The sequence below is a fragment of the Bowmanella yangjiangensis genome (assembly GCF_018531185.1).
Classification (GTDB): domain Bacteria; phylum Pseudomonadota; class Gammaproteobacteria; order Enterobacterales; family Alteromonadaceae; genus Bowmanella; species Bowmanella yangjiangensis.
The window spans coordinates 1,726,412-1,784,082 of sequence record NZ_JAHDJU010000001.1 but is presented as its reverse complement, the minus strand read 5'-3'; the positions used below and the strand labels follow the sequence as shown (position 1 = coordinate 1,784,082).

Annotated in this window: 58 protein-coding genes and 1 pseudogene (2 of these 59 running past the window's edge); 21 read left to right on the top strand and 38 right to left on the bottom strand. The window is 48.8% G+C overall.

The features are described 5' to 3' along the window. The 17 genes and pseudogenes from KJY73_RS07975 to sdhC form a co-directional block, all read right to left on the bottom strand. Nucleotides 1-167, bottom strand: the 5' end (the start) of a protein-coding gene (locus KJY73_RS07975; RefSeq protein WP_214342442.1) for a hypothetical protein. The gene continues 229 nt to the left of window position 1, outside the view; 167 of the gene's 396 nt are visible here — the first part of the coding sequence; its start codon is at nt 165-167; its stop codon lies off the left edge, out of view. Between the two features lie 131 nt (nt 168-298). Further along, nucleotides 299-496, bottom strand: a complete 198-nt coding sequence (locus KJY73_RS07970; protein WP_214342439.1) for a hypothetical protein — start codon at nt 494-496, stop codon at nt 299-301. A gap of 97 nt (nt 497-593) precedes the next feature. Further along, nucleotides 594-992 carry a hypothetical protein gene (locus KJY73_RS07965; protein WP_214342436.1) on the bottom strand — a complete coding sequence of 133 codons (399 nt, stop codon included), beginning with the start codon at nt 990-992 and terminating at the stop codon, nt 594-596. Nucleotides 993-1,079: 87 nt separating this feature from the next. Further along, nucleotides 1,080-1,433, bottom strand: coding sequence for a 2OG-Fe(II) oxygenase family protein (locus KJY73_RS07960; RefSeq protein WP_214343319.1), 354 nt, complete (start codon nt 1,431-1,433; stop codon nt 1,080-1,082). 22 nt (nt 1,434-1,455) lie between these two features. Continuing rightward, entirely contained in the window at nt 1,456-1,683 is a 228-nt protein-coding gene (locus KJY73_RS21745; RefSeq protein WP_232848425.1) for a hypothetical protein, read from the bottom strand. Nucleotides 1,684-1,944: 261 nt separating this feature from the next. Continuing rightward, nucleotides 1,945-2,322 (bottom strand): hypothetical protein, encoded by a 378-nt coding sequence (locus KJY73_RS07950; protein WP_214342430.1) that lies wholly within the window; start codon nt 2,320-2,322, stop codon nt 1,945-1,947. 130 nt (nt 2,323-2,452) lie between these two features. After that, on the bottom strand, nt 2,453-3,397 hold the full coding sequence (locus tag KJY73_RS07945; protein ID WP_232848424.1) for an RDD family protein: 945 nt from the start codon (nt 3,395-3,397) through the stop codon (nt 2,453-2,455). Between the two features lie 685 nt (nt 3,398-4,082). Next, nucleotides 4,083-4,175 (bottom strand): annotated as a pseudogene (locus KJY73_RS07940) (succinate--CoA ligase subunit alpha); the annotation flags it as partial. Nucleotides 4,176-4,267: 92 nt separating this feature from the next. Further along, the gene (locus KJY73_RS07935; RefSeq protein WP_214342428.1) at nt 4,268-5,179 is read right to left on the bottom strand and encodes a glycosyltransferase family protein; all 912 of its coding nucleotides are present in this window, start codon (nt 5,177-5,179) and stop codon (nt 4,268-4,270) included. Between the two features lie 283 nt (nt 5,180-5,462). Further along, complete coding sequence (gene sucD, locus KJY73_RS07930; RefSeq protein WP_214342425.1) at nt 5,463-6,335, bottom strand: succinate--CoA ligase subunit alpha; 873 nt, start codon at nt 6,333-6,335, stop codon at nt 5,463-5,465. Further along, nucleotides 6,332-7,501, bottom strand: coding sequence for an ADP-forming succinate--CoA ligase subunit beta (sucC, locus tag KJY73_RS07925; RefSeq protein ID WP_214342422.1), 1,170 nt, complete (start codon nt 7,499-7,501; stop codon nt 6,332-6,334). The genes sucD and sucC overlap by 4 nt, the downstream gene beginning before the upstream one ends. A gap of 235 nt (nt 7,502-7,736) precedes the next feature. Beyond that, nucleotides 7,737-9,224 carry a 2-oxoglutarate dehydrogenase complex dihydrolipoyllysine-residue succinyltransferase gene (gene odhB, locus KJY73_RS07920; protein WP_214342419.1) on the bottom strand — a complete coding sequence of 496 codons (1,488 nt, stop codon included), beginning with the start codon at nt 9,222-9,224 and terminating at the stop codon, nt 7,737-7,739. A 12-nt stretch (nt 9,225-9,236) separates the two neighbouring features. Further along, the gene (locus KJY73_RS07915) at nt 9,237-12,053 is read right to left on the bottom strand and encodes a 2-oxoglutarate dehydrogenase E1 component (protein ID WP_206596230.1); all 2,817 of its coding nucleotides are present in this window, start codon (nt 12,051-12,053) and stop codon (nt 9,237-9,239) included. Between the two features lie 250 nt (nt 12,054-12,303). Next, the gene (locus KJY73_RS07910; RefSeq protein ID WP_214342417.1) at nt 12,304-13,014 is read right to left on the bottom strand and encodes a succinate dehydrogenase iron-sulfur subunit; all 711 of its coding nucleotides are present in this window, start codon (nt 13,012-13,014) and stop codon (nt 12,304-12,306) included. Nucleotides 13,015-13,030: 16 nt separating this feature from the next. Beyond that, nucleotides 13,031-14,803, bottom strand: a complete 1,773-nt coding sequence (sdhA, locus tag KJY73_RS07905) for a succinate dehydrogenase flavoprotein subunit (protein ID WP_214342413.1) — start codon at nt 14,801-14,803, stop codon at nt 13,031-13,033. Further along, nucleotides 14,804-15,151 carry a succinate dehydrogenase, hydrophobic membrane anchor protein gene (sdhD, locus tag KJY73_RS07900; RefSeq protein WP_206595776.1) on the bottom strand — a complete coding sequence of 116 codons (348 nt, stop codon included), beginning with the start codon at nt 15,149-15,151 and terminating at the stop codon, nt 14,804-14,806. Further along, a complete protein-coding gene (gene sdhC, locus KJY73_RS07895; protein WP_214342410.1) occupies nt 15,145-15,519 on the bottom strand; it encodes a succinate dehydrogenase, cytochrome b556 subunit in 375 nt (124 codons plus the stop codon). Before sdhC ends, sdhD begins: the two co-directional genes overlap by 7 nt. 698 nt (nt 15,520-16,217) lie before the next feature. On the opposite strand from sdhC, the gene KJY73_RS07890 reads away from it, so the two are divergent. The 10 genes from KJY73_RS07890 to KJY73_RS07845 all read left to right on the top strand — a co-directional run bounded on the left by KJY73_RS07890 (nt 16,218) and on the right by KJY73_RS07845 (nt 27,975). Continuing rightward, nucleotides 16,218-17,498: a citrate synthase gene (locus tag KJY73_RS07890; protein ID WP_214342407.1), complete on the top strand. Its 1,281-nt coding sequence runs from the start codon at nt 16,218-16,220 to the stop codon at nt 17,496-17,498. A gap of 209 nt (nt 17,499-17,707) precedes the next feature. Further along, a complete protein-coding gene (locus KJY73_RS07885) occupies nt 17,708-20,794 on the top strand; it encodes an efflux RND transporter permease subunit (protein WP_214342398.1) in 3,087 nt (1,028 codons plus the stop codon). Between the two features lies 1 nt (nt 20,795). Then, the gene (locus KJY73_RS07880) at nt 20,796-21,845 is read left to right on the top strand and encodes an efflux RND transporter periplasmic adaptor subunit (RefSeq protein WP_214342396.1); all 1,050 of its coding nucleotides are present in this window, start codon (nt 20,796-20,798) and stop codon (nt 21,843-21,845) included. A 63-nt stretch (nt 21,846-21,908) separates the two neighbouring features. Beyond that, a complete protein-coding gene (locus tag KJY73_RS07875; protein ID WP_214342393.1) occupies nt 21,909-24,362 on the top strand; it encodes an intermembrane phospholipid transport protein YdbH family protein in 2,454 nt (817 codons plus the stop codon). A 43-nt stretch (nt 24,363-24,405) separates the two neighbouring features. After that, complete coding sequence (locus KJY73_RS07870; RefSeq protein WP_214343315.1) at nt 24,406-24,552, top strand: YnbE family lipoprotein; 147 nt, start codon at nt 24,406-24,408, stop codon at nt 24,550-24,552. A gap of 9 nt (nt 24,553-24,561) precedes the next feature. Further along, nucleotides 24,562-24,885 carry a YdbL family protein gene (locus tag KJY73_RS07865; protein ID WP_206595770.1) on the top strand — a complete coding sequence of 108 codons (324 nt, stop codon included), beginning with the start codon at nt 24,562-24,564 and terminating at the stop codon, nt 24,883-24,885. Between the two features lie 73 nt (nt 24,886-24,958). After that, nucleotides 24,959-25,702 carry a TerC family protein gene (locus KJY73_RS07860; protein WP_214342390.1) on the top strand — a complete coding sequence of 248 codons (744 nt, stop codon included), beginning with the start codon at nt 24,959-24,961 and terminating at the stop codon, nt 25,700-25,702. 10 nt (nt 25,703-25,712) lie between these two features. Then, the gene (locus KJY73_RS07855; RefSeq protein WP_206595768.1) at nt 25,713-26,243 is read left to right on the top strand and encodes a mechanosensitive ion channel domain-containing protein; all 531 of its coding nucleotides are present in this window, start codon (nt 25,713-25,715) and stop codon (nt 26,241-26,243) included. Beyond that, nucleotides 26,243-27,013: a type I methionyl aminopeptidase gene (map, locus tag KJY73_RS07850; protein WP_214342387.1), complete on the top strand. Its 771-nt coding sequence runs from the start codon at nt 26,243-26,245 to the stop codon at nt 27,011-27,013. The genes KJY73_RS07855 and map overlap by 1 nt, the downstream gene beginning before the upstream one ends. Continuing rightward, nucleotides 27,010-27,975, top strand: a complete 966-nt coding sequence (locus KJY73_RS07845; protein ID WP_214342383.1) for a D-cysteine desulfhydrase family protein — start codon at nt 27,010-27,012, stop codon at nt 27,973-27,975. The genes map and KJY73_RS07845 overlap by 4 nt, the downstream gene beginning before the upstream one ends. A gap of 90 nt (nt 27,976-28,065) precedes the next feature. Here KJY73_RS07845 and KJY73_RS07840 read toward each other — a convergent pair whose 3' ends face one another. The 3 genes from KJY73_RS07840 to KJY73_RS07830 all read right to left on the bottom strand — a co-directional run bounded on the left by KJY73_RS07840 (nt 28,066) and on the right by KJY73_RS07830 (nt 30,426). Further along, nucleotides 28,066-28,668 carry a PEP-CTERM sorting domain-containing protein gene (locus tag KJY73_RS07840; protein WP_214342381.1) on the bottom strand — a complete coding sequence of 201 codons (603 nt, stop codon included), beginning with the start codon at nt 28,666-28,668 and terminating at the stop codon, nt 28,066-28,068. 236 nt (nt 28,669-28,904) lie between these two features. Beyond that, complete coding sequence (locus tag KJY73_RS07835; protein ID WP_214342379.1) at nt 28,905-29,867, bottom strand: GlxA family transcriptional regulator; 963 nt, start codon at nt 29,865-29,867, stop codon at nt 28,905-28,907. A 100-nt stretch (nt 29,868-29,967) separates the two neighbouring features. Beyond that, on the bottom strand, nt 29,968-30,426 hold the full coding sequence (locus KJY73_RS07830) for a VC2046/SO_2500 family protein (RefSeq protein WP_214342376.1): 459 nt from the start codon (nt 30,424-30,426) through the stop codon (nt 29,968-29,970). A 137-nt stretch (nt 30,427-30,563) separates the two neighbouring features. On the opposite strand from KJY73_RS07830, the gene KJY73_RS07825 reads away from it, so the two are divergent. Both KJY73_RS07825 and KJY73_RS07820 read left to right on the top strand, forming a co-directional pair. Continuing rightward, a complete protein-coding gene (locus KJY73_RS07825) occupies nt 30,564-32,216 on the top strand; it encodes a response regulator (RefSeq protein WP_214342373.1) in 1,653 nt (550 codons plus the stop codon). Next, the gene (locus KJY73_RS07820) at nt 32,213-32,506 is read left to right on the top strand and encodes a hypothetical protein (protein ID WP_214342372.1); all 294 of its coding nucleotides are present in this window, start codon (nt 32,213-32,215) and stop codon (nt 32,504-32,506) included. Before KJY73_RS07825 ends, KJY73_RS07820 begins: the two co-directional genes overlap by 4 nt. Before the next feature lie 18 nt (nt 32,507-32,524). Here the strand turns inward: KJY73_RS07820 and KJY73_RS07815 are convergent, their stop codons facing one another. The 3 genes from KJY73_RS07815 to KJY73_RS07805 form a co-directional block, all read right to left on the bottom strand. After that, the gene (locus KJY73_RS07815; RefSeq protein ID WP_214342369.1) at nt 32,525-33,352 is read right to left on the bottom strand and encodes a pirin family protein; all 828 of its coding nucleotides are present in this window, start codon (nt 33,350-33,352) and stop codon (nt 32,525-32,527) included. Nucleotides 33,353-33,448: 96 nt separating this feature from the next. Then, a complete protein-coding gene (lhgO, locus tag KJY73_RS07810) occupies nt 33,449-34,651 on the bottom strand; it encodes an L-2-hydroxyglutarate oxidase (protein ID WP_214342366.1) in 1,203 nt (400 codons plus the stop codon). Then, nucleotides 34,648-35,487 (bottom strand): DUF6279 family lipoprotein, encoded by an 840-nt coding sequence (locus KJY73_RS07805; protein WP_214342363.1) that lies wholly within the window; start codon nt 35,485-35,487, stop codon nt 34,648-34,650. The genes lhgO and KJY73_RS07805 overlap by 4 nt, the downstream gene beginning before the upstream one ends. Before the next feature lie 148 nt (nt 35,488-35,635). On the opposite strand from KJY73_RS07805, the gene KJY73_RS07800 reads away from it, so the two are divergent. After that, nucleotides 35,636-36,637: an ATP-dependent 6-phosphofructokinase gene (locus KJY73_RS07800; protein WP_214342360.1), complete on the top strand. Its 1,002-nt coding sequence runs from the start codon at nt 35,636-35,638 to the stop codon at nt 36,635-36,637. Nucleotides 36,638-36,744: 107 nt separating this feature from the next. Here KJY73_RS07800 and KJY73_RS07795 read toward each other — a convergent pair whose 3' ends face one another. Further along, a complete protein-coding gene (locus KJY73_RS07795; RefSeq protein ID WP_214342358.1) occupies nt 36,745-37,137 on the bottom strand; it encodes a DUF3718 domain-containing protein in 393 nt (130 codons plus the stop codon). Nucleotides 37,138-37,367: 230 nt separating this feature from the next. Here KJY73_RS07795 and KJY73_RS07790 point away from each other — a divergent pair, with 230 nt between their 5' ends. Continuing rightward, entirely contained in the window at nt 37,368-38,048 is a 681-nt protein-coding gene (locus KJY73_RS07790; protein ID WP_214342356.1) for a TorF family putative porin, read from the top strand. A gap of 81 nt (nt 38,049-38,129) precedes the next feature. Here KJY73_RS07790 and KJY73_RS07785 read toward each other — a convergent pair whose 3' ends face one another. The 4 genes from KJY73_RS07785 to KJY73_RS07770 all read right to left on the bottom strand — a co-directional run bounded on the left by KJY73_RS07785 (nt 38,130) and on the right by KJY73_RS07770 (nt 41,332). Beyond that, the gene (locus KJY73_RS07785; RefSeq protein ID WP_214342342.1) at nt 38,130-38,948 is read right to left on the bottom strand and encodes a LytR/AlgR family response regulator transcription factor; all 819 of its coding nucleotides are present in this window, start codon (nt 38,946-38,948) and stop codon (nt 38,130-38,132) included. Further along, the gene (locus KJY73_RS07780) at nt 38,932-40,014 is read right to left on the bottom strand and encodes a sensor histidine kinase (protein ID WP_214343307.1); all 1,083 of its coding nucleotides are present in this window, start codon (nt 40,012-40,014) and stop codon (nt 38,932-38,934) included. The genes KJY73_RS07785 and KJY73_RS07780 overlap by 17 nt, the downstream gene beginning before the upstream one ends. A gap of 135 nt (nt 40,015-40,149) precedes the next feature. Continuing rightward, the gene (locus KJY73_RS07775; protein WP_206595751.1) at nt 40,150-40,611 is read right to left on the bottom strand and encodes an Mpo1 family 2-hydroxy fatty acid dioxygenase; all 462 of its coding nucleotides are present in this window, start codon (nt 40,609-40,611) and stop codon (nt 40,150-40,152) included. A 37-nt stretch (nt 40,612-40,648) separates the two neighbouring features. Continuing rightward, nucleotides 40,649-41,332 (bottom strand): flagellar brake domain-containing protein, encoded by a 684-nt coding sequence (locus tag KJY73_RS07770; protein ID WP_214342339.1) that lies wholly within the window; start codon nt 41,330-41,332, stop codon nt 40,649-40,651. Between the two features lie 182 nt (nt 41,333-41,514). Between KJY73_RS07770 and KJY73_RS07765 the strand changes: the two genes are divergently transcribed. From KJY73_RS07765 to KJY73_RS07755, 3 genes are all read left to right on the top strand, one after another. After that, a complete protein-coding gene (locus tag KJY73_RS07765; protein ID WP_214342337.1) occupies nt 41,515-43,311 on the top strand; it encodes a M61 family metallopeptidase in 1,797 nt (598 codons plus the stop codon). A 70-nt stretch (nt 43,312-43,381) separates the two neighbouring features. Then, entirely contained in the window at nt 43,382-43,600 is a 219-nt protein-coding gene (locus KJY73_RS07760; protein ID WP_214342335.1) for a hypothetical protein, read from the top strand. A 28-nt stretch (nt 43,601-43,628) separates the two neighbouring features. After that, on the top strand, nt 43,629-43,823 hold the full coding sequence (locus tag KJY73_RS07755; protein WP_214342333.1) for a YwbE family protein: 195 nt from the start codon (nt 43,629-43,631) through the stop codon (nt 43,821-43,823). A 10-nt stretch (nt 43,824-43,833) separates the two neighbouring features. On the opposite strand, the gene KJY73_RS07750 is transcribed toward KJY73_RS07755, so the two are convergent. From KJY73_RS07750 to yejK, 3 genes are all read right to left on the bottom strand, one after another. Then, a complete protein-coding gene (locus tag KJY73_RS07750; RefSeq protein ID WP_214342331.1) occupies nt 43,834-44,631 on the bottom strand; it encodes a M23 family metallopeptidase in 798 nt (265 codons plus the stop codon). Next, the gene (locus tag KJY73_RS07745) at nt 44,624-45,505 is read right to left on the bottom strand and encodes a 6-carboxytetrahydropterin synthase (protein WP_214342329.1); all 882 of its coding nucleotides are present in this window, start codon (nt 45,503-45,505) and stop codon (nt 44,624-44,626) included. Before KJY73_RS07745 ends, KJY73_RS07750 begins: the two co-directional genes overlap by 8 nt. A 92-nt stretch (nt 45,506-45,597) precedes the next feature. Further along, entirely contained in the window at nt 45,598-46,614 is a 1,017-nt protein-coding gene (gene yejK, locus KJY73_RS07740) for a nucleoid-associated protein YejK (protein WP_206595744.1), read from the bottom strand. A 106-nt stretch (nt 46,615-46,720) separates the two neighbouring features. On the opposite strand from yejK, the gene KJY73_RS07735 reads away from it, so the two are divergent. Beyond that, nucleotides 46,721-46,957 (top strand): YejL family protein, encoded by a 237-nt coding sequence (locus KJY73_RS07735; RefSeq protein WP_206595743.1) that lies wholly within the window; start codon nt 46,721-46,723, stop codon nt 46,955-46,957. A gap of 11 nt (nt 46,958-46,968) precedes the next feature. After that, a complete protein-coding gene (locus tag KJY73_RS07730) occupies nt 46,969-48,501 on the top strand; it encodes a DUF3413 domain-containing protein (protein ID WP_214342327.1) in 1,533 nt (510 codons plus the stop codon). Between the two features lie 79 nt (nt 48,502-48,580). Here the strand turns inward: KJY73_RS07730 and gmhB are convergent, their stop codons facing one another. From gmhB to KJY73_RS07700, 6 genes are all read right to left on the bottom strand, one after another. Beyond that, nucleotides 48,581-49,126 carry a D-glycero-beta-D-manno-heptose 1,7-bisphosphate 7-phosphatase gene (gene gmhB, locus KJY73_RS07725; protein WP_214342325.1) on the bottom strand — a complete coding sequence of 182 codons (546 nt, stop codon included), beginning with the start codon at nt 49,124-49,126 and terminating at the stop codon, nt 48,581-48,583. Nucleotides 49,127-49,224: 98 nt separating this feature from the next. Further along, entirely contained in the window at nt 49,225-49,986 is a 762-nt protein-coding gene (locus tag KJY73_RS07720; RefSeq protein ID WP_214342322.1) for an SDR family oxidoreductase, read from the bottom strand. An 8-nt stretch (nt 49,987-49,994) separates the two neighbouring features. Further along, entirely contained in the window at nt 49,995-50,891 is an 897-nt protein-coding gene (gene mmsB, locus KJY73_RS07715) for a 3-hydroxyisobutyrate dehydrogenase (RefSeq protein WP_206595739.1), read from the bottom strand. Nucleotides 50,892-50,900: 9 nt separating this feature from the next. Continuing rightward, nucleotides 50,901-52,046 carry an enoyl-CoA hydratase/isomerase family protein gene (locus KJY73_RS07710; RefSeq protein ID WP_232848422.1) on the bottom strand — a complete coding sequence of 382 codons (1,146 nt, stop codon included), beginning with the start codon at nt 52,044-52,046 and terminating at the stop codon, nt 50,901-50,903. 9 nt (nt 52,047-52,055) lie between these two features. Further along, complete coding sequence (locus KJY73_RS07705; protein ID WP_214342319.1) at nt 52,056-53,213, bottom strand: acyl-CoA dehydrogenase family protein; 1,158 nt, start codon at nt 53,211-53,213, stop codon at nt 52,056-52,058. Nucleotides 53,214-53,314: 101 nt separating this feature from the next. Beyond that, nucleotides 53,315-54,805 carry a CoA-acylating methylmalonate-semialdehyde dehydrogenase gene (locus KJY73_RS07700; protein ID WP_214342316.1) on the bottom strand — a complete coding sequence of 497 codons (1,491 nt, stop codon included), beginning with the start codon at nt 54,803-54,805 and terminating at the stop codon, nt 53,315-53,317. Nucleotides 54,806-55,032: 227 nt separating this feature from the next. Here KJY73_RS07700 and KJY73_RS07695 point away from each other — a divergent pair, with 227 nt between their 5' ends. Together KJY73_RS07695 and KJY73_RS07690 are read left to right on the top strand one after the other, a co-directional pair. Continuing rightward, entirely contained in the window at nt 55,033-56,727 is a 1,695-nt protein-coding gene (locus tag KJY73_RS07695) for a response regulator (protein WP_232848421.1), read from the top strand. Nucleotides 56,728-56,793: 66 nt separating this feature from the next. Further along, complete coding sequence (locus KJY73_RS07690; RefSeq protein WP_214342314.1) at nt 56,794-57,594, top strand: acyl-CoA thioesterase; 801 nt, start codon at nt 56,794-56,796, stop codon at nt 57,592-57,594. Here KJY73_RS07690 and KJY73_RS07685 read toward each other — a convergent pair whose 3' ends face one another. Then, nucleotides 57,595-57,671, bottom strand: the 3' portion of a protein-coding gene (locus KJY73_RS07685; RefSeq protein WP_214342311.1) for a patatin-like phospholipase family protein. 2,074 nt of this gene lie beyond the right edge of the window; 77 of the gene's 2,151 nt are visible here — the last part of the coding sequence; its start codon lies beyond the right edge, outside the window — the gene reads right to left on this strand; its stop codon occupies nt 57,595-57,597.

The window sequence follows — 57,671 nt, the reverse complement described above, 5'->3', positions numbered from 1 at the left end:
AAGATCAACGATATTGTTGGGGCACATTTTTGAACTCTATTCGCTTCCTCAACCTGTAACTCCCAATCAAAATCATCAAACGCAGCAAGAGCATCCATTGGGTTGATAATCGGCATATCCTTTGATTCATCATGGGTGTTGTGAGCATACTGAAAATTTAATTTCATTCCCCATTATCTATTTATGTATAACGCCGCCAGCACGCGCGGCTCTTTAGCGAAGGCGAAGCCGTAGCGGAAAAGAAGTCGCCGTGCCTAACCTTGTTAAAAAGCCCAATGCTGAGTGTTTAAATAGTGCACTAAAATAACCCAACTATTTTGATTGCAGCTACAAATACAAACAATACGACAATTACCTTTGTAAAAAACGGATATTTTGTATTCATCCACGCTAGAGCCGGTGATTTTTTAGAAGTGCCAAGTACACCGCCAAAGTGCAACACGCCGACTACGCAAATAAAAATTACTAAAATGCTAATTGCTGGTTCAGAGATCAACTTAGCTCCTTGGGCTTATAACGCCCCAAGCAGCGGAAAACGCGAACGTTTTGGCGCAGCCAGTGAGTGCTTTTCCGATGGCTTGGCTTGTTAGCTATCATTTACACTCACCCGCTTTGATACTTATTATTGTCAATAACACATCATTTTTATCTAAATACTCGTAGTTCAAAATGACTTTTCTTTCTCGAAAAATTTGCTGGGAAGCGTTAGTACAAATCTGCTTGGTTAACTCCTCCGTTCTATCTTTCACAAATCGTGCGAGATTAAAATCTTTTGTATCTGAATAGGTTGATTTGTAATGATACGTCAGCTGACCGTCCTTAGTTGATAACTTTTCCATTGTTAGTGTCGGCGTGAGCTGAATTGGAGTTTTTTGGTTTCCTAGTAAAACTACCTTTTCTAGAAGAGAGATAGTTTCACTATTTACAGCACTTGCACTGTTTGTTTGAATCAAAAGAAACAGCATTAAAAATAGAGGGTTTAAAATTTTCACGTAATCTCTCCTTGATAACGCCCGCCATAAACGCGAGCAATTTGTTGCGAGTCGAGCGCCCAAAGGGCGTGTTTTTGATGGTGCTTGTTATGTGCCACGAACCCAACCAACACTCAGTAAATAACGATTACCAGAAATTACCTTAGTTACGGAATGTTCACAAATATCTGGTCTAAAAAACTTAATACGTTTGCTGCAATATATTGGAGATGTGCAGATGAACTCTCCGCCTGATTTTGCTTGTTTGAGAACTATATTTAGCCGGTAATGTTTTCCATTTTTTACATCATCAGTATGAGGAGGAACCACACATCCTTCAGGGAATTTAAGTAAATACAAATCAAACTTGATTGGCCATGTAGCTCCGGCCAATAGCATTTTTTCATACCCTGTTTTCTGGCGCCCTTTTTGCCATTTAAATAGGTTTCTAAAGATACTCATAATTCCTTTGGCACATAACGCTTCAAGAACCGGTGCGGCTTGCCGCATCCGTGTTGCTTGACTTGTTATGTGGCAATTTGGTTAACGCCATGACTTTACTGCCAATAATGGCAGAAAGCCCGATAACTAAAACTGCAATTGGTAAATCTATAAACCATGTTGGGGAAACATAGAACTCTCCCATTAATATAGAAACAACGACAAAACCGAATAATTCAGATAGTGAAACGACCGCTAACAAATGCAGCAATATCCGGCTCCTTAGAGTTCTAGTGTAGAAAGATAAAACCAATAAGCTTACTAGAATTGTCGGGATGTATTGGGACATCACCAAATTCGATGGAGATTGGCTCGCCAAGTTATCTACGCCATTTAATATCGTTGAAGCAGTACTTACAGTAGTTTGGAGTACAAAGAGAATCAACGAATATTTAAGAATACTAAGAAAGTTCAAGATGGCTCCTTGCCACATAACGCCCCGCCAGCAAAGCTGGCTAACTTTAGCGGCTTGTTATGTGCCTTTTGCATATTTGGTCCATATTTCGAGCAACTGAGCATCAGTTTTGTTACCACCATTTAATATGGCAAAACTGAGTGCGCCCTTATTTGTTGGATTAACATAATACTCTTCCGTGCCGACCGTGATATAAATTGTGCCTTCCCTCATTTCTAGCTGTGCGCTAGCCCAGCTTTCTGGAACATCAAGTCTCGATTGTTTCCAGCCGTACTCTCCAGGACTTAGGCTTTGGTTTAGCTCAAGCATTAGGCCAATACCAAGAAGCTTGTGAGCTTGCTTTAGTTCGTAAGAAATGGACTCCGGCTTCCACACCATCTCTGCTTTGGCAGTAATCGACAGAAGCAAAATTGGTAATAAAAATAGTTTTTTCATCGGGCTCCATGCTCGACTAGCACATAACGCCCAAATAACGGGCTTAAAAAGCTTGGATAAACTTTGCGACGAAGGAGCTTAAGCCAAGCTTTTTTTTAAGTCCTTCGTTGATTTGCTTGTTAGATTACGACTACTCCGAACTATTTAACTCTTGAGGGTTAAACTGGTGGTTGTAACTATTCCACTTTGATGAAATACCAATATCATAACCATAGGTAAGCGTTACTTGAATCAAATTTTTGTTTAGTGACTCTGGATAAGTTTTAACTATCACCTGTGCTAATTGCTTAGCAATATCCGAATCGTCAACATTATTTTTATAGAGAAAAGCCTGTGTATTCACATAAGTAGTCGTTGTCGTGCCTGAATCAGACGAAGTGAAAGTAGTTGAACCTTCTGTGACACCTGCATATTTTACTGATTCGTTACTATTTATTGCTTCCTGAGTAGCTAATAAGCCTTTGAAAGGTTCTGATTTAGCTAAGTCGGAAGTAAATACTGGCACAAGAGCTGCTGTAATGAATAAGCCTGTAACCACAACTAAGTGCGGCTTCCACACGGAAGGTAACTTTTCAGGGCTAACCTCAGTATTTACAACATAAGTATCTACAGCAAGATCATGTAATGACTGCCGAGTTGCACGGTTAAAAATATATAAGTAAGAAATTGAAAATAAGCAGCCAAATATAATAAATGACAACGGATACATTAAGTATGAAAGCAATGCTTCGTTAGTAATTTGTGCTCCATTCAGTGAAAATGGAACTGCAAGGAAGCTATACCTTAAAAATGACTGAGGTAGACTAATAGTTGAGTTGGATGAATCTACAACTTTGATATTTAGCAATCTCTTACCGATGGTTTGGCCATTTGATAAAGAGCTATTCATAACTCCAAAATATGTAATTGATACGACAAAACCAATTAATCTTCCCCAGCCACCGAGTTGAACAAAGATATCTTCAAGGAATAAGCCTACAACATATCCCAAAACACCTAGAACAAGAGTGTCAATAAACAGCGCCCCGATTCTTCTCCAGAACCCACAAATCCATTTTTCTTGTACTTCTTCCAAAATTTAATCCTTACTACAATATTTAAAGTAATCTAACAATGTTATTAGCCGGAATAGTTCCGTGTTTAAACACGGAACTATTCCGTACTTTTGCATGGTCATTTTTTAGCATGCTCTGTGGCCCTTGCCTAGCATGAGTTTGGAGATTGCACCAAATTGGTGCCGGGAAAAAGCGGACGTGTTCCGTACCATTGCTGTTATACGGATCAACATCTGAAACTGTGTTGATACACAGTTTCTGCAATAGACCGATGATGCCCTTAAGCGGCCCAAGCCGCTTTGACTCCCGCTAAGAAATTCCCGGTCGGTTCAGGGAACAGTGAAAAGGGGGACAAGTCGTCTGGAACGACTTGAGTAGAAGACGCGTCGGGAACGTCGTTTCTGCGACCGCCTTTTCACTGTTCCCTGGACTGACGTAGTTGGGAATCCAGCGGGCGTGTTTCTTTTGGTTACTTTTCTTCGCACGAGCAAAGAAAAGTGACTGGCGCGCAATGGACTGCGTGTCATAAAAAACAGGGAAGATAAGCCCATTTGGAGAAATAAGCGACTGATAAAAATGCCACCTCTGTGGTTTTTCATTAATACTGTGATATCTCTGCGTCTCAGCGATAAAAACAAAAAACCCGCCGAAGCGGTTTTTTAATTTTTAGCTCGCATCTCGCGGCCCGAGGCGACTAACCGGGAATTACCAGCCAGTACGCTCGCGCAGCGCTTTACCGATGTCGGCAAGTGAACGCACAGTAGTAACACCTGCGTCTTGCAGGGCTTTGAATTTCTCATCAAGTATATTTGAAGTGGCCGCCATTGATCTCACTACTCTTACACTAACTTGTGCTTTCAAAATAGGGCCAAATATCAAAAACTCCATGACTACTCAATAAAGCAACTGGCTAAACGCTCAGCAGCAATTCTCGTTGTCTGCTTTTCCATTATTGATTGCTGTTTTAACACGTGTCGGCGCCGTTTTTCTTCATCATTTAAGTATTCAATAAGAATATCTTTGAGCGGACGCTGCTCACTAAAGCAGATACCGCCATAGTTCTTCACAGCATCTCGGTTATAGTCGCTCACCACAAACCCTCCGGACATCACAAAGTCAACATACTTATGACTGATTGAGCCAATCTTGTTCATAGTGTCGTGGTGATCTAACAAACAAACTTTGCTACCCAATGCTAGCTTGGGTATATCTTCATAAGGAATTTGCTTAGCAATCCAATACTTCTCTGGGTTGCCTTGTCCCGGATAACTGTGCCAGCCCGGGCCATAGAGATTTAACTTGATATTCAGCTCATCCACAAGCGGCAGCACGGCTTCGAGTGCAGGTCTAATACGAGGCACCCCCATAAACGAAACATCACACTGATACCGGGGCATTGTATTACCTGCCGGTTTCAAGGACGAAAAAGGAGGGATAATCTGAATAGGTCTTTTCGTCGTAAAGGGCTTCTCTGATTTAAAAATCTCCCAATTCTTCCATCTCTGCCAGTCCAAAAAACTCTTAAAGCCACGGCTGCAAGCAAAGACATGCTCAAACCTATCTAATCTATTCAGCTTCTCTGGATGACAATAGACCAAAGCAATGTTGTTCGCGGTAGGATCGAACTTGCCAACTTCTGGATAAAAATGCCTCTGAGGCGCACCGAGAAAATATATTCTGTTCTTTGCGGCAGCGCGATAATGATACCCCAAAGCAGAAAGCTCTTCTTTCAGGTTTACATACAATCGATGGTCATACCAAAGTTCATTTTTGTGTGGAGAGGCAATACAGTAATATTTCAAAAGTCATACACTTATGAGAAGAATGAACGGGAATATCTTACCATTCCCAAAGTACTCTATAAATTTTTCTCCCAGATTTATTACACCTGACTTCGACAAAAACGCGCTTGCAGCTGCTCTTTGGCTGCCCTTAACTTGCTTTTCCCAGGAAGTCTTTCGATGCTCATACTGAGATAAGCTGGCTTCACAGCATAGGGCCCAAATAAACAAAAACCCGCCGAAGCGGGTTTTTAACTTTTAGCTCTAAGCTCGCATCTCACGGCCCGAGGCGACTAACCGGCAATTACCAGCCAGTACGCTCGCGCAGCGCTTTACCGATGTCGGCCAGTGAACGCACGGTAGTAACACCGGCGTCTTGCAGGGCTTTGAATTTCTCATCAGCCGTGCCTTTACCACCAGAGATGATGGCGCCAGCGTGGCCCATACGCTTGCCTGGAGGTGCAGTTACACCGGCAATGTAAGAAACCACTGGCTTAGTGACGTTTTCTTTAATGAAAGCCGCCGCTTCTTCTTCAGCCGTACCACCGATCTCACCGATCATGATGATAGCTTCGGTTTGCGGATCTTCCTGGAACAACTTCAGGATATCGATGAAGTTAGAACCTGGGATGGGGTCACCACCGATGCCCACACAAGTGGACTGGCCGAAGCCTTCATCAGTAGTTTGCTTAACCGCTTCATAAGTCAGTGTACCTGAGCGGGATACAATACCCACTTTACCTGGCTTATGAATGTGACCAGGCATGATACCAATCTTACACTCTCCAGGGGTGATAACACCTGGGCAGTTTGGACCGATCATACGCACGCCTTTCTGCGTGATGTACTCTTTCACGAACAGCATATCGATAGTCGGGATACCTTCGGTGATACATACGATCAGCTCGATACCGGCATCGGCGGCTTCAATGATAGAGTCTTTACAGAAAGGAGCAGGTACGTAGATAACAGAAGCAGTAGCGCCAGTGGCTTCAACGGCTTCTCTTACGGTATCAAATACCGGCAGACCCAAGTGCGTAGTACCACCTTTACCAGGCGTTACACCACCAACCATCTGAGTACCGTAAGCAATAGCTTGCTCAGAGTGGAACGTGCCCTGACCGCCAGTAAAGCCTTGGCAGATGACTTTAGTGTCTTTGTTAATCAAAACGCTCATTTTGCACCCCCGGCTGCGGCTACCACTTTTTGCGCTGCGTCAGTCAGACTGGCAGCAGCAATGATGTTCAGTTCACACTCTTCCAGCTTCTTGGCACCCAGCTCAGCGTTGTTACCTTCCAAACGCACAACCACAGGTACGTTTACGCCAACTTCTTCAACGGCACCAATGATACCTTCTGCGATCATGTCACAACGTACGATACCGCCGAAAATGTTAACCAATACGGCTTGAACATTGCTGTCAGACAGAATGATCTTGAATGCTTCGGTTACGCGCTCTTTAGTTGCGCCGCCGCCCACATCTAGGAAGTTAGCAGGAGCACCACCGTGCAGTTTAACGATGTCCATGGTACCCATTGCCAGACCAGCACCGTTAACCATACAACCGATGTTGCCTTCCAGTGCTACGTAGTTCAGTTCCCATTTAGCAGCTTGTGCTTCACGGGCATCTTCCTGAGACGGATCATGCATGTCGCGCAGCTTAGGCTGACGGTACATAGCATTAGAATCGATAACCACTTTGGCATCCAAGCAGTGCAGGTTGCCGTCGGTTTTAATCACCAGCGGGTTAACTTCGATAAGCGCTACATCCAGGTCAACGAACATCTTGGCCAGACCCAAGAAAATGTTGGTGAACTGCTTGATCTGTACGCCTTGCAGGCCCAGTTTGAAGGCAATTTCACGCGCTTGGAAAGGCTGTGCACCTACCAGCGGATCAATTTCGGCCTTAAGGATTTTCTCAGGCGTTTCTTCGGCTACTTTCTCGATCTCAACACCGCCTTCAGTAGAGGCCATGAATACGATACGACGAGTAGCGCGGTCTACTACTGCACCTAAGTAAAGCTCTTTGTCGATATCGGTACAAGATTCAACCAGAATCTTGTTAACCGGCTGACCGTGCTCGTCAGTCTGGTAAGTTACCAGATTTTTACCCAACCAATTTTGGGCGAAGTTGCGGATTTCGTCTTTGGTCTTAACCAGCTTTACACCACCGGCCTTGCCGCGGCCACCGGCGTGGACCTGACACTTGACTACCCACTCGGAGCCGCCGATGCGCTCGGCTGCTTCTACTGCTGCCTGAGGAGTGTCGGCAGCATACCCTTCAGATACGGGTAAGCCATATTCGGCAAATAGCTGTTTGCCCTGATATTCATGCAAGTTCATGGTGTTCTTTCCGTTATTGAGAAAAAACTGCTTTTGCAGTACGAGTTTGCCGGAACTGGGTTCCGACCGCTTATCCGGCAATCAGCTTGCCGGAGGCATTTTGAGGCTGGGCCCCTCTTGGGGACGCTGCCTCCGGTGAACTGGGTAAAATATTAGCCCAGTTCAAGGTCCAGAAGCGTCAAGGTGAGGTCGTCATCAGACTCCCTCACCTCTTAAACTTCAACCTGGCTGGCGCTTAGATGTCCAGCAGCAGGCGTGTCGGATCTTCCAACAGTTCCTTAACAGTAACCAGGAAGCCCACAGACTCTTTACCGTCAATGATACGGTGATCATAAGACAGAGCCAGATACATCATTGGCAGGATTTCCACCTTGCCATCCACCGCCATCGGACGATCCTGGATTTTATGCATACCCAGAATAGCGCTTTGTGGTGGGTTGATGATTGGCGTAGACATCAAGGAGCCAAATACACCACCATTGGTAATGGTGAAGTTACCGCCTTGCAAATCAGCCATGGACAGCTTACCGTCACGGCCTTTGATTGCCAGGTCCTTGATACCTTTTTCCACATCAGCCACAGACAACTGATCACAGTCGCGCAGTACAGGAGTTACCAGACCACGAGGCGTAGACACAGCGATGCTGATGTCGAAGTAGTTGTGATAGCAGATATCATCGCCATCGATAGACGCATTCACTTCAGGGAAACGTTTCAGGGCTTCGGTTACGGCTTTCACGTAGAAAGACATAAAGCCAAGACGAATACCGTGACGCTTCTCAAACACGTCTTGATACTGCTTACGCAGATCCATAATGGGCTTCATGTTGACCTCGTTAAAGGTGGTCAGCATGGCCGTTGAGTTTTTCGCTTCCAGCAGACGGTTAGCGATAGTCTTACGCAAACGTGTCATAGGTACACGCTTCTCGGTGCGCTCACCCAAAGGAGCGGCAGGCGCAGCAGCACTTTGTGCTTTTGCAGCAGGTGCGTCACCGACTTTAAGGAATTGCTCTACGTCTTCTTTAGTAATGCGACCGTTCTTGCCAGTGCCTTTAATCTTAGACGCGTCCACGCCTTTTTCTGCCAACAAACGACGAACAGACGGGCTTAATGCATCGCTGTCTTCTTCTGCATCGTTCTTAGTATCTTGCGCTTTCGCAGGTGCAGCACCGGCGCCAGCCACAAACTTAGCAATAATCTGCTCGGCGGTAACAGTGTCACCTTCCTGAGCCAGAATCTCGCTCAGTGAGCCGTCGGCAGGAGCAACAACTTCAAGAACAACTTTGTCGGTTTCGATATCAACCAGGTTCTGATCGCGGGACACCGCTTCACCGGGTTGTACATGCCAGGTCGCAATAGTGGCATCGGCCACTGACTCAGGCAGGACGGGTACTTTTATTTCCACAGATTCACCTTTGGCACTTTCACTGGAGGAAGGTTTTTGTTGTTTGTCATCATTACCGGCTGGCTTTGCGGCGGCCTTGCCACCCTCTTCCAGCTTGGCAATCACTTGCTCTGCCAATACCGTACTGCCCTCTTCCTGAAGAATATCGGCCAGCACACCATCAGCCGGGGCCACGACTTCGAGTACGACTTTATCAGTCTCAATATCAACCAGATTCTGGTCACGAGATACCTTATCGCCAGGCTTAACATGCCAAGTAGCGATAGTGGCGTCAGCCACAGACTCGGGCAATACCGGTACTTTAATTTCAATGCTCATACGGGTCCCTTATTAAATCGACAATGCGTCATCTAGCAGCGCTTTTTGCTGCTGATTGTGTACAGAAAGATAGCCTACTGCCGGTGAAGCAGACGCTGAGCGGCCAGCATAACTTAGCTTGGCACCGTCTGGAATGGCCTGCCAGAAATGGTGCTGGCTGCAATACCAGGCGCCTTGGTTCTGAGGCTCTTCCTGACACCATACCCAATCTTTAACATGCTGATACGGCTTAAGAATTTCAGCCAGTTCTTCATGCGGGAAGGGGTACAGCTGTTCAATACGAATCAAGGCTACGTCTGTCTGCTCAGACTTACGACGCTGGTCCAGCAAATCGTAGTACACCTTGCCCGAACACATCACCACGCGTTTAACATTGGCCGGATTGATATCATCAATCTCGCCAATCACGTTTTTGAAGGTGCCTTCGGCCAACTCTTCCAGGCTGGATACCGCCAGTGGGTGACGCAGCAAGGACTTAGGTGACATCACGATCAGCGGCTTACGCATAGGGCGTACCACCTGACGGCGCAGCATGTTAAACACCTGGGCTGGGGTAGAAGGTACACACACCTGCCAGTTGTGGTCAGCACACAGTTGCAGGAAGCGCTCCAAACGCGCTGAACTGTGCTCTGGGCCTTGACCTTCGTAACCGTGTGGCAACAATAAGGTCAAACCACACAGGCGACCCCATTTGGCTTCGCCAGAGCACAGGAACTGGTCTATAACCACCTGAGCACCGTTGGCAAAGTCACCAAACTGCGCTTCCCAGATGTTCAAACAGCCAGGCTCAGCGGTTGAATAGCCATATTCAAAGGCCATAGCCGCTTCTTCGGACAGGACCGAGTCATAAATCTCGATAGGTCCCTGATTTTCACTAATATGCTCAAGCGGCATATAAGTAGAGGCATCTTTTTGGTTGTGCAATACCGCGTGACGGTGGAAGAAGGTACCACGGCCAGAATCCTGACCTGTCATACGGATACGGATACCGGCGTCAACCACACTGGCATAAGCCAGGTTTTCCGCACAACCCCAATCCAATGGTTTTTCACCGGCGATCATGGCTTTACGATCTTCGTAGAGCTTGTTCACGCGACTTTGTAGCTTAACGCTATCCGGGTAGCTACACAGCTTTTCACCCAGTTCGCGCAGCTTATCAACGGTCAGGCTACCATCATAAGGTACGGTCCAGTCATGACCCAAGTACGCAGACCAATCGACCGAGTGTTCGCTCATTGGACGCCATTCTTCAACCACACAGGCGCCATGATCTAAGGCAGCACGGTAGTCGCTCACCAGCTTCTCTACATCGTGACTTTGAATCGCCCCTTCTGCAGTTAATTGATCAGCGTAGATTTCACGCGGTACTGGGTGCTTTTTAATCTTCTGATACATTAGCGGCTGAGTTGCATTAGGCTCATCCGCTTCGTTGTGACCATGACGACGGTAACAAACCAGGTCAATCACGACGTCACGCTTAAAGGTATTGCGATAGTCCAGCGCCAGCTTGGTAACAAAGACCACGGCTTCCGGATCATCAGAATTCACGTGGAAAATCGGTGCCTGTACCATCTTGGCAATATCAGTACAGTACTGAGTAGAGCGGGTGTCTTCTGTCTTCGACGTGGTAAAACCAACTTGGTTGTTGATAACGATACGCACCGTACCACCAACCTTGAAGCCACGAGTCTGCGACATGTTGAAAGTTTCTTGCACCACACCCTGACCAGCAATAGCCGAGTCACCGTGTATAGTGATTGGTACCACTGAGGAACCGTCTTTACAGCCACGACGGTCTAAACGTGCACGCACCGAGCCCATCACCACTGGGTTAACGATTTCCAGGTGAGATGGGTTAAAGGCCAGCGCCAAATGTACATTGCCGCCGGGGGTAGCAAAGTCTGAAGAATAACCGGCGTGGTATTTCACGTCTCCAGCACCCAAGGATTCATCGTGCTTACCGGCAAACTCGTCAAACAATACAGAAGGGTTTTTGCCCAGCACGTTAACCAGCACATTCAAACGACCCCGGTGGGCCATACCGATAACCACTTCTTTGGCACCATTAGTACCAGCGTGGGTGATCAGTTGCTTAAGCATAGGGATAAGTGCATCACCGCCTTCCAGCGAGAAACGCTTGGCACCTGGAAACTTAGAACCCAGATATTTTTCCATGCCATCAGCGGCAACCAGGCCTTTAAGAATGTTGACCTTGGTTTCACGGTCAAACTCAGGCTTGGCTTGTACCGATTCGATACGCTGTTGAATCCAGCGTTTCTGCTCGGTATTGGTAATATGCATGTACTCGGCACCAATACTGCCACAGTACGTACGATTAAGGGACTTGAACAGTTCGCCCAGCGCCATGCTGTCTTGTCCGATGGCGAAAGACCCCAGCTTATACACTGTGTTGAAGTCTGCCTCTGACAGTTCGTGATGCGACAATTCCAAATCACGCACGCGCTCCTGCTTCCACAGGCCGAGCGGATCCAGATTGGCGTGCTGATGACCACGGAAACGATAAGCGTTGATCAGCTGCAGGACTCTTACCTGCTTCTCATCACCACCTGTGGCAGCCGTTACCGCTTTGGCAACACGACCCATTGGACCCAGCTTGGCAAGATCGCGGAACTGGTCACGTATCTCACTGTGTTTGGCTTCGAGTTCGATGCCATTCAGCTTGGGCAACTGATCAAATATTGAGCGCCACTCTTCCGACACGCTTTGCGGGTCGTCAAGATATGCTTCGTATATCTCTTCTACGTAAGCAGCGTTTCCACCAGCCATGTGGGAAGACTCCCACCATGCTTTCATCACGCTTTCTAGCATTTTTGTCCCTTAATCAAAAAGACCGGAATTAAATTACAACACTGGTGCCCATGCACCAGCCAACATCCGTCACACTGACGGCGGTACAGTTTGTGACAAACTGCTGTCGTCCCTGAGTTTACACGCCTCGCCCTGAGACACTGGCCCGATTACGTATGCCAAATCGCGCCAAACAAAAAATAGCCATCCCTGATGGATGGCTATTTAGCTTCCTAACAACTGAATCCCAAAAAGCAGGAAATCAGCTTAACTAAACAGCCCGTTGCAACAGCATGGATTTAATCTGACCAATAGCCTTGGTCGGATTCAATCCTTTGGGGCAAACGCTGACGCAGTTCATGATTCCGTGGCAACGGAATACGCTGAATGCATCATCTAAATCGTTCAAACGCTCGTCGGTAGCAGTATCACGGCTATCCGCCAGGAAGCGGTATGCGTGTAGCAAACCTGCTGGACCGATAAACTTATCTGGATTCCACCAGAAAGACGGACAAGAGGTTGAGCAACAGGCGCATAAAATACACTCGTACAAACCATCCAGCTTTTCACGCTCTTCCGGGCTTTGCAGGAATTCGCGAGCCGGTGGCTGTTTGGTGTCATTAATCAAATAAGGTTTGATCTTCTCGTACTGGGTGTAAAACTGGCTCATGTCAACCACCAGGTCACGCACAACCGGCAGACCAGGCAGAGGACGCAAAACCAGCTTACCCTTACCTAAGGCAGACAAAGGCGTGATACAAGCCAGGCCATTTTTGCCGTTCATGTTCAAACCATCTGAACCACATACCCCTTCGCGGCAAGAGCGACGGAAAGATAAGGTAGGATCCTGTTCTTTTAAAAGAATCAGGGCATCCAGTACCATCATATCCCGACCTTCTTCCACATCCAGTTGGTAGTCTTGCATCCGAGGTGCATTGTCGACATCAGGATTGTAACGATAAATTGAGAAATTCAATTTCATCTACTTCATGCTCCTCTTAGTAAGTCCGGGCCTTAGGCGGGAAGGCTTCACGTAGCTTAGGCGACATGTTGACTTCGCGCTTGCTCATGGACTCGGTGTCTGGGCGATAGATGGAGTGGCATAACCAGTTCTCATCATCACGGTCTGGGAAGTCGAAGCGGCTGTGCGCACCACGGCTTTCAGTACGGAAGTTGGCGGCAACTGCGGTGGCATAAGCCGTTTCCATCAGGTTGTCCAACTCCAGGCACTCGATACGCTGGGTGTTAAAGTCGCTGCTCTTGTCATCCAGACGAGCATGTTGCAGACGCTCTCTGATTTCCTTCAGTTCCACCAGGCCTTTGGCCATGGCGTCACCTTCACGGAATACGGAGAAGTTCAACTGCATGCATTTCTGCATGTCTTTACGAATTTGGACCGGATCTTCACCCTTGCCGCCTTCAGAGCTTTCCCAACGATTGAAACGTGCCAAAGCAGCATCCAGATCACTTTCAGAAGCATCACGGCTAGGTGCGATTTCATCCAGGGCTTTGCCCAGGTGCAGACCGGTCGCACGACCGAATACCACCAGGTCAAGCAGAGAGTTTCCGCCCAGACGGTTGGCACCGTGCACGGATACGCAGGCAATCTCACCACAGGCAAACAAACCGTTTACCAGTTTCTCATTGCCGTTGGCATCCAAAGTAATGGCCTGACCGTCAACATTAGTAGGAATACCACCCATCATATAGTGACAGGTTGGGATAACCGGAATCGGCTCTTTAACCGGGTCAACGTGGGCAAAAGTACGAGACAACTCAAGAATACCCGGCAGACGTGACTCAAGCACTTCTTTACCCAGGTGATCCAACTTAAGTTTAATATGCACACCCCAAGGACCATCACAACCGCGACCTTCGCGGATTTCGGTCATCATGGAACGAGCAACTACGTCACGGCCGGCCAAATCTTTGGCGTTTGGCGCATAACGCTCCATAAAACGTTCGCCGTCTTTGTTCAGCAGATAACCACCTTCACCACGGCAACCTTCGGTAACCAGTACACCAGCACCAGCGATACCTGTGGGGTGGAATTGCCACATTTCCATATCTTGCAGACAGACACCAGCACGCAGGGCCATGCCCACGCCGTCACCCGTATTGATATGCGCGTTAGTGGTAGAGGCGTAAATACGACCGGCACCACCCGTGGCTAATACAACGGCTTTAGACTTGAAGTACACCACTTGACCGGTTTCAATGTCGATGGCGGTACAGCCAACTACGTCACCGTCCTGGTTTTTCACCAGGTCCAGGGCATACCATTCACTGAATACCTTGGTTTTGTTCTTAACGTTTTGCTGATACAGCAGGTGCAACAAGGCGTGACCGGTACGGTCAGCAGCCGCGGCTGTACGTGCGCCCTGCTCGCCACCAAAGTTTTTGGACTGGCCACCGAAAGGACGCTGATAAATCTTACCGTTTTCAAAACGTGAAAAAGGCAGGCCCATATTTTCCAGCTCAATAATGGCTTCGGGACCTGTCTTACACATATATTCGATGGCATCCTGGTCACCGATATAATCGGAACCTTTAACCGTGTCATACATGTGCCATTCCCAGTTGTCGTCATGGGCATTGCCCAGTGCAACCGTAATACCGCCTTGAGCAGATACTGTGTGGGAACGGGTTGGGAATACTTTAGACAGCAAAGCGCAGGATTTGCCGGACTGGGAAATCTGCAGGGCGGCACGCATGCCTGCGCCACCGGCGCCGATTACCACTGCATCAAATTCATGTACTGGAATAGTCACTTACACACCCCACAATACGAACAGACCTACAGCAACGTAGGCAAATGCCAATAGGTTTAACAGGAACTGAATAGTGCCACGCAAAGCCGCAGCTTTAACGTAGTCGGTCAGAACCTGCCAAAGGCCGATGCGCACATGGATCATGATGGAAACCAGCGCCGCCAGGGTAAAGACCTTCATTCCCAGACCAGCAAACAACGCCTGCCAGATTTCAAAAGTGATCTGTGGCGTTGAAATAAAGAACCACGCCATATAAAGGAAGAAGGACGCGATAATGGCTGCGGTGGTGCGCAGAGATAAATAGTCCTGAACGCCGTTACGCTTCAGACTGGCCTGATTAGTTACCATAGTACGACTCCCACTACGACTGTCAGAACAATCCAAAGAGCAATAACAGCTTTAGCGCTGGCATTACCGGATTGCAATTCTTCCCAGTGCCCCATGTCCATGATCACATGGCGCAGGCCACCCAGAAGGTGATAGATGAAGGCAGAAACTGTGCCGATGGCAATCAGCTTACCCAAAACGCCATTCATGCATTCCACCACCATGTCAAAACCTTCTGCAGAGGATACAGACAATGCCCAAGCCGAGATCACAAAAATCAAGGCAAAGAACATGGCTACACCTGTTATCCGATGCAAAATGGAAACAATGGCAGATGGAGGAAAACTAATCGTATTGAGTTGTAAATTTACTGGTCTTTGTTTTTTCACGATTTGTTGCCCGTTACACCCCCGGAAGGGTTGAGTTCTACGTCGCTAATCCAGCGTTGCGCAAGATTAACCGTCTCTCTATTCAAGCTGTCAAAAATTAAACGACGGGGTGCTGCATCAAATTGTTAAAAAAATGCTACAAACACCGCTACTTAAACGTCGCAAAGTATATCCAGCCCTAGCCATAATTACAATTTTTGTTACGTCCTAACGCCTTGTTTGGATTTTGTTTATTTCCTATTCAATAGAAGAAAGTAAACTAAATCATAGCTTCTTGATAGATTGACGCGCATAACATGCGCGGATCCCTTGTAACCACTGACTAAACAAGATGTTTCACCAAGTACAAAGCCGATAAAACATCGGCTTTTTTGCTCTGGCTTTGGCAAAATCCTTTGCAAGCCCATAAGCAGGACGCATACACTTGGCCGCCGCAATTTTGCATTCAAATCGCAAAATCAGCGTTGCGCCTAGGTTATAGGGGAGATTCCCAACATGACACTAAACTTTAGTTGAATAGATATCAGGCGAAAACGCATTAAAATTGACTTGGAACGCTAATATCAGTACAAATAGCGGCACTTTTTAAACGCCTGTGTGAACTTTTCCGCTCTTTATTTCGGCTGTCTGCTTCCTGCGTACCAGTCTGGAAAAGTTGCAACACACCATCACAGAAGCAATCTGAAGGAGAGCATCTTATGGCAGATCAAAAGGCCATCTTAAAGGTAGGCGACAAGGAGATTGAACTCCCTATTCTATCTGGAACAGCAGGCCATGATGTGATCGATGTTCGGTCATTGGGCGCCAATGGTTACTTCACGTTCGACCCCGGTTTTATGGCGACAGGCTCTTGCGAATCATCTATCACTTATATAGATGGTGAGAAAGGCATTCTGTTGCACCGCGGTTATTCGATTGAAGACCTGGCTCGTGACGCCGGATATCTTGAAGTCTGCTACATGCTGCTGCACGGCGAAGCGCCCACTGCAGAGCAGTATGCTCAGTTCAAAAATACCATCACCCGTCACACTATGGTGCATGACCAGGTGAATAATTTCTTCCGCGGTTTCCGTCGTGACGCCCACCCTATGGCGATGCTATGCGGTACCGTTGGGGCTATGTCTTCGTTCTATCACGACGACCTGGATATTTCAGACCCAGAGCAGCGTCTGCGCAGTGCGTACCGCCTGGTAGCCAAAATGCCCACCTTGGTCGCTATGTGCTACAAGTACAACATTGGTCAGCCCTTTGTTTACCCGCGCAATGACCGTTCTTTTGCGGCCAACTTCCTGAACATGATGTTCTCTGTACCCGCTGAAGAGTACAACGCCAGTGAAGCCGTGGTTCGTGCCATGGATCGCATCTTCACCCTGCATGCTGACCATGAGCAAAATGCCTCTACCAGTACTGTTCGTCTGGCCGGCTCTTCAGGTGCCAACCCTTATGCATGTATTGCTGCTGGGGTTGCCTCTTTGTGGGGACCTGCACACGGTGGTGCTAACGAAGCATGTTTGAACATGCTGGAAGAAATCGGCTCAGTGGATCGCATTCCAGAGTTTATCGAACGTGCGAAAGACAAAAACGACCCATTCCGTCTGATGGGCTTCGGTCACCGCGTTTATAAGAACTATGACCCACGTGCAACAGTAATGCGTGAGAGCTGTCACGAAGTATTGGCCGAGCTGAATATTCAGGATCCATTGTTGGATGTAGCCATGGAACTGGAGCGTATTGCCCTTTCAGACCCCTACTTCAAAGACAAGAAGTTGTTCCCCAATGTGGACTTCTACTCAGGAATTATCCTGAAAGCCATTGGTATTCCAACTAACATGTTCACCTGTATTTTCGCTTTGGCTCGTACTGTGGGATGGATCTCTCACTGGCACGAAATGCTCAGCCAGCCAGGTCAGAAAATCGGTCGTCCCCGTCAGTTGTATACTGGCCACGATGCACGTAAATACCAGCCACTGAAAAAATAATCAGTGTCTGAATTGAAAAAACCGCCATAAGGCGGTTTTTTTATGCACGCTCAAAATTGTAAGCCATTCACAAGTAATTATTTCAACCTGTAACATGGTGTTAATAGCTTAAATTTTCGCCGCAACATTCTGCCACCTGCCGCATCACACTTAGTTAACAGGGCATTTACTTCTAGGCTTGTTGCAAATTACTTTGCTGACCATGCCACATGAACCTGACCCGACTGAGTGTGAAGAATCCAGCTGCCGTATTGGTCTGCTCTGCCCTGCTTTGTATGTTCGGCCTGATTGCCGCCTTTAAACTGCCCATCCAACTGACTCCGGATATTGAGCAACCCCAGATCAGTATAGGCACGGGATGGCGCTCGGCGGCCCCAGAAGAGATGGAATCGGTGATTATCGAGCCGCTGGAAAATGTGGTAAAGAATGCGCCGGGTGTTGTAGATGTTACCACCAGCATTCAGCGCGGATTCGGCGATATTACTCTGAGTTATGAAGTCGGTACCGACATGCAGCGGGCCATGCTGGAAGTGATAAATCGGCTGAATCAGGCTCCACCTTTGCCATTGGATGCCTTCGAGCCGGTCGTTTCAGTGGGGGGCGGTCGCAACGGCCCGAATGCAGCTTCACTGCTGCTAAGAACCGCACCGGGTAATGACGCGCAAGATATGTCGCAATACCAACAACTGATTGAAGATGTGATTGAGCCCCGCCTGGCACGTATCCCTGGTGTGGCACAAGTTAACCTGGCCAGCCAGCGTCCCAGGGAACTTCGGATTAGTTTCGATCCTTACAAAGCTGCTGCACTGGGCATCGCCATCAGCGATATCAGCCGGGCGGTGGCACGTTCTAATGATGTGTCAGGCGGCTTTGCTAACGTCGGCCGTCGTCAGTACACCATTCGCTTTGCTGGTCAGTATCAGGTTCAGGACTTGGGCAATATGATCCTGGCTTATCGCAATGAACGCCCAGTGTACCTGCATGATATCGCCAGTATTGAAGATACCCTGGTGGATAGGTTTGGTTTTACCTTGCGCAACGGTGCCCCAGCCTACTACATGACCGTCAGTCGTGACACTGATGCCAACACGGTAGCGGTACTGGATGATATTAACCAGGCAATCCGCGAACTTAATGACGGCCCACTGGCAGAACAAGGGCTAATGATCGATCTGAGTTTTGATGCATCAGTGCACATACGTAATGCCTTGGTGTTGGTCAAAAGTAATGTGGGACTGGGCGTGCTATTAGCCCTGGCTATTCTCTGGTACTTCCTGCGAGGTTGGCGGGCCACCGCTATTATCGCACTGACCATCCCCTTCTCTGTGATGGTGGCTTTTCTGGCCTTAGGTGCGTTGAATCGCTCGTTGAATGTCATTTCGCTGGCAGGCATCGCTTTTGCAGTAGGACTGGTGTTGGACGCTGCCATTATCGTGCAGGAAAACATTGTCAGGCTTAAAAGTGAGGGCCTGGATGGCAAGAAAGCCGTGCTTAAGGGCGCTTCTCAGGTGACGGGTGCCCTGTTTGCCTCTACCGCTACCAGTGTGGCAATATTCCTACCCATACTTTTTATGCAAGGGGTGGAAGGTCAGCTGTTTTCGGACTTAGCCCTGACCTTATCTGTAGCCGTCATCGCTTCAATGCTTGGCGCCATTACCTTACTGCCTTTAGCCAGTCATTACCTGCTACGCGATGTGCCGGATCAAGACCACCTAAGTGGACTATGGCAGTGGCTAAGTGCACGGGTTATGGCCTTAACCAATAGCCAGGCTAAACGCTTGGCCTGGATTGGCGGGCTAATGGCCATGTCAGTATTGCTGGTATTAAGTCTGCTGCCTCGCACCGACTTTATGCCACGCGCACCCACCGACGGTTTTTTCTATGCCTTTAATCTTCCACCTGGAGGCAGTCTTAGCTTCATTGAAGAAGAGCTAGCTAATCGCACCCGGCAACGTCTGGCCCCTTATCTCAGCGGCGAGGCTGAGCCTAAAATTAAAAGCTACAACTTCTACACCTTCGGCCCCAACAACAGCGGCGGCTTCATCTATGCCGATGATCCCACCCGGGTGGAAGAACTGATGGAAGTTGTCAGAACCCAGGTACTTAACGACCTGCCTGATACCCAGGTATTTATGTTCCGCGGCTCAATGATCAATGTGCAAGGTGGCGGCAACGGTCGTTCCATTAACCTGGATTTGCAGGGACCTGATGTGGAAGCCCTGATGGATGCCGCGCAAGCCACACTGACTGCCATTAACGAGCATATGCCGGGGGTTAGCGCTCAACCTGTGCCGGGACTCCTACTGGCCGAACCTGAACTGCGCTTGATGCCGGATGACAGACGTATTGCCCAGGCAGGATTAGACCGAGGCGATATTGCCAGTATGGTCAGGGCCCTGAGTGGCGGACTATTTATCGCCGAATACTTTGACGGTAATGACAGAATGAACCTGATATTGCGTGGAGACCAGTGGCGTACCCCGGATGAGCTCTCCGCCCTGCCCGTACACACGCCCAATGCCGGTTTACAAACCCTTGGTGAGCTTGCAAAGGTGGTCAGAACCGTCGGGCCGACACAACTTAGGCGGGTAAATGGTAAACGTACCGTCAGCTTAATTCTCAACCCACCCGAAGCAATGTCATTGCAAGATGCCATGGAGCAGCTCGAGCAACATGTATTGCCGGTGCTTCGTCAGGCTTTACCGGCAGACGCAAGTTTTCAGGTCAGTGGCAATGCCAATGATATGCAGCAAGCCATTAAGGATATGGGCATAAATTTCATGCTAGCCATAGTGATCTTATTTTTACTGATGACCGCACTGTTTAAATCCGCCTATGACAGCTTGCTGGTACTGACCGTTATGCCTCTGGCGGTGGCTGGCGGGGTGCTGGCATTGTGGATATTAAATCTGTTTACCTTCCAGTCCCTCGATTTACTGACCATGATTGGCTTTATTATTTTGCTTGGCTTGGTGGTGAACAACGCTATTTTGCTGGTTGATCAAACGCGTTTCGGCCAAGCCCATGGCCTCAGCCTGGAGAAGGCGGTTGCCCAGGCCGTGCTGGTCAGAGCCAGACCTGTATATATGAGCACCCTGACCAGCTTATTTGGCATGTTGCCGCTGATGCTAATGCCTGGGGTTGGCTCAGAAATCTATCGCGGTCTTGCCACCGTTATTGTCGGTGGCATGGCCTTTAGCGCCTTATTCACCTTAATCTTACTGCCTGCCTGGCTGCAGCTTGGGCTACGTGCCCAATCCGGTCATTCAGCGGTCCTGCTCATCCAGGAGTCTTAATATGAAGAATCGAATTTCATTGCTCATCATCAGCCTGTTATTTAGCCAACAGCTGATGGCAAACGAACCGCCTCCCAGTCCGGTCAAAGTGTCCGAGGTCAAAGAGACAACCTTTTCCCCTACCGTCGAGTTGGTCGGCAGTATATCCAGCCGACACAATGTCAAGCTCACCGCGGGTTTAGCTGGCCGCTTGGAATGGGTGGCAGAACCCGGAACGCTGATCGCCAAAGGTGAAGCCGTGGCAAAGATTGACCCTCAACCTTTATTGTTGCAACAAGCCGAGCAGCAGGCACAAATTAAACGCGCCACCATCAATCTGCATTATTTGTTGCGAGAACTAAACCGTTTGCAAGAACTCAGACAGACCAACAGCGCTTCACTATTTCAGTTGGATCAAACCCAATCGCAGTTTGAACTAGCCCAGGCCGATCTGGATATTGCCAAGCTACGTTTGGCCCAGATTGACGACCAGCTCTCCCGAACGTTAGTCCCTGCGCCCTTTACCGGAGTTATCACTGATCGCCTCAGAGAAGCTGGCGGTGACGTAAACCGCAGTGAAGTATTAGTGACTATGCTGGATACCGAGAATCTGGAAGCCCGCATTTTTGTGCCGGTTAAATACCTTACCTTTTTGCGTCAAAGCAAACAGATCATGCTTAAAGCGGGTGAGCAACAGATTGAAGCTGGGGTTAAGGCCATCATTCCGGCCGCCGATATGCAATCTCAATCCTTTGAACTTCGCGTCAGCCTGCCTGAGCAAGCCAGTGAACACTGGACTGCTGGTCAACTGGTAACGGCCACTGTGCCAGCCCAAGCGCCCAGCTTGGCCTTAACCGTACACAGAGATGCGCTGTTGCTGCGCCGCGACGGTACTTATGTGGTACGTATCGATGCAGAAAATCGAGCGCACCGGGAAAAAATTGAAATTGGCCAGGGACAGCACGATTGGGTCAGCGTAAAACAGGGACAATTAAAGGCCGGTGATAAAGTCGCAGTGCGCGGAGCAGAGCGGCTACGCGACGGTCAGCAGGTGCAGATCACCCGATCCTGATTCTCAACAAAGGGTATTTTGCGCTAAGCTAGAGGCCTTTGTGCATGGGCAAGCAGGGATTTGATGAAAGCAGCCTTCAAATGGGTAAGTGGGATATTGATTGCTGGTCTGATAATCATTGCCCTAGTGTACGGCTTTCGCCACCCTCTTGCCTTTTCGCTGGCCAATCACTATCTAAAACCTTATCAGCTAAGCCTGGATTGCCTGGAATTTTCACTTAGCCGTGAGAATGGCCGCTGGCAAATTGATGCTAAGCAACTTTGTCTTAGCGGCCCTGGCTTTGTACTTGATGGTCAACAGGTCATATATGCGAGCAATAGCCTGCAGATTGCCAAACTGGCCATAACACATCAGCCCAGTACTGCGGCTAACAAGGCCGACCAGCAGCCGCTGCGTTGGCAGATCCCAACGCTGCCGTCAGTCAGCATCAACGCACTCAACCTGCAAAGCCCTTTGTTGCTAAAGCCCCTTGATTTAGCCGTGCACTACGATAACGGTGAACTACGACTGGATGGCCCTTGGCAGGCTACGGTCGCCTTAACCGACAACCAGGCTCAAGCGCAAATTAACTGGTCATTAACCAGTCTTGCTGATTATTTGCCACTCCCCGACAGCTTGCCATCAGAGCTACTCAACACCGTCATTCAAAGTCAGGTGAGTTTTGATGGACAATTTGTCACCAGCCAGCACAACCTGGCACTGCAAATTCCCTATCAACACAACGTAAAAGACCAGCGTTGTTTGTTACAACTTGCGGCCCAAGGTACCTTGGGGTTGTCGCTGGATATCTTAAGTTTACAAGGACAAGCTGACTTAACCGCCCTGCCCTTAAGTATTGCCCTGCAGCAATGTCCCTTGCCTTATGCCATGGCCGATGCATACAAGCCGGAACAGTTGCATATTAACCTGCCTCTACCGGTGGAATTTTCCTTACAACAACTCTCCACGCCCCGCCTGCACGCCGAGTTTAAAGGTAATACCGCGGGACAATTGACAATAACGGATTTGCTCTGGCAGCAATCAGGTAAACTGACGGGCCAATATCAGCTCGATAGTCATCTCACTCCTGATGCCAGCCAGACCAAGCTATTTTCATTGGCCATGCTGGGTATGGGACAATTTGCGATGCAGTTTTCAGCAGGACAACCACAATACCAGCTTACAGGGCAAGCTTGGCAGGTCAGCGCCGAAAGGTGGAAAGACCCAGACTGGCAGGTCGATGCGCTTAAGCTAAACGCTAATTTTACCTATAGCTCAGTGCAGGGAGGCGAGGTGAATGCCCAAGCAGCAGTGGCTGCTGGCCATTTCAAAGACAATAGATTCAGTAACTTATCTGCCAGCCTCTTTGCGCAGTCCGCTGATCTTGCCAATCTCAAAGGACATCTTGATCTCTCAGTGGACAAATTCACCGCGCCGCAAGGCCAGGCCAATGGGCTTCGTCATCAACACCAGTTCAGCTTGCAGGATGCCGCCTACACACTGACTGGTACCAGCCAGATAAAGCAGCTTCAAGCGGATAAATGGAAGTTGACGGATATAGCCCTTAGCCACACTGCAGCCATGCCACTAACTGAGCCTTTGCAAGGCACCTCGAGCCATAGCTGGCAGTTAAGTTCAGGTCTGCATGGGGCGATAGAACAAGCACAGGAGCAGATTACGCTCACACTGCCAGCACAAAGTGCCAGTAAGTTTACCGCCCTAGCCCGCCCTTTGCTGCCAGAGCTGACATTTACCCAGGGTAAATTCGCTGGCACTGCCAAATACAATCTTAACAACCAGGCATTAAGGGCTACGCTGGGTATAGATTCATTATCCCTCAGCTACCAAGAGTATCTGGTTAATGACATCAATTTGGCCACTGAGGTTAATTGGCATTCAGGTAGCCTTCATCTGCCCCCCGCTAGGCTGAATATAGGGTCGGTTAATGCCGGACTTGAGATTATCGATATCAGCGGCGAGCTGATAGGCGATGAACAAGGGATGCGGGTTGAAACCTTAAGCGGCAAGGTATTGGATGGCAGCTTTCTATTGCCTAAAGCTATGCTCAGTGACAAGCCACAGCAGGTCACCTTGCATCTGAAAAACTTAGATGCAAAACAACTGGCGAGCCTCGGCAAAGATGCAGGAATTGAGGTAAGGGGCAGAATCAGCGCCGATGTGCCTATCCAGCTTGCCGACAAGCACATTGAGGTGCAAGGTGGCAGACTGTATAACGAAGGGCCAGCAAAATTACTGATTTATGACAACCAGGCCTTTGAAGATTTACTCGCCAGCCAACCAACCCTGGCACCCAGTTTATCGGCCTTAAAGAACATGGATATTTCATCTGTCACCAGTAAGGTTGATTTAAAACCAGATGGCTGGCTGAACCTGGAAATGAAAATTAAAGGGCACAATCCTGGCCAAAAACAGGACGTTAACTTTAACTATAGCCATGAGGAAAACCTTTTTACCCTGTTACGGGCCCTGCAACTGGGTGAAGAGGTGCAAAAGAAAGTGCAAGAGAAAATTAAATGAGGAAAACGCTGTGAGACACTTACTGTTATTGACTGCCGTGCTAATGCTTGGCGCTTGTACGCATAGGGTCCAGGTGGAAACCAAGGAACCAATTACGATTAATCTGAACGTCAAAGTTGACCATGAGATTCGCGTCAAAGTCGACAAAGAACTGGACAGCCTGTTCAGTGAAGACAGCGAATTGTTCTAAGGAGATATCATGAAAAACAAAATTTTGTCTGCCCTGTTTGCCCTACCGTTACTTTTGAGTCTACCTGCCCTGGCTATCGAGTTGGACGATGCGAAACAGAAAGGTTATGTGGGTGAACAAACCGATGGCTACCTGGGTATAGTTAAAAGTGCCCCGGAAGTTCCAGAGCTGGTGCAGGATGTGAACGCTAAGCGCAAGGCCAAGTATCAGGAATTAGCGCAGAAAAACGGTATTTCCCTGGCCCAGGTTGAAGCGCTGGCCGGCAAGAAAGCGGTTGAAAAAACCGCGCCCGGCCACTACATACTGCTGGATGGTCAATGGGTTAAGAAATAACCCTTAAAGGTTTTTACTATCCCCACCTTAGTACGGCCAGTTATACTGGCCGTGTTTTTTTGCAGGAGCCGTTATGTTTGAATGGATTGCCAGCCCTGAAGCCTGGGTAGCCTTAGGTACCTTGATGGCCCTTGAGATCGTTCAGGGCATAGACAACATCATCTTTATCTCCATTCTGGTTGGCCGACTACCTCCCGAGCAACGGGAAAAGGCACGTAAACTGGGTATTGCCCTGGCCATGCTAACCAGGTTGGCCCTGCTATTCTCCATCACTTGGGTCATGGGCTTGACTGAGGCCTGGTTTACCTTGCTGGATAACGAAATATCTGGACGGGATGTCATTCTGATACTCGGTGGTCTTTTTCTTTTAGCCAAGTCCACCCATGAAATTCATAACAGCCTGGAAGGTGGCAGTGACACCGATTCCCATAAGGCTGCAACCAGCTTTGGCGCCATTTTGGTCCAGATAGCCATATTGGATCTGGTGTTTTCCCTGGATTCGGTAATTACTGCGGTTGGTCTAGTCTCGCACCTGTCAATCATGGTGATCGCCATTGTGGCATCGGTGCTGGTGATGCTGTTTGCCGCGAAGTCGATTGGCGAGTTTGTTGACGCCCATCCCACCATCAAGATGCTGGCCTTGTCGTTTTTAATTATGGTGGGCTTTACCTTAGTCATCGAAGGCTTTGATGTGCATGTGCCCAAAGGCTATATCTACTTTGCCATGGCGTTCTCGGTGGCAGTGGAAATGCTAAATATCCGTCTGCGTAAACGCCAGCAAGCGAAAAAAGTAACACTGAATAAATCCATCAGCTAACGAGGATAGGATGCAAACCAAAATATTGATCCTGCTGGCCTTGCTGGCCTTGTTTTTTATTAGCCGCACCGCCATTCAAATGTTTGTGCAAAAGGTGGTGGAAGTAAAAGACGCCAGCCTGACCCGCAAGGCTATGATCAAAAAGTTTCTGTATATGGCGCATTTAGGGGTGTTCCTGTTTGCGGCCGTGGTCACCATGGGCATAGACTACGCCAATCTGATGGTGTTTTTATCCTCTACCTTTGCCATTTTGGGGGTGGCTCTGGTGGCACAGTGGTCGATTCTGGCCAATATCACCGCCGGTATTCTGATTTTCTTTAACTTTCCTTACCGCGTCGGTGATCGGGTAATGATCGTCAATAAAGACTTTGATATGTCTGGGGTAATTGAGGAAATTACCACATTCCATGTGCTGATCCGTCGAGACCAGGGTGAGCTCATTACCTACCCCAACAGCCTGATCTTGCAAACCCCTGTGATTAAAGTGCCCGATGGTGTTCCGCGCCTGTCTGGCAAAACCGAACAACTGGAATCCGATTGATGTCTATTATCCTGAAAAACGCCGAACAAATTGAGCTGATGCGCAACTCCGGACAGCTATTAGCCAAGGTATTTGCCATGTTGGATGGTTATGTTCAGGCTGGCGTCAGCACCATGGACATCAACAATAAAGTTGATGATTTTATTTGCAATGAACTGGCCTCACGTCCAGCCAGCAAGGGGCAGTATGATTACCCCTATGTGCTGAACTGTTCCATCAATGAAGTGGTTTGCCATGGTATGCCAAAAGCCACACAGCGGCTGAAAAACGGCGATATCGTCAACCTGGATATTACCTTAGAGAAAAACGGCTTTGTGGCCGACTCCAGCAAAATGTACCTGATTGGCCAGGTTACCCCATTGGCTAAACGCTTAGTCGACACCACTTATCAAGCCATGTGGGCTGGTATTAACAGTGTCAAGCCAGGCGCCACATTAGGTGATGTTGGTCACGCTATTCAGCGCGTGGCTGAGAATGCCGGCTATTCGGTGGTACGTGATTATTGCGGCCATGGCATTGGTGAGCAGATGCACGAAGGCCCGCAAGTCTTACATTATGGTGAGCCTGGTACCGGTGTTACGCTCGAGCCGGGCATGACCTTTACCATAGAGCCGATGATCAATCAGGGTGGCTACCGCACTAAAACAAAGAAAGACGGTTGGACGGTGGTAACCCGTGACGGCAAACTGTCGGCACAATGGGAGCATACCGTCGCCGTTACCGAAACCGGTGTCGAAGTTCTGACCCTAAGACAAGAGGAAATGGCATGAGCCTGGACAATCGTATTGAATTGGCAACCCTGCCTACTCCGCTGGAATTCCTCGAGCAGCTTAGCACTAAGCTTGGCGGCCCACAGATCTGGCTGAAACGCGATGATTTAACCGGTCTGGCGCTGGGCGGCAATAAAACACGCAAGCTGGAATACATTCTATTCGATGCCATTGAGCAAGGCGCAGATTGCATTATCACGGCAGGCGCCATTCAGTCTAATCACTGCCGCCAAACCGCTGCAGCGGCTGCCAAACTGGGTCTGGAATGCCATTTAGTGCTGGGCGGCGAAGCGCCAGAGAAGTGTAACGGCAATTTACTTCTGGATAATCTGCTTGGCGCGCATATTCATTGGGCAGGAGAAAACCGCAAAGGCGAAGGCATTCCGGCGCTGATAGCTGAACTCAAAGCTAAGGGTAAAACCCCTTATATGGTACCTTACGGCGGCTCAAATCTGCTTGGTGCGCTAGGCTATGCCAATGCGGTGCTGGAGTTGGTTAAGCAGTCCGAAAGCCGTTTTACCCATGTGGTATTCGCGTCGGCATCGGGTGGTACCCATGCCGGTATTCTGGCCGGTGCCAGATTAGTTGGGTTAGATTCACAGATCCTGGGTATTCGGATTGATAAAGCCGATACGCCGGAACTGCTATTTGCCGACAAGGTACTTAATCTTGCCAATGAAACCGCCGAGGCACTGGCATTGGAACCCTTTAATGCTAAAGATGTACTGCTCAATGAAGATTATCTGGGTGGCGGTTATGCGGTCATTGGTGATGCAGAGCGCCAGGCTATTGATTTATTGGCCAAAACAGAAGGTGTATTAGTAGACCCCGTGTATACAGGACGCGCCATGGCAGGCCTACTGGATCTTATCCAAAAAGGCTATTTCAGCGCCGATGACAAGGTCTTGTTCTGGCATACCGGCGGTGCCCCTGCCCTGTTTGCTTATGCCAATGAACTCTAAATAGCAAAAGAGCACTGCCAAGCAGTGCTCTTTTCTCTACCCCGTCGACAATCTCAGAAATGTCGACTCACTCTCAATAGCATTGAAACTTTATTGCTTAGTCCGGCGGCGTGACATGCCTAAGCTAGCCAAGCCTAATAGCATTAGTATCCAGACCGATGGCTCAGGTATCTGAGAAGGAATATCGGCCAGTCCTACCAGAGACCATTTGGCAAACGTCACCCTGGCGGAGGAGCCATTGCTTGGGTTTGAGTGATCCCACCAGGTATTCATTGAAGAATGTGCAATCACGTCCTCTATGCTGGATGCGTTTCGTGCGGAAGCACTTTTAGTTGATGTATCCTCAAAACCATAAGCGGTAACAACAAAGCATCTATCAGATGCAGTACAGCCATTAGTTAATGATGGGTTAGTGTCATAGATACCGAGAAAAACCTGATCCAGCAACGCCTGTGATGCCAGATCAGCGCTAGCTAAATCCTGAAAAGTAAAATCGCTAATCTCGTTACAACCCGAATAAACACTCTGGCAGGACCCATCGATAAAACTGACATCATAGATATAACTGCCGACTGTTACACCAGTGGCACCGAGCAGCGCATCATTTGCACCAACAATAAGCGCTGCATGTGATGAAAGCGGGCTGAGGAAGGCCACAGCCGCAACAAGATTGAGTAATTTTTTACTTAGCATAACTATCCTTACAACTTTTTAAGCCAACGTCTTAGCAACAGTTACACCAAATATAATTATTTGATATCAATAGGTTAACCAAGAGCAAAGCAAGAAAACAACAGACATTAACAAGGGTTTCGCAAACCATCAGACCGACGAGATTGTAAGGTTAAGTCACCCGCATCGTCTTCTAGCCGAAAGTATGAAATTTACTGCAACGCAATACCTGGTGTTTTAAAACTTGTACAAAGCAGCTATCGACTAAAGTGATTTCGAAATGCGATGGGGGTGGTGGCAAAGCGCCGCTTAAACAAACGTCCGAAGCTACTGGTATTCACAAAGCCGCATTCCGTGCACACACGCTCCAGACTATAACCATCACTCATAAGCAGGCTTTTGGCCCTGTCCAGCCGCAGTTGTTCCAAATAACCACTGGGCGTTACGCCAAAACGTGCGTTAAATTGGCGTCGAAAATGCCGCTCGCTCATGCAGGCCTGTTCAGCCATCTGCGAGACAGTGACTGGCTGATGCAGATTGTCCAATAACCATTGCTGCAGACGTACAAAGCGAGCCTCTGGGCTTGCCTGAACGCTAAGTGGTCTTGAATACTGAGATTGAGTGCCTGTGCGACGCAGATACATGACCAGTTCCTGGGCTACGACTTGCGCCAGATGTAAGCCAAGATCCTGCTCCAATATGGATAAACACAGGTCGATGCCCGCGGTCATGCCTCCAGATGAATAGTATTTTCCGTCGCTGCAATAAAGCGCATCAGCATCCACATTAATGGCAGGAAACATCCTCTGCAATTGCTGCGTAAAGCGCCAATGGGTCGCCACTCGCCGACCATCAACCAGGCCTGTAGCAGCAAGCAGGAATGCCCCAGTGCAGATACTGAGCATCTTTTGCACGCCTTCATCCTGCGTGCGAATCCAGGCAAGTAAGCTGGCATTATCAACCAGCGTTTGACTGCCGCAACCGCCGGGTAATACCAGATAATCCAGCTCGAGGCTATCCGCCAGCCCAATATCCACAGCTAACTTAAGCCCATTCTCAGCAGTGATAAGACCTGGCTTGAGCCCAATCAAATGCAAATGGTAAGCCGGTGACCGGCCTAGCTTTATTAGCTCTGCATTAGCCTGCCCAAAAGTGTCCAAGGCACCCGCAACGTCAACTGCCTGAACCTCATCGTAAAGAAAAATGCCGATCTGTTTCATTAACGCTCCCCAAAAACTGACCAGCACACTATACAGGGGACAGACATGTCCGACAGGACCATAAGAATACAATTTCGGCCAAATGCTATTTTTTGATAGGTCAGGCTGCGTTTAGCTGTTCAAGAATATCAAATAACGCCGTTTCATCAGACAACATAGGCTCAGTGCTATGGCCTTTAAGACGCTGCTGACAATGCCAATCACAGTTATTGGTTACTGCATCGTCAATCCGCTTCACATCATTGTAGAGCGCCAAAGGAGAAGGGTGCATACATTGCCACAAGCGTGCCGAGGCCAGGAGCTGATGTTGAATATAAGCGCCTTGTACCTCCATCTGATGCCAATGCGCGCTCTCTGCCTGTAAAGGAATGGCGGGGGTATGGGTAATCTCTGGTAAGGAAGAGTAGGTATCTGGCTGCTCTTGCCGCGCAGGCAAAGGGCGTTCGAGTAAGTTTTGCTGCAACATACTGAGCAGCAGACTAAATGTCTGTGCCTGACCCGGCTTGGCCGCCCGGTTTAATACACCACTAAATTCGAGATCGTTAACTACCGATTGCATGACGTTCCCTACCCTTCTAGCAGATATATCGTATGCACTGCCTATAACTTTAGCGTGGCATTGAGCTTGCTTTCGATTGGCGATTAAAAGAAGATGGCCGAAGCTGTAAACACTGGATGTATAGAACCCGGGCTACGATGGCAACCCTCTCCTATCTGAACAAGCGCGTACTTGTCGTTGATGATCAACGACCTTTCCTTATTTTATTGCGCGGTATTATGAATAACCTGGGTGCCACATCAGTGGTAGTAGTGCAAAACGGCGAATCTGCCGTCGCGGCCTGCCGTCAGGAAAAGTTCGATATTATTATTTCCGACTTGCATCTTGGCAGCGACAAAAAGAACGGCTATCAGTTACTTGAAGAGTTACGGGTACGCAAGTTAGTTAAAGCCACCACGATTTACATGATGGTCAGTGCAGATAGTGACCGCCCTATGGTTCTTGGTAGCATCGAGAAACAACCCGACGGCTATATCATCAAGCCATTTTCTCAGTCACAACTGCATAATCGTCTGGCCAAGGCGTATCAAAAACGCCACACCTTGCAGCACATCTATCAGAAAATCATGGATGGCGATAACGCCTCGGCGATTGAAGAATGTCGTAATCTGATTCGTTCTGGCAACCGCTACAGCAAGTACTGTCTGTCGATTCTGCTGGATTTATTGTGGCGCGAAGGTCGTAATGAAGAAGCCTTGCAATTGCTCAACTCCATCAGCGATGCCAAGCCACTCCCGTGGATCAATATTGCTCTGGCAAGAACGCATCTGTATCTGGGTAACATTCCAGATGCCATGTTATTAGCCAGCCGGGTTGCGGCACAAAAGCTCTACGCGGTAGAAGGCCTGGATATTATGGCCCAGTGCAGAGTTAAGCGTAATGAACTGGACGAGGCATTAAAGACCATTCAAACATCCCTGAACTTGGCACCATTTTCACTCACAAGACAATTTCTGGGTTGCGAAATTGCCCGCCTCGCCGGTGATTTTGAAATGGCCAAGAACTGCTGCCAAGCCATTTTGGAACAAAGCAAAAAATCGGTACATCGCAGCGTTACCCATCTATGCAACTATGTTCGCAGCATTTTGGATGCTGCCTCCAAGGCAGAAGACAAGAAAATACGCAATCGCTATCACCAGGAAGCCATGCTGGTACTGCAGCGTAATCGCAATGATGAGTTGCTTAGCCGTACTAAGGAAAGTTTTGACTACAATATTTTTGAGGAGCTGATTGGCGCCAGGATAAATCTTATCGATGGGAAATTACTTGAAGCGAAACGCGCATTAAATGCCACCCAGTATGAACTGCGCCAGCGCTTTGAAGAATATCCCATGGCACTGGCTCCTGACTCACTCACCCTAATGTCTGATTTAGGTGAGTTTGAGGAAGCCAGCCAATTACTGATGGAAATGCGTAGCAGCAATTTGCCGGTTGATCCTAACCTGCAATACCTGATCAACAATATTGAACACCGTCAGAACGAAATCAGAGAGAATTATAATAAGTACAACCGAGCCGGCATATCGCAATACGCCGAGGGACAATACGAAGCCGCTTATCAGTCTTTCCTCAGCGCACAGGAGTTAGCACCAATGAATACCGGCGTGGCGCTAAATCTGTTGCAGTGTCTTATTAAGCTGATGGAAAAAATGCATAAGCCCGATCAACCGCTCATTATGAAATGTCGTCAAACCTACCGTATGGTCGATGGAATGCGATTACCCGAAAGCCATCAAACCAAGTTTGACAGTATTAAAGACAAAGTAAAAAGTTACCTGGAGCACAGATGAAATATCAAGCCATTATTCCCGTCCTTCTGGCCAGTCTATCAATGGGATGCACCAGTAATGATGCACCCTGCGAGCGCATTCTTGAGGTTAAACAACAGGAACAACAATGTGCCGAGTGGCGCAAAATCATGATGGATAAAGAACATCCTCAGCAGGCATTAACCGCTAAAAAGCGTTACGAGGAGGCCTGTCTGGAAATTCGCTACTACCGTGATCAGTACGACACTATCTGTAAAGGTGATGAGCGGGCGATTGGTGAGCCTCGCAAACGCGAAGAAGAGCAGAATTGAGTTAGCAAGCAGGTTGGTTTACGCCAACCTGCCACTTTGATAGTCACGAATTGCCTGTTGGATCTCTTCCTGAGTGTTCATAACAAAAGGCCCATATTGCACCACGGGCTCGTTTATAGGGCGGCCTGTCACGAGAATAAAACGGGCTCCGGCACTGATGCGAATATTGACCTCTTCCCCGTCACTGAGTACGGCCAACTGCCCTTTTAACGCCGCTGTGTCTGTAATTTGAATCCGACCTTCATAGGGGTAGACAAAGGCGTTATGCCCCACGTCAACCGGAATAGTTAACTCAGCATCCTGCGCAGCATGAATATCGACAAACAGCGGGCTAACGGCTTGTGTGGTAACCGGTCCTTTTGCATCAAACACTCGTCCAACTAAAATCCGGGCTTTAATACCTGGCTGCACTGTGATTTCGGTGATCTTATCCGCCGCTAAATCCTGATAACCAGGAGCAGACATCTTCTCAGCCGCAGGCAAATTCACCCAAAGCTGAAAGCCCCTCAATAAGCCCTCCGTTTGCTGAGGCATTTCTTCATGAATAATGCCCCGCCCGGCATTCATCCATTGCACGCCCCCCGTTTCAATCAGGCCTTTATTGCCAACCGAATCGGCATGCGCCATCTTACCTGCCAACATATAGGTTACAGTCTGAAAACCGCGATGTGGATGCGGGGGAAAGCCCGCCAGATAATCTTGTGGCTGGTCTGAACCAAACTCATCCAGCATTAAAAATGGATCCAAACGCGGTAACGCTGGCTGCCCAATAATTCGAGTCAGAGATACCCCAGCACCATCCTGGGTTTGGATACCAGATACCAGTTGTTTCACTTGCCTTTGCATCGCCACTACTCATTAAACCCGATTCAACCCAATGTAAAAGAATGAAGAGTAAATAAACAGTGCAACATAACCATCAAATCTTTCGATATATGTGAACTATCCTAACAGCTTTTCCACCACTGCTTTTGCAATGGGAATTGCCGAAGTTGCGGCCGGTGATGGCGCGTTCCCCACATGTAAACTGTTATGGGTTTGCACAAAACGGAAGTCATGCAGCAAATCACCACTATCCGTAACAGCCTGCGCCCGCACACCATGTCGGTATGGCTGCAGATCCTCTAGTTGGATTTGAGGACAATATTTCTGTACCCGTTTCAGGTATTCTGACTTGCGCAGTGACTGCTGAAATTCGTTAAAACCACTTCGCCAGAATCGTTTTGCCAAAGGCCAAAAGCCCTTGTAGGTAAAACTATCCCAACAGTCCTTGAGGTTTACATCCGACCAGCTATACCCTTCTCTGGCGAGCGCCAAGACCGCATTTGGACCTACCGTAACACTACCGTCAATCATTCGGGTTAAATGCACCCCCAAAAAAGGCAGTTGAGGATCGGGAACAGGATAGATTAAATGATTAACTATTTGATTATATTTTTCTGGAAGTTGGTAGTACTCACCTCGAAATGGCAGGATACGAAAGTCCGTCTTAAGTCCCTGCAAGGCAATGAGCCGATCGGCCATCAGCCCTGCGCAATTCAAAAACTGGGTAGCAGCAACAGATTGACCATCTGCACAGGTGACTAAAATATTGCCTTCACGTTCAGTGATTTCATTTACTTCGCGATTAAATTGTATGCAGCCTCCGGCATTCTCAAACTTTGTCAGCATACTGCGGGTTATGCCTGGATAATCAGTAATGGCGGTTTCCTGAATAAAGATCCCCGCCATTCCCTTAACTGCCGGTTCTCGTTTTTTTAATTCGTCGGCATCCAACCATTGTGGCGATAAACCATTTTCATGACTGCGTGAGTGCAAAGCAGCTAACCCTGACATCTCAGCGCTATCCGTCGCGACGATCAATTTTCCGCACTGCAACCAAGCAATATTTTCCTGCTGACAAAAGGCTTTTGTTTGCTCCAGTCCTTCACGACAATAACGGGCCTTGAGACTACCAGGCGGATAGTAAACACCGGCATGTACGACACCTGAATTGCGGCCGGTTTGATGACTGGCTGGCTGTGACTCTTTGTCTATTACCAGTACCTTACTGCCAGGACGGCGTTGCAGGTATTGCCAGGCACTGGCAGCCCCTAAAATACCCGCTCCGGCTATGATTAAGTCATATTGCTGAGTCTTACTCATTGGCTAATCAGGTCGGTAAGATCGTCAATAAGGGCTTGAACTTCCTTCAGTATGTGGCGCTTTTGTTTTTCGCTAAGCTGTGAATTCATACTGACCAGCATATTGGCATAGTGCTCGCGATTTGCCTGATCTGCCAACTGCAACTCATTGGACTGAAACACTTGTGGACGCGCCAAAAGCTCAATAAAACCCTGCCGCCATGACTCATTGTCTTCCCGCATCAACAGCATACGTTTAGCCTCGGCTTGCCAAGCACGACGATACGCCATCCGCGCTTCAAAGGTGGACTGGAATCCTTCCGTCCATTTAGCCACGTCGGCCTTTTGCGTGGAATTTAACTTGCCCGTCCATTCCTGCAAATCTTCCAGGCGGTTCTCAACATCTCGCTCCAAGCGCTCTTGCGGGGCTAATTCCTCTCTTTCCTCTTCTCGTTTCAGTTGCTGCTTTTCCAACGCGGTAAACAATGACTCCACCTGCTCATCGGTTAATAGCAATGACAGGTCTGCTAAGTCAGGCGCAAGATAATTAAGTAATGATGCCCAGTGACCACGGCCTCGGGAAAACACTTCCTGCCACTGAAGGACTGTCATTTCGCCAGTCTCAAGTTGCTGCTTCAGGGCTTGTAAATCATCCAGATAACGTGGCAATTGCTGATTACGATGCCAAACCAACCAATCAGCCATTTTGCTATCGAAGTGCTTTTTCTGCGCACGGTTAAGATCGACATAATCATCGAGATACCAATGCACTAACCAATTGAGATTGTTATATACAAAAGTGGTAGAGCAGCCACTAAGACCCAGTACCAACAAAATTGCCGCGAGAACTCTTGCCATCAACGCTCCTTTTTTTTGCGAGTTTAGCAACAGAGCATGGTTAAACAACGGTTAAGTTGTTACCGAACATGAGAAAGTTATCCATACGCACTAGCGGCAGCGTCATACTGGGGTTTATGCTAGTGGCATAAAACGCAAGGGAGCTGAGATGAAACGTATAGCTGTATTAACCTCTGGCGGTGACGCCCCCGGCATGAATGCCGCGATCCGAGCCATTGTTCTGGCAGGTCATTACTTTGGCCTGGAAGTCATTGGCTATCGTCATGGATTTAACGGTTTGTTAGAGCAGGAATATCAAATTCTGCAAACTAGTGATGTAAATAACATCATCCAACGCGGTGGCACTATTTTAAAAAGTGCCCGCTGCAAGCCATTTAAAACGGACCAAGGTGGCCAGCAGGCGGCGGCGAACTTACAGGCATTGGAAATTGATGCGCTGATTATTATCGGCGGTGACGGTTCGTTTCATGGTGCAGTGCATCTGAGTCGCTTCTGGTCCGGCGCTATTCTTGGCTTGCCAGGCACCATAGACAACGACATTAACGGCACAGACGCCACCATTGGTTATTACACCGCTATTGATACAGCGCTGGAGAGCATTGATAAAGTCCGAGACACTGCTGACGCCTTTGAACGCATTTTCCTGATAGAAGTTATGGGACGCCATGCAGGCTTTATAGGTTTGAGCGCCGCCGTGTGTTCAGGTGCAGAGCAAGTTTTGCTGCCTGAACTTTGCACCGAACAACTACCGGAATTAACCGAATTGGTTGCGCATATCCAAACCGCACAGCAGATACGCGGAAAATGTAGCTACATTATGGTGGTGTCGGAAAATATATGGCCGGGAGGTAGCGCAGATCTTGCTCAACAACTAGCAGAGAAAACCGGTATCGACTGTCGACCTGTTATTCTAGGTCATGTGCAACGAGGCGGCTCGCCCGTTAGCCTGGATAGGATCCTGGCATCCAAGCTTGGCGCTTATGCGGTGGAGGCAGCAATTGGCGGTAAGACTGGCATTATGATTGGTGAGCAAAACCAACAAGTGGTGGAAGTACCCTTCAGCCAAACATGGGATAAAGCCAAATCTCTTGACCCTTACCTGCTGCACATTCAAACAGAAATGTTCGATTTAGTTAAGAACAGCCACTAGTGAAGCAATAAAAAAGCCCCGCTCTCGCGGGGCCAAGGGAAATTGGGCCATGCCACTTATCTGATTAGAGGCGTCAAGACCACAGACAAGTGACGCCCAAAAACTTTTTAGCTAATACGAGAAATCAGTTCCTGACCAATGGATGTAGCAATATGACCATTTGCTTCAGCCCATTGCTGTAACGCCATACCGTCTTTTTCAACTTTTTGCAGGTCGGTTTTGCTCATCTTTTTGATCATGAACGTACCCACTTCTGCCGCGTTGTTCTCCATTGAATAACGAATCAGGCTTTGACCACCACAGCTGATACCGTCGTAGTAATCACCCAGGCGCAGATTGTAGTCATCCTGAACCTGCTTTACTTTCTTACGCAGTTCGGCTTTGTCGTCGTTTTTCACAATTGTGCAGATATTTTGCAAATCATCATTGATGTCAGCAACACTCAAAGGAGATACCGCCAATGACGCCAAACCGAGCAAAACTAAAGCAGATTTTTTCATAAATTACAGCCTCTTAAATGAAGTTTCAAATCTTGACGGCGCGCATCATACAGATGAAATTTAACTCAAAATACTAGCAAGAAAGCACCCATGTATAGAAACTCATACCAAACTAAAGGCAACCTCTTTGTTCAAACAAATCGGTTAAAGAACTAGCATCGGTCGAGCCTGTACTATACTGAAATCGACAGTCTCAACGCTGTTTCGCACACTCACTAGGAACCAATAAGATGAAGTCAACCCGATTTTGGTTGCTGATGTTACCGCTAGTCAGTCATCAGGCTTTGGCAGACTGGTCAGCAACGCTCACCGCGGTATCGGATTACCTCTTTAATGGCGTGAGCCAAACCGACGAAAAACCGGCCTTACAAGGCAGTGTTGACTGGGCTTCGCAAAATGGCTGGTACGCCGGGGTATGGGGCTCTAATGTGGACTTTGGTGACGACACCAAGATTGAAGCAGACATTTATGGCGGCTACTACCTTGACCTTTCAGACTCATTAAACCTGGATGTGGGCCTGGCCCAATACACTTACCATGGTGCCAGTTATAGCAGTGAGGGGAATTATCCCGAGGCTTATATGAAATGGGGAATAGGTAATACCTCGTTTAATTTATGGTATTCATGGGACTATTTCGGCACAGGAGCAGGCCATTACATTGTCATGTTGAATCACAATGTTCAGGTTAGCGACTCATTTTCCATTCTATTGGGCATTGATAAATCCACCAGTTTGGATAAGGACAAATGGCAATGGGAAGCGGGTGACGATGATTATATTCACTGGCAAGCCACAGCTAACTTCAGTCGCTGGGGATTAGATATGTCGGTTGGTGTGCAAGGCACGGACTTGGATAGCTATGGTGACACTAAAGTACTTTTTACTATAGGTCGCACCTTTACGTTCTAATGAAGCTGCCCGAGGATTCATCCATCAGGGCAGTTAACATTAGCAATAATTACCCTGCCGCCTTGTCAGCGGCAAAGGCAATTATTGATGAATCATGGATTTCACTCTGTCTCTGTGACTACGGCTGACTTTTAATTCAGTGCCGTTTTGTAGAACCAGGTGGTATTCACCACTCACATGGCTGACCAATTTACTCACATACTGAATATTGGCGATTGCGCTGCGGTGTACTCTGACAAAACGTCGCGGATCCAACTCTTCTTCCAGCTCTTTCATAGTGCGGCGCATAATGTGCGTACCACCGCCGGCATGCACACACATATAATCCCCTGCCGCATCTATCCACTGAATATCGTTAACCGGTACGCGGGTAACTTCATTGCCGTCTTTAATCGCCAGAATATCGGCATACTGACTAATGGGCTGACCATCGGCCAATCGCCTCAGGATCTCTTCACAATCATCGCCGGTAATATCAGCCACCAAACGCGCTAATTTGTCTTTCTGTGTACCATCCTGACGCAGAGCCAGCACTTGACTGACCTTGTCTACCGCCGTTTTTAAGCGTCTCTCATCCACTGGCTTTAAAACATAATCCAGTGCATGCACATCAAAGGCCTTAATGGCATAAGAATCATAAGCCGTGACAAACACAATCAGCGGCAAAGTGCGCTGCTTCTCGCGCAACTCATTAATCACCTGGAAGCCGTTTAAACCGGGCATCTGAATGTCCATAAACACCAGATCTGGCTGCAGCTTGCTGATTTTATCAACCGCTTCCACGCCATTTTTACATTCGTCCAGCAGTTCGATGTTGGCAAAGTCAGCCAAGCGAACTGCCAGGCCACGTCGTGCTAGGGGTTCATCATCGACAATAATGGTTTTAATCTTGGTTTGCATCCTGACCTACCTGATAAGGAATTCTGATACTGACTTTTACGCCCGACGGTGCATTATGGGCAATAACGAAGGAAAAGTTACTACCATACAAAGATTGCAATCGTTCTCTAATGTTAGACAGGCCAACACCGCCGTGTCGTTGCAACTGACCGTTGCTAATATCCGCACCCGGCCCGTTATCTGTCACTTCTATAAGTAAATCCCGGCCGAACGCCTTGGCACTGATGCTAATTTGACCACCCTGCTCGGTTTTGGCGATGGCATACTTAATGGCATTTTCAATAATAGGTTGCAGAATCAAGCTAGGCACCAGCGCTTCGCACGCCTCACCAGCCACATCCCAACTGACCGTCAGTCTATCTTCGAAACGCACTTTTTCTATATCAAGATACATCTCGATAGCCTGTATTTCCTGCTCAAGCGGCACTTTCTTGATGGGATCTTTATCCAATGAGTAGCGCAAAAAGTCACTGAGCCTCGACACCATGGCATTGGCGGTGTCATTTTCTTTAATCAATACCAAGGTCGAAATGGCATTTAGGGTATTAAACAAGAAGTGCGGATTAAGCTGATAACGCAACATCTTCAGGTGCGCCTGGTGAGCCATGGTTGATGCTTTCAACGCATTCTGCTTTTCCAGTTGCAACAACTGATAATACTTGATGCCGAAATACAGCACGCTCCAGCAAACAATCACCAGGAATGAGTTTACACTGTTGGAAAAATAGAAAATCCACTCGTCAGGCCGATAGCCATGTTTATAGATTTCCCAGTAGTTAATGTTTTTTATTACCGCCCAGATCACACCCACTAAATAGGAGCAAACCAAGGCAGCCAATAACATCTGCCAAGTTTGCAGACGCCATAACCTTCTGAACACATAGCGCAGTGGAATGGTTATCAGCCAGCCAGCGTAGGCATTCAGCAAAATCACAAACAACCAGATACTGCGCATATCATGCAGAAATGAGCCAAGGTAATAGATCAGCGCAAAGCCAACCCAGCCCCCGGTATGCAGTACCCAGAATTGACGCTCTCTGTCGTCAAATAATTTCAGCCCTTGAATCAAACCTAACTCTCAGGAAAGAACAACCACTTGAATTATACGGCTTTAGTCAAAAGACCAGAGGCTGCTGGTCGTGAGCCTGACGTCATCCGCCGCATGTTGCAAAAGCGTATCGTCAAGCCCACAGCGGTGTGACTAGTAGCTAATATTCATTCTTTTTAGCCAATGCACCCACCACCATGCTGGCCCAACCAGCAAAAACTGCAAATCTTTGAAGAATGAAGGCTTTTTACCTTCAATATGATGACCGATAAATTGCAGTATCCACATCACAACAAACAAGGCCAGGCAGAATTGCCACACAGAGATATTCAACAGCACCAGTATTTTTATGCCCAGGAATACCAGTATGGATAACAGTGTCATTGCCGCACCAATAGGCCCGGATAATTTAAAGTAGTAATACAAGGTGGGGATCATTAATACGTGCGCCCAGGTCGCCCCGAAATAATCGATAAAGTCAGGCACAGGAATTGACCAAAGCAGACCAACAGTCACAAAGTAAATGGTCGGTACTGCAATAGCGTGGATCAGTATGTTGGTTTTGTTGGTATGGCTTTCACCATATTCCCTAAGTAACACATCTATCTGTCGCATTATTTCGCTCCTTTTTCGCTGGCAAGCGTTACCTTGCCTAGAAGTCTATAAGTATTTCAGACAATAGCGGGGTAATCTGTTCATCACCCGGTTCAAACTTGATGCCATAATAATGGTGCAATTCATCTGTCTTGTGGTTCATCACCTGCCCTTTGAGGCGATAAACACTGTCCTTCTGGGGGCGAATCGATAGCATCAGATTCTTGCCCGTCAGTTTACTCTCGCCCTGAACGGCTCTTTTCACCCCGACCCGACAACCACTGGCAGAAATATCCAGCACCAATCCATCAAACAAAGGGCCACCAGTTTCACCATCGGCCAGTTCAACCGGCGTGCGGGTACTGGTTCGTTTATCCGAGCGCAGCCCCTGATTCTGGATAGCCATAGGAAAGCTGATAAACACCAATTGCGTCGGTTTTGTGGCAACTAGCAAGATACGACTTTTAAACGCAATGACTTCGCCGGTTTCATCTTCCAGGATAAAACGCACAATAATACTGTTGTCAGTGTATATGGCGTCTTTCAGATTGCCCCATTTGGCTTCGTCCGGGTAGCGCAAAATAATACAGCGCGTACCATCCATTCCTACAAACTCTGTGCGCACTCGCTTGGCAGCATTCGGTGATTTGACTTGAACATCGAGGACCATCCCAGGTCGCATAGAACGCAACTTGCGTAAATCGGAATTCGATAGCCCTACTTTTTCATTTAAAATTGCCATGTATTCAACCGCTGAGGCCTACCAGATTAGATTTTATCTTTATGATTTAGAAAGCATAATATGTGTCAGCAGCAACGTCACGCTGGCTTACTCACCAATGTAGCCCTATGTCGCGACAAACACAACGCTCAATCAATAACGAATTAGCTGCCACAAGCCCGACAGTATAAGGTTTACCCGTCATGCATCTTGATTATCAGGTTGACATCAGCCTACGCAAACGTCATTTATTTCAGGTAAGGCTGGATATTCCGGCCCATTCACAGCAGGTATTGAATATCAGTCTGCCCGCCTGGATACCTGGCTCCTACATGATTCGCGATTTTGCCAAGCATATTGTCAGCATTAATGCGACGTGCCCCCAAAGTGGTGCACCTTTAACTCTGAATAAACAGGATAAACAGCGCTGGACACTGCATAGCGGTGGTAAAGCCTGCACGCTGAACTACCAGGTATATGCCTTTGACAGTTCAGTTCGCACGGCGTATCTGGATGACAATCGCGGGTTCTTTAATGGCACTAGTTTGTTTTTACAGGTGGAAGAACTTTCTGACTGTTCACACAGACTGAAACTGCTGTGTCCTGAAGACCAGCCCCATTGGCGAGTAGCGACCGGCCTTAGCCGCGCGAATGGCACAGATAAATACGCATTTGGCAATTATCAAGCTAGCAACTACGCACAGCTGATTGATTGCCCCGTGGAAATGGGTAACTTCGATGCCCTGGAATTTGAGGTATTGGGCATTCCTCATCACCTGATATTAACTGGCAAACATTATGCTGACCATGCCCGGCTTATTCGCGATCTAACCAAGTTGTGCGAATTGCACATTCGTATGTTTGACCCAAAAAACAAAAAGGCGCCTTTCAGTGAATACTGGTTTTTAACCAATATTTTGCCTGAGGGCTTTGGCGGCCTGGAACATCGCAACTCCACCGCCCTGCTGTGTTCAAACTTTGACTTTCCCAACCAGCAACGCCCGAATGAATTGACAGAGGGCTACAAAACCTTCTTATCACTGGCCTCACACGAGTATTTTCATGCTTGGAATGTCTGTCGTATCAAGCCCCAGGAATTAATCGCGCCGAAACTGGGCCAGGAGAATCATACCAGCCAATTATGGGCATTTGAGGGCATTACCTCTTACTATGACGATTTGAGCCTGTATCGCACCGGCCTCATTGCTTTTGGTGATTATCTGGCATTGCTAAGTAAAACCCTGACCCGGGTGCAGCGCGGCCAAGGCGAGCTTAAACAATCGGTCGCCGACTCCAGTTTTGACAGCTGGACGCGTTTTTATCAGCAAGGCGAAGATGCAGTGAACAATATTGTTAGCTACTACACCAAAGGTGCAATGGTGGCCCTGTGGATGGATCTGACCATCCGCCAGCAAAGCCAGGGTAAACACAGTCTTGATGATGTGATGCGAGCACTGTGGCAACAATTTGGGCAAACCGGCCAAGGCACCACAGAAGAGGATTTTATCAGCTTGCTGAATCAATTCTGTGGTAATGACCAAAGTGCAGCATTCAAAGACATACTGCACAGCAATAAGCGGCTTGAGCTGGACGATTTGCTTGCACAAGTGGGTGTAAAAGTTAGCCGAGGTACACCGCGTCCTAACGACTTACTGGCGGCAGAAAGCAATGAACATTCCCCTTACCTGGGCTTTCAATATCGTGCTCATCCTTTGGGTCTGGAAGTGCTGATGGTGCTGGAAGACTCCCCCGCCGAACAGGCTGGCGTCTGTGCCAAGGATATTTTGATTGCTCTGGATGGGATGAAACTGGATGCAGCCAATCTGCTTTCGCTGTTGCAAAATCAGCCACTCGACCAGCCCATCACTTTGCACCTGTTTCGCCATCAACAGCTCCATGCGCTAAGGCTTGTCCCCAGCTCCGCGCCGCATTACGTGGTTGAGCTCGGCGAGCAGGATGCCAAGCTCAGCGCAAATTGGCAAAAAGTGATCGGACAGTAGCGCTTAACCAAGTATGATGCCATCCCGCCTTGGCCGAGGCGGGACACATCAGCGAATCGCAAAAGAGACCATGCAAGTACAGATAGCCTATCAATTTGATTCAGAGCAAGACGCCTATCGTTTTCTAAATTCCCTCAGGCACTGGCCTGTGGCAGAGGTAGATGCACGCTTCTATCGCGGTGCAGACAGCGTAAAAGTCAGCTATGAATATGCCGCCGGCGGCTTTGACGCTACCAGTAGCGAACTGGACGATTTGGCTGCCAGACACAATGGCCGGGAAATCAATTAGGCCACGCATTTATGCTTTGGAGGATGAAATGAGCGGAAACCTAAGAGCCAATATCAAGAAAGGATTGGAAGTGGCCATCGTGCTGAAACAAGACCAGCGCAGCGGCAAACTCACTCAGGGTGTAGTAAAAGATATTCTGACCAACTCGCCAAACCATCCCCATGGTATCAAGGTGCGTCTGGAGTCAGGAGAAGTGGGCCGGGTAAAACAAATTATTGCCTGACACCCCGCAGTTACTGACGGGGTGGCACCAGCAGTTGTGGATCGATTCGTTCACCAAACCAATTGATACGCCAGTCCAGATGTGGCCCCGTGGCACGGCCGGTTTTACCGATTTCCGCGATTTTCTGCCCCTGTTTAACCTCATCACCGGCACTGACCAGACTTTTAGATAAATGGATGAAGGTTGATGACACCCCATAGCCATGGTCAATGATCAGCGTACCGCCTGAGTAATACATGTCCGGCACAAACAGGGTCACCACCCCATCGGCGGGAGCCACCACATCAGTACCCACGGGACCTGCCACATCCAAGCCGAAATGCGGGCGTTTGGGCACCCCATTGAATACCCGCTGACTGCCATATACACCGGATACACGCCCTTGCGCTGGCCAAATAAAACTCTGCCAGAAATCCAGTCTGTCGCTGGTAACCGCCCGTGCTTTGGCTATCTGGCGGTTATCCTTAGCGATGCGTTCGGTCACAGAGGCTGGCGGAGATACATATTTTTGTTCAACCCCTTCGATACGCTGTACGTCGTATTCTCTGGCACTCAGCGTCACGGGCCATTGCTGCACACCATCTTCACCGGTCAGGGTAAGGGTGTTTTCCAGCGCCGCATCACGGCCAAAGCCGATAACAAATTTGCCGTCAGGCGAGACTTTGACCGGCTCACCATTTAGCGCAACCTGAGTACCGGCGGCCACCTCACCGCGTAGCAAGGTGCCTTGCACTTTTGGACCGCTAAGCTCCAGTGTATAAGCGTAAAAGCTACCAAGGGCCAGCAACAGCACCCAGGCCTTAGGCATAAGCGATAGCTCCCTTACCCACGCCTTCAAAGGCAAATACCTGATAGTCATGAGTTGGTGCCAGGCGTTTGTGCTCATCCGCCATAAACTGGGCCAGGCATTCCACCGTGGAGTCGGTATCGATGAGATCCGATTCGGCTTTGGGGATCACCAGTTCAAACAGCCCCTGGGAGGACTCATAGGCAAACAAGTAATGCTCAGAAAAATCCAATGCCTCGGCATGCTCAGATAAATGCAGTGCCGCACGTTCGGCCATATCTTCGCGGGTGCCGATATAGATATCCTGCCAACGTGTCGCCCAATACGCGGCACTCTCTCTACATGGCTGGCCATCTTTTGTTACTTTAACCCGCGAGCGGTGACCATGGGCAATGCGCTGACAATTGCCGTCATGCTTCTTCAGGCCATGGGTGTAATGGTAATACGGCTCATCAATCCGCTCTTCGCGAAGCATCAGGGTCAAGCCTTGCACGTTATCCGGCAGCTCAGTGGCAATAATCTCTTTAAGATACTGACTCACCGAGTCCATAGTCACTTCTTCGGAATAAATAAAGGCGTAAGCTTCCGGCGGACAGTGCAGATGTATGGAACGTCCATCCGGGCGCAGAAAGTCCAGATTAACCTGGTCGGTAAGCGGATCGTGCTTGACCTTGGCATACTGGTGTTCTGCCGGTACCAGCAGCTTGTGGTCAACATGCTCGTCAATCAGCCGCTTCAGTTGCTTTTTCACCTTAGAGAAGTCCAGCACCATGCTTTCTTCGTTCAGGCCGCCGTCCAGAATTACATCCACAATCCAGCTTTCGCCAACCATGCCCCGACGTGGGCATAAGTACGAGAAGTCCATTACGGTGAGGTCATTTACAAATAGTTGCATCAGGAGGGACACTTAACAAAAACACATGACATTATAAGGCCCTAAACGGGCCGTTGTAAAAGCACAGGTCAGACCGGTATAACAAAAGGTCATCAATCTTTGGCCTGCTTGAGCAACTGATCCTTCAGATTGGGTGGAATACCTTTGATCACCAGGGTGTCGGTGGCGATATCATAGCGAATGCGCTCGCCATACAAGGCCCGGTCAAAACTGATGCTAACGCCACCACCGGCGCCGGTAAATTTGCTTAAGCCTTTTAGCGCCCCGCGGTCGGCTTGAAACACTTCCTCAAGAGGACTCTCGTTAGCGTCGGTTTTGACAAAGTCGTAAAAGGTACGGTTTTCATCGCTGGGCAGACGACCAGACAACTCTTTGATGTTGATGTCTTCGCCCAGTTCCAGTTTTTCTTTGTAATACTCGGCCACGGCCTTACGACTTTGTTGTTTTTCCTGCGGGTCTAGCTGCTCAGCCGCCAGAAACTCATCCACTGTGGTGACCAGCTGTTTATTCTGTTGTTTGATATCCACCAGCTCCTGACAGCCCAGGAAGCTTAAGAAAAAGTCTGACACCTTACGCCCAGCACGGCCCTTGATAAAACTGACATAACGCTGCTTATCAGCATTAATCCTCAGCTCGGTTAAATCCACCCGCGCCGCCAGTTGCATACGTGCAAGATCTAAATGGTCGCTATAGGTCAGCTCCAGGTCGTGGTTAATCTCTATATGCTCTTTGGTGTTGACCACCGCCACCAGCAAATAATCGGTGGCCAGAAACTGATAACGGCTGAATATCACAAAGCCAGTTTCCGGTGTGGCAAAATCCATTAAGGTCTTTTTCAACAGCTCGGCAATCTGGATACTAAAGCCGTGAAAATCCAGCTGTTCAGCGGTTAACTGAGCGAGCAACTGGGCAAACTCCGGGTGCTCTTCATCATTCAGGCCACCCACACCTTTGCCGGGCTTGGCGTTGTAGCTGTGGTGTAGCTGCTGAGCCAGTTCCTCGATTTGGGCGCTGATATCAAAACAATTGGCGCGCGGCACCAACACCAGTTCTTGTTCAGCATTAATTCTCAGCTGATGAACAACAAAATCTTCAATTACAGCACTCATAAATGCACAAAGCCCTTTGCAAATAGTTATAAATTAAGCAGTTGTCGTGGCGATACGCGCAACGGATTGGTAAACTTGGCCGCAGACAATTCCATAGAATGACAGCATGCCTCAAAAGTCAAAATACTCTAATGAACGTTTCGACCTGCTTACCCAGGATTTAATCAGCGTACTGGAAAAGCACCAGGCCGACCGCGATCTTACGCTAATGGCGCTGGGCAACCTGGTTACTAATGTATTTAACCATCAGGTGGCACCTCAACATCGTCAGGCCATGGCTGAACAATTCAGTCAGATTTTACTGAAAAGCCTCGATAAAGCCCAAACCACCAACAAGGAATAAAGCAGCGCGCTATGATACTTGGTGATACACCCAGAAGGCAACGCGTGACCAAATTGGTCAGTTGGGGGCATTGGTTTGCCTTAAGCAATATCCTGATCGCCATAGTGATCGCCTCCATCTATGTGTTTAATTCGCCCATACCCGACACCGGGTTAGGTTTACTTTACCTATTCAGTAACTGGTTCAGTCACATTGCCTTTTTAACCTTTATGGGTTTTATCCTGTTTGTGTTGCCCTTGTGTTATTTGGTGCCGAATGTCCGGGTGGTGAAAGGCTTAAGTTCGGTATTTGCCGCGGTAGGGTTGGCACTTCTCGCCTTTGATGCCCTGTTGTACAACAAGCATGGTTTACATCTTAGCTTAGGCTCGGCCGAGGTAATACGTAGCGAAACCCAGAACGCCATGGCCAACTTCAGTTGGCAACAGTGGAGCTTTTTGGGGCTGTTATTTTTAGTCTGGCTTTCCTTCCAGCTAATGATGGCCAATGCCCTATGGAAGCGTATTGAACGTTTCCAAAAGCAGCGTATCGGTCTGCCTATACTGAGCTTCTTTGTGCTGTGTTTTGTCAGCAGCCATGGTAGCCATATTTGGGCCGATGCCAACTTGTATCAGCCGATTATCAAGCAGGACGATATGTTCCCGCTGTCCTACCCGGCGACGGCCAAAACCCTGATGTCCAAGTACGGTTTACTTGACTATCAGAGCTATCAGCGGCGCAAAGAATTGCAACTGGACAGCCAGTTTAATCATGTCACCTACCCATCTGCGCCTGTGTATTGTGGCATTAATGACAGGGCGAGTTTAGTGTTACTGGTAGGTACCGAGCCCTCTCAATTAGGACATCTTAGCTCTGCCTTAGCGCTTAGGCAGCATTCATTACATTTTGATATTGCTGCCGACCAAACCAGTGCGCGTTTTTCGGTACTGTATGGCTTACCATCCTTATACCAAAGAGCTTTACAGGGACAAAAACCTGTACCTTTGGATCTGGCGCAAAAACTCGGACTCCCTACCTTTATCTACTCAGCCCAGGCTTTACCTCAGGGCGTGCAAGGCTTGAATAAAGACTGGAGCAGTTTTTTCAATGCTGTCAGTGAAGATGGCCCTAAGCTCGCCATTGCTTTTGTCAACGATGAGCAGATGAACTTGTTGCTGGGTGGAGATTTACACAAACACAGTCAGTTACTGATTACCCAGATGCGACCTAACCAGCGCGTTGGGCTGCTGAGCAGTATGCCACTGGCCAGTAATGTATCCAGCCATGAAGACCTACTGCCGACACTGATGGGGATGCTGGGTTGCAATGCGCCTACGAACAACTACAGTACCGGTCAATCCTTGTTAACGCCAGAGCGTAGTTGGCTTATCAGTAACAACAACGGCAAATTGGTCTTACTGGATGACCAACAGCGGGTGGAAATTGACCCACAAGGTAACTTCAAGAGTTTTGATCTGCATTCAGACGAGCAAAACAGTAACGGTTTGAATATGAGCAGGCTAAGTCAGGCCATTAAGCATTTGAGCCGCTTTGCGGAGCACAAGTGATTAGCTCACCCCGCACAGGAAAAGCCGGACTCAGTCCGGCTTTTTTATTAGGTTTGTCCCGTCCTAAATAAGGTAGGTGTCAACCTAAATCAGGACTAGTCACAGCAATCTCATCCAGATGCATGACACGAATGGCACCTTGCCAACTGCCTTCAGCACCAGGATGCGCATAAAAATAGCGAAGTCCAACCCCGGCTTTTGTAGCCGCCTGCATATCCGAGGCTTTATCTCCTACCATCACTGAAGCGGACAAGTCGATATCCAAGGCTTTAGCGGCATCAAGTAACATACCGGGAGCCGGTTTACGACAGTCGCACTGTCGTTTATAGACACCCAGGCCTTTTTCGGCATGATGTGGACAAAAATATACCGCATCAATGCTGATACCCTTTGCCGCGAACTCGGCCTTCATCCACTCGGTAAGCAAGGCAAAGTCCTCTTCCGTGTAAAGCCCTCGGGCGATGCCGGACTGATTAGTGACCACCACCAGGCGATAACCAGCGTGTTGAAAGCGTTGGCATAAGGCGAAAATGCCCTCAACGAACTCGAAGTCCTGCGGGCGGTACACATAACCGTGATCCAGGTTGATTACACCGTCACGGTCAAGAAACAGGGCTTTTTGCATGGCATTCTTGGCAATTTAAAAGACGGGCAAGGATAGCAGATTAGCCTCGAAGCGGCAGAAAAAAGGCGGCCAATGTCAGATTGCCGCCTTGCTTAGGGTTAAATGCGTGTACCACCATCGACTTCCAGTACCCGACCGGTAAAGTAGTCATTTTCGAAAATAAAGGCCGCGGCGTGGGCAATTTCATCCGGTTCGGCTAACCGTCTGAGCGGTACAGCGCTTAAGAAACGCTCACGCATTTCCGGACGCATTTGCGCCGCCATAGCCGTTTCCACTAGACCCGGCGCAATACAGCCTGTGCGAATGCCAAAACGCGCCAACTCTTTAGCCCAGGTCACCGTCATCGCTGATACCGCCGCTTTAGACGCAGAATAATTGCTTTGCCCGGCATTCCCCGCTCGCGATACCGAGGCCAGATTGATGATCACCCCTGCACTTTTGGTTTTAACCATTTGCGCGGCGGCTTCTCGGCCACATAAAAAAGTACCGGTCAGATTCACATCAATCACAGATTGAAATTGGCTTAGCGACATCTTGTCCAGCACTTCGCCATCTTTGACCTTAAGCAACATACCGTCTCGCATAATACCGGCACTGTTAATCAATCCGTTTAACGCACCGAAGTGTGCAGCGATATCCGCAAAGGTTTGCTCCACTTGTTGCTCATTGGTGACATTGACCACAAAGCCTTTAGCGCAATCACCGTTAGCATTGAGTTGACTGACAGCCTGTTCTACCGCGTCGGCCTGCATATCCAGCAGCGCAATTTTCGCGCCCTTAGCGACAAACGCCTGTGCCATGGCCAAACCCAAACCCTGGGCTGCGCCGGTAATGGCGATCACTTTATCTTGTAATTGCATACGCTCACTCACTTATGGGTATCGGCTTGACCGAACAGGGTGAAAATACTGGAAAAGTCTTTGTTGCCATTGCCGTGCAGGCTGTGCATGGCATACAGACTTTGCGCCAAAGCGCCAAGCGGCGTGGATGAATGGCTTTGTTTGGCAGTGTCCATGGCAAGCCCCAGGTCTTTACGCATCAAATCCACCATAAAGCCACCTTGATAACCATGGGTGGACGGCACATTCTCCATCACCCCAGGACAAGGGTTGTACTTTTGCAGTGTCCAGTTACAGCCCGAGCTTTGCAGCATAATGTCTGATAGCACTTTAGCGTCCAGGCCGTTGTCCAGTCCCAGCTTGAGCGCTTCACTGGTGCCCACCATCAGCACCGACAACAGCATATTGTTGCAGATCTTGGCAACCTGCCCGGCACCATGGCCACCGGCATGAAAGATATTCTGACCCATTGCCTGCAATACGGGCTTGGCCTTGTCGAATTGCTCCTCGCTGCCACCGACGATAAAGGTCAAGGTACCCGCTGCGGCCCCGGCTACCCCACCGGAAACCGGCGCATCAACAAAATCAATACCTTTGTCCGCCAATCCTTGTGCAACCACACGGGCACTTTCGGCATCGATGGTGGAAGAGTCAATGACCAAAGCGCCAAATTTCAGGTGTGCTACCAGGCCATCATCGCCAAGATACAGGCTACGCACATGCTTGCCCGCAGGTAACATGGACACCACCACATCTGCGCCTTTAGCCGCATCAACAGCGGAGCTTGCAGCAGTGGCTCCGGCCTTGACCAGCGACTTAATATTGTCTTCAACCAAATCAAACACATGAACATTAAAACCGGCTTTCACCAGGTTGGCGGCCATGGGCCCGCCCATATTGCCGAGTCCAACAAATGCAATTTGCATATAGATCTCCTATTCCTTACCAAGCCCAGCGAGGGGATGCTGCTGAGCATCCCAGATAGGCTTGAAGAACCATTCGACATAGTCAGCCGGTACATCAGCCACCGACTCGTAGCGCCATTTAGGTTGATTGTCTTTATCAATCAGTAAGGCACGCACCCCTTCCTGAAACTCACCAGCCTCGCCACAGCGACAGGACAGGTTAAGCTCCATACGGAAGCAATCTTCCAGGCTTAAGGCGCGGCCACGTTTAAGTTGCTCCCAGACCAAATGGGCGGTCACGCTGGAGCCAGCATTGAGGGTTTGTACTGCCCTTGCCAGCCAGTTGTCTTGCATGGGATCCAGCGCCTGGATCGCTGATACCGCGTCAGCCAAACTGTGGTGGCTGGTGACTTGTTGAATCAGAGCATGGTGCTCTTTGACATTACCGCGGGGTAACTGCGACTGGCTGTCTCGCTGAAACTGAGCACACAGATTGCTGAGCTTTTCGTGATTCAGGGATTGGGTTCCCCCCCACTTAATCGCCAGCATCTGCTCAATAAACTCATCCTTCAGCCCATGACTGATAAAATGATCGGCCAGTTTTACATACAGAGCGTCCGTAGCATTGATGCTGGCGCCAGTCAGGCCCAGAAACAACCCACAACCAGTTGGCATACGGTTTAAGAACCAGCTGCCGCCCACATCGGGATAAAGGCCAATGGTGATTTCCGGCATAGCGATACGTGAGCTTTCGGTCACGATACGATGGCTGGCCCCACTCATTAAGCCCAATCCCCCCCCCATCACAATACCGTTACCCCATACCAACAACGGCTTGTTGTAAGTATGCAGCAGATAGTCAAGGCGGTATTCCTCAGTGAAAAACACTTCTAGTGAGCGGGGCACCTGACCGGGTTGCTCCAGCATAGCGTTATGCATGGCTACCACATCACCGCCGGCACAAAATGCCTTGTCGCCACTGCCATCCAGGATCACCGCGACAATGCTCTCGTCTTGCTGCCAAGCCAGCATTTGCGGCATTAACAGGCGGATCATCGACAGGTTCAGGGCATTTAATGCCTTAGGCTTATTTAAAGTGGCATGGCCAATGCGTTTACCATTGGCGGTTACTCTCTCTTCAAATACCACCAAAGCTTGCTGTTCCATGTCTTGCATGCTCATCTCCTACAGGATCTCACCAACATCGTCGGCCAGCAGGCGTCTTGCCACGATCAGGCGCATAATCTCGTTGGTGCCTTCCAGGATTTGATGTACTCGCACATCCCTGACATGGCGCTCCAGTGGATACTCACGAATATAACCGTAGCCGCCGTGAATTTGCAGGGCATCATCACACACCTTAAAGCCCACATCGGTGGCAAAGCGCTTGGCCATGGCACAATAAGCGGTTTTTTCCGGGTCGTTATTATCCAGTTTAAAGGCAGCCAGTCTTACCATCTGCCTTGCCGCTACAAGTTCAGTATTCATATCAGCCAGCTTGAATTGAAGGGCCTGAAACGCCGCTAGCGGCTTACCAAATTGCTGACGTTCCAGCATATAGTTGCGCGCCGTGTTCAGCGCCTGCTGCGCGGTGCCGATAGAGCAGGTAGCAATATTAATCCGCCCGCCGTCCAGGCCCTGCATAGCAAATTTGAAACCCTCGCCTTCCATGCCCAACAGATTTTCTGCTGGCACTTTGACATCCTCAAAAGTCACCAACCGGGTGGGCTGAGCGTTCCAGCCCATCTTCTCTTCGGCCTTGCCGTAAACAATGCCTTCAGCATCTGCGGGGATTACCAGCGCCGAAATACCTTTGGGGCCAGCCTCACCAGTACGAACCATCACCACCAGTACATCGGTTTCACCGGCGCCTGAGATAAACATTTTGGAGCCGTTGACCACATAGTGATCACCTTCTTTTCTGGCGGAGGTGCGCAGCGAGGCGGCATCAGAGCCTGAGCCAGGCTCTGTCAAACAGTAGGAAGCCAGTTTCTGGCCGGTAACTAAATGCTCACACCAGGCCGACTTCACCGCCTCGGTTCCCCATTTGGCAATCATCCAACTGGCCATATTGTGAATGGTCATCATGGCGGTCGTGGCAGTGCAGCCCATGGCCAGTTGTTCAAAGATAATCGAGGAGTCAAGTCTGGACAGGCCCAAACCACCCGCTTCTTCCGGGGTATACAAGGCACAGAAGCCCAGTTCACCGGCTTTTTGGATTACGTCTTTGGGAAAATGGTGCTGCTTGTCCCATTCACCGGCGTGAGGGGCCAGTTCCTGTTCAGCAAATTGTCTGGCCGTTTCAACAAAGGCCAATTGATCATCGGTAAGATTGAAGTTCACGTTAAATTACCTGTATGTCCGTTACGGCCGGTGTTTACCGGCCGTGAAAAAACACTCAAAGCACAGACACGCTGGCAAACAGCCCCTGTGCCCTATCACAATCAGCGTAAGCTGATGGTCATATTCGGACCATGTGGAATATCATCTTCAAACCAGCGGCTGGTCACCGTTTTGGTTTCAGTGTAGAAGCGCACTGCTTGTTTGCCGTAGGCATGCAGGTCGCCGTAGAAGGAGTTTTTCCAGCCAGTGAAAGAGAAAAACGGCAATGGCACAGGGATGGGCACATTGATACCCACTTGCCCCACTTCGATTTCATGTTGGTATTTACGTGCGGCCGCTCCGGAGGCGGTAAAGATGCTGGTGCCGTTACCAAAGGGGTTGCGATTTACCAGCGCAATGGCATCTTCCAGTTCTTCCACTTCCATGCAGCACAATACCGGGCCAAAAATTTCTTCTTTATAGATGGTCATCTGCTCGTTTACACCGGTAAATACGGTGGGTCCCACCCAGTTACCCGCCTCATAACCCGGCAGGTTGAATTGGCTGCCATCGACCAGACACTCGGCACCTTCCTGTTTACCTTGCTCAATCAAAGACAATACACGTTGTTTCGCTCTGGGGCTTATCAGTGGGCCATAACCGGCCTCTTTGTCGTTCCAAACACCGGGTTTGACTTTGCCAATCATCTCGGCCAATTCCGGGATCCATTCTTTGGCCTTGCCGACAAACACCGCCACGGAAATGGCCATACAACGCTGACCAGCGGCACCCACTGAGGCGCCGACAAGGTTATTCAGTACCTGCGCTTTGTTGGCATCCGGCATGATCACTGAATGGTTCTTGGCGCCGGCAAAGCACTGGGCGCGTTTCATGTTATCGGTGGCCGTTTTATAAATATGCTGCCCCACGGGCACTGAGCCGACAAAAGACACGGCCTTGATATCTTCGTGGGTGAGTAATTGATCCACCTCTTTGGCGCCGCCGTGGACAATATTCAGCACCCCTTTAGGTGCGCCCGCTTCAAGGAATAACTCGGCCAGACGGGTTGGCGTCATAGGATCTTGCTCGGAAGGCTTGAGTACGAAAGTATTACCGGCAGCAATGGCCAAAGGGAACATCCATAACGGGATCATGGCCGGGAAGTTAAAGGGTGTGATACCCGCACAAACGCCAAGTGGCTGAATATAGCTGTAAGTATCAATACCGCGCGCTACATTTTCCACTGTCTCCCCCATCAGCAGCGCCGGGATATTCATAGCCTGTTCAACCACTTCAATACCGCGCCATACATCACCTTTGGCATCGTCAAAGGTCTTGCCGGTTTCCTGGCTGAGAATTTCAGCAATCTCGTCGTGATGCTGCTTCAGCAGCGCCTGATAGCGCATCATCAGACGGGCACGCTCTGGTACCGCCACATTGCGCCAGGTTTTAAAGGCTTCCTTAGCCGAGGCTATGGCAGCTTGCACTTCCTGTTCGGTTGCACAAGGAACCTGGGCAATCACGCTGTTGTCTGCAGGGTTAGTCACATCAATAAGTTGTGACGATTGCGAGGCAACAAACTCACCATTGATAAGCAAGGGGATCTGTTTCATAGGACATCCATCTGTTGCTGGCCACTCACTGAATGGAGCGGCTTGTTAATATAGTGTGAGCTACCTTAGCAGAGTTTTTACCTTGACGTTAACGTAAACTTGTAAAAATTTTTCCCCGTCCATGACAACTTCTCTGTACAACAAAAATGTCCTATTCCAACTAACGCAAAGAGCTTCATATAGACAATCAGACATATCGCTCAGGCACCTGTTTTTAGGATATTTTTTTGTCGAATCCTGAACTGGGTTGCTATGCTCAAGGCTGCGTTGCTTGTACTGGAGTCAGATTGGTCGACAATATCAACATTGCCATTGTTGAAGATAATGGTGTTGCCCGCCTTAATCTGCGCAATCATTTAATGGAAATGGGTTATGCCGATATTGGCTGTTACAGCCATGGCCGCGAACTCAAGCCTGTGCTCAAACAACGGCATTTCGATTTGATCCTGATGGATTTTCACCTTGGCCAGCATAAAAACGGTGTTGAGGTGGTCAATGAGATGCAAAAGGAAGGCTTGCTAAAACCTTCAACCAGTTTGGTGTTTGTCACCTCCGATCGTATGCCGATGATTATCGGCCAGATTGTCGACGTACATCCGGACGCCTTAGTGCTTAAACCCTACACCATTCGGAATCTGGAGAAGACCTTACGCGCCTGTATCAACTTTAACCACTACCTGTCACCAGTGTTAAAGCTAATGGACAGCGAATCCTATGAGCAAGCCTTACACACCCTGGATAGCTTGCTTAGCGACAACCAGATGCCCAAAGCCCGCACCAATATGATTAAATTGCGTGCCCGCTTATTGACCAAGCTTGGCCGCTTTAACGAAGCCGTGGCCATTTACACAGACATCCTTAAGGCGTCAGATAATATCATCTGGGCTAAATGGGGCCTGATTCAAAACACCTACCTAGCTGGCAATACAGAAAAAAGCGAGGCCATGTTACAGGCATTATTAGATACCCATCTGACCAATGACAAAGCCTGTGAATGGCTGACCCGGATTAATATAGATAAACAGGAATATCAAAAAGCCCAGGAATACATCGACCGCATCAAGGAAGGAGAATTGTCTCTGTCTGCTGCACGTCTGAAAGCCTATTTGTATCAGGTTCAAGATCAGATGGATGATGCCATCAGCCTGCTGGAGAAAAAGCGCGAGTCCAACCGAAATATCCGCGAACGCTTTAACGAGCTGTCCCTGGATTTAGCCCGCTGCTACCTAACCCGGGCTCAGGATGCTCCTGAGACAGAGCGAGCCAAGCACTTGCAGGTCGCCCGTTTTCTTATTGGCAGTGCCGGTCGTAACCTGCATGGCCAAGACGTGGATATCAAGCGTCACTTTATGACGGCCCTGAGCTTTATGCTCGAGGGAGATCTAAACAAAGCTAAGGAGCTGCTGGATCAGCAAGATATGCAAAGTGTACTTAGCATGGATATCCCCACCTTATCGGATGCCGTGAATGCCTGGTTTGGTGCCGGCGAAATTGCCAAAGCATCTGAGCTGCTTTGCGAACTGGAACACAAACTTGAACATTTGCCCGATGAAAATGAGAAAACCGTTTCCAGCCTGATGATGCGGCGCAATCAGGAAACCCTGGGCGACAGAAAAACCCGGGCCATGGCCTTTAATAAACAGGGCCTGGAATTTTATAGCCGTAACGAATTTGCCGAGGCCATTGACGACTTTTATCAGGCGTATTTGTTGTTTCCCGCAGAGCCCGCCTTTAGCGTTAATTTATTACAAAGCATGGTAGAAGCGGGCGTACAGACCCATAAACGGGCTACCATTGCCATACTGCATAAAGAGTTGTCATCCCACACCCTGTCACAAGCCAATGCTCATCGCCTTGCCGAGATCACCGCCAAAGCCAGCAAACTTAACTGGCTTGATTCACCTGAACAAACGGCAGAATAAAGTACCTTTACGATAGTTGTCCGACCAGTTAAGCTGACCGGCATCGCTTACCAACCTGGGTAATTCATGCATATTGATGAACTATTGCTGCAGATCCACAACAGTCAGGCGTCCAGTCCAAGCTTACGTATACCCAAAGATTGGACACAGGGGCGCACCGTGTTTGGCGGACTGTCCGCGGCCCTGTTATATGCCGCTATCCGCGAGAAAATCGCATCAGACCGACCACTTAGGTCATTGACAACCAACTTTATCGGGCCATTACTTCCAGATACGGATTTTAAGATTGATGTGACCTTGCTACGGGATGGTAAGAACGTTACTCAGGTTATTGCCAGTGCCATACAAGACGGGCAAGTTGCGGTATTTAGCCAGGCGTGTTTCGGCACTGAACGGGAGTCCAAAATTCGGGTGGAATCCCAGAGTCGACATCAAATGCCACTGCCGACTAAGGCCAAGTTCATTCCCCAAATTCCGAAGGTAACACCTAAATATCTGAAACATATAGACCTGTCAGTGGTGGAAGGTGGCTTGCCTTTTACAGGAAAATCACACACCAGAGTACATGGTTGGATGCGCTTTACTCAACCGCCTGCACAGATAACCGATGCCCACCTGATCGCCCTGATTGACGCCTGGCCACCGACCATTTTACAAATGCTGCGCTGGCCAGCCCCTGCCAGTACAATGAGTTGGAACCTGGAATTTATTCATCCTCATCAACCCGTGGCGCCGGATGATTGGTTTGCCTATCAAGCAGATACCCGCCAAGCTGCCGATGGTTACTGTCATAGCGAAGCCAATATCTGGGATAAGCAGGGCGAGCTGATCGCCATCAGCCGCCAGATTATTGCGGTATTTGACTGATTAAGAGGCCTTACTGACCAGTGAGGCCATGTGGCCTTGCTGCAGGTAGGCCAGTCCTTCCTGATAGCCAATCTGAA

Bases quoted from the DNA above. Each gene is read 5' to 3' on its own strand.
- lhgO (WP_214342366.1), bottom strand. From the start codon at position 34,651: ATGAGTAAGACTCAGCAATATGACTTAATCATAGCCGGAGCGGGTATT.
- KJY73_RS07890 (WP_214342407.1), top strand. From the start codon at position 16,218: ATGGCAGATCAAAAGGCCATCTTAAAGGTAGGCGACAAGGAGATTGAA.
- KJY73_RS07915 (WP_206596230.1), bottom strand. From the start codon at position 12,053: ATGCTAGAAAGCGTGATGAAAGCATGGTGGGAGTCTTCCCACATGGCT.
- KJY73_RS07855 (WP_206595768.1), top strand. From the start codon at position 25,713: ATGCAAACCAAAATATTGATCCTGCTGGCCTTGCTGGCCTTGTTTTTT.
- KJY73_RS07860 (WP_214342390.1), top strand. From the start codon at position 24,959: ATGTTTGAATGGATTGCCAGCCCTGAAGCCTGGGTAGCCTTAGGTACC.
- KJY73_RS07700 (WP_214342316.1), bottom strand. From the start codon at position 54,805: ATGAAACAGATCCCCTTGCTTATCAATGGTGAGTTTGTTGCCTCGCAA.
- KJY73_RS07820 (WP_214342372.1), top strand. From the start codon at position 32,213: ATGAAATATCAAGCCATTATTCCCGTCCTTCTGGCCAGTCTATCAATG.
- KJY73_RS07840 (WP_214342381.1), bottom strand. From the start codon at position 28,668: ATGCTAAGTAAAAAATTACTCAATCTTGTTGCGGCTGTGGCCTTCCTC.
- KJY73_RS07730 (WP_214342327.1), top strand. From the start codon at position 46,969: ATGATACTTGGTGATACACCCAGAAGGCAACGCGTGACCAAATTGGTC.
- KJY73_RS07835 (WP_214342379.1), bottom strand. From the start codon at position 29,867: ATGAAACAGATCGGCATTTTTCTTTACGATGAGGTTCAGGCAGTTGAC.
- KJY73_RS07690 (WP_214342314.1), top strand. From the start codon at position 56,794: ATGCATATTGATGAACTATTGCTGCAGATCCACAACAGTCAGGCGTCC.
- KJY73_RS07960 (WP_214343319.1), bottom strand. From the start codon at position 1,433: ATGAGTATCTTTAGAAACCTATTTAAATGGCAAAAAGGGCGCCAGAAA.
- yejK (WP_206595744.1), bottom strand. From the start codon at position 46,614: ATGAGTGCTGTAATTGAAGATTTTGTTGTTCATCAGCTGAGAATTAAT.
- sucD (WP_214342425.1), bottom strand. From the start codon at position 6,335: ATGAGCGTTTTGATTAACAAAGACACTAAAGTCATCTGCCAAGGCTTT.
- sucC (WP_214342422.1), bottom strand. From the start codon at position 7,501: ATGAACTTGCATGAATATCAGGGCAAACAGCTATTTGCCGAATATGGC.
- KJY73_RS07785 (WP_214342342.1), bottom strand. From the start codon at position 38,948: ATGCAAACCAAGATTAAAACCATTATTGTCGATGATGAACCCCTAGCA.
- KJY73_RS07755 (WP_214342333.1), top strand. From the start codon at position 43,629: ATGAGCGGAAACCTAAGAGCCAATATCAAGAAAGGATTGGAAGTGGCC.
- KJY73_RS07800 (WP_214342360.1), top strand. From the start codon at position 35,636: ATGAAACGTATAGCTGTATTAACCTCTGGCGGTGACGCCCCCGGCATG.
- KJY73_RS07870 (WP_214343315.1), top strand. From the start codon at position 24,406: ATGCTTGGCGCTTGTACGCATAGGGTCCAGGTGGAAACCAAGGAACCA.
- KJY73_RS07875 (WP_214342393.1), top strand. From the start codon at position 21,909: ATGAAAGCAGCCTTCAAATGGGTAAGTGGGATATTGATTGCTGGTCTG.
- KJY73_RS07885 (WP_214342398.1), top strand. From the start codon at position 17,708: ATGAACCTGACCCGACTGAGTGTGAAGAATCCAGCTGCCGTATTGGTC.
- KJY73_RS07815 (WP_214342369.1), bottom strand. From the start codon at position 33,352: ATGCAAAGGCAAGTGAAACAACTGGTATCTGGTATCCAAACCCAGGAT.
- sdhD (WP_206595776.1), bottom strand. From the start codon at position 15,151: ATGGTAACTAATCAGGCCAGTCTGAAGCGTAACGGCGTTCAGGACTAT.
- KJY73_RS07750 (WP_214342331.1), bottom strand. From the start codon at position 44,631: ATGCCTAAGGCCTGGGTGCTGTTGCTGGCCCTTGGTAGCTTTTACGCT.
- KJY73_RS07880 (WP_214342396.1), top strand. From the start codon at position 20,796: ATGAAGAATCGAATTTCATTGCTCATCATCAGCCTGTTATTTAGCCAA.
- odhB (WP_214342419.1), bottom strand. From the start codon at position 9,224: ATGAGCATTGAAATTAAAGTACCGGTATTGCCCGAGTCTGTGGCTGAC.
- KJY73_RS07950 (WP_214342430.1), bottom strand. From the start codon at position 2,322: ATGAAAAAACTATTTTTATTACCAATTTTGCTTCTGTCGATTACTGCC.
- KJY73_RS07775 (WP_206595751.1), bottom strand. From the start codon at position 40,611: ATGCGACAGATAGATGTGTTACTTAGGGAATATGGTGAAAGCCATACC.
- KJY73_RS07865 (WP_206595770.1), top strand. From the start codon at position 24,562: ATGAAAAACAAAATTTTGTCTGCCCTGTTTGCCCTACCGTTACTTTTG.
- KJY73_RS07910 (WP_214342417.1), bottom strand. From the start codon at position 13,014: ATGAAATTGAATTTCTCAATTTATCGTTACAATCCTGATGTCGACAAT.
- KJY73_RS07760 (WP_214342335.1), top strand. From the start codon at position 43,382: ATGCAAGTACAGATAGCCTATCAATTTGATTCAGAGCAAGACGCCTAT.
- KJY73_RS07805 (WP_214342363.1), bottom strand. From the start codon at position 35,487: ATGGCAAGAGTTCTCGCGGCAATTTTGTTGGTACTGGGTCTTAGTGGC.
- gmhB (WP_214342325.1), bottom strand. From the start codon at position 49,126: ATGCAAAAAGCCCTGTTTCTTGACCGTGACGGTGTAATCAACCTGGAT.
- KJY73_RS07765 (WP_214342337.1), top strand. From the start codon at position 41,515: ATGCATCTTGATTATCAGGTTGACATCAGCCTACGCAAACGTCATTTA.
- KJY73_RS07770 (WP_214342339.1), bottom strand. From the start codon at position 41,332: ATGGCAATTTTAAATGAAAAAGTAGGGCTATCGAATTCCGATTTACGC.
- KJY73_RS07790 (WP_214342356.1), top strand. From the start codon at position 37,368: ATGAAGTCAACCCGATTTTGGTTGCTGATGTTACCGCTAGTCAGTCAT.
- KJY73_RS07830 (WP_214342376.1), bottom strand. From the start codon at position 30,426: ATGCAATCGGTAGTTAACGATCTCGAATTTAGTGGTGTATTAAACCGG.
- KJY73_RS07745 (WP_214342329.1), bottom strand. From the start codon at position 45,505: ATGCAACTATTTGTAAATGACCTCACCGTAATGGACTTCTCGTACTTA.
- mmsB (WP_206595739.1), bottom strand. From the start codon at position 50,891: ATGCAAATTGCATTTGTTGGACTCGGCAATATGGGCGGGCCCATGGCC.
- KJY73_RS07825 (WP_214342373.1), top strand. From the start codon at position 30,564: ATGGCAACCCTCTCCTATCTGAACAAGCGCGTACTTGTCGTTGATGAT.
- KJY73_RS07735 (WP_206595743.1), top strand. From the start codon at position 46,721: ATGCCTCAAAAGTCAAAATACTCTAATGAACGTTTCGACCTGCTTACC.
- KJY73_RS07845 (WP_214342383.1), top strand. From the start codon at position 27,010: ATGAGCCTGGACAATCGTATTGAATTGGCAACCCTGCCTACTCCGCTG.
- map (WP_214342387.1), top strand. From the start codon at position 26,243: ATGTCTATTATCCTGAAAAACGCCGAACAAATTGAGCTGATGCGCAAC.
- KJY73_RS07720 (WP_214342322.1), bottom strand. From the start codon at position 49,986: ATGCAATTACAAGATAAAGTGATCGCCATTACCGGCGCAGCCCAGGGT.
- KJY73_RS07795 (WP_214342358.1), bottom strand. From the start codon at position 37,137: ATGAAAAAATCTGCTTTAGTTTTGCTCGGTTTGGCGTCATTGGCGGTA.
- KJY73_RS07710 (WP_232848422.1), bottom strand. From the start codon at position 52,046: ATGCAAGACATGGAACAGCAAGCTTTGGTGGTATTTGAAGAGAGAGTA.